The sequence below is a fragment of the Streptomyces solincola genome (assembly GCF_002982015.1).
GTDB classification, from domain to species: domain Bacteria; phylum Actinomycetota; class Actinomycetes; order Streptomycetales; family Streptomycetaceae; genus Streptomyces; species Streptomyces solincola.
This window is the reverse complement of sequence record NZ_PVLV01000020.1, coordinates 1-48,891: the sequence shown is the minus strand read 5'-3', so window position 1 is coordinate 48,891 and position 48,891 is coordinate 1. Positions and strand designations below refer to the sequence as shown.

General features: G+C 72.1%; 45 protein-coding genes, 4 tRNA genes and 1 pseudogene. 30 read left to right on the top strand and 20 right to left on the bottom strand.

Annotated features, from left to right (window positions below; translation table 11 throughout):
* Positions 1-7 precede the first annotated feature (7 nt).
* Entirely contained in the window at positions 8-1,171 is a 1,164-nt protein-coding gene (locus C6N75_RS01755; RefSeq protein WP_105867045.1) for a sensor histidine kinase, read from the bottom strand.
* Between the two features lie 359 nt (positions 1,172-1,530).
* Here C6N75_RS01755 and C6N75_RS01750 point away from each other — a divergent pair, with 359 nt between their 5' ends.
* The 13 genes from C6N75_RS01750 to C6N75_RS01690 all read left to right on the top strand — a co-directional run bounded on the left by C6N75_RS01750 (position 1,531) and on the right by C6N75_RS01690 (position 14,291).
* Complete coding sequence (locus tag C6N75_RS01750) at positions 1,531-1,965, top strand: NADH-quinone oxidoreductase subunit A (RefSeq protein WP_258177166.1); 435 nt, start codon at positions 1,531-1,533, stop codon at positions 1,963-1,965.
* Complete coding sequence (locus C6N75_RS01745; RefSeq protein ID WP_105867044.1) at positions 1,956-2,603, top strand: NADH-quinone oxidoreductase subunit B; 648 nt, start codon at positions 1,956-1,958, stop codon at positions 2,601-2,603. Before C6N75_RS01750 ends, C6N75_RS01745 begins: the two co-directional genes overlap by 10 nt.
* Positions 2,600-4,276, top strand: coding sequence for an NADH-quinone oxidoreductase subunit C (locus tag C6N75_RS01740; protein WP_181160284.1), 1,677 nt, complete (start codon positions 2,600-2,602; stop codon positions 4,274-4,276). Before C6N75_RS01745 ends, C6N75_RS01740 begins: the two co-directional genes overlap by 4 nt.
* A complete protein-coding gene (locus tag C6N75_RS01735; RefSeq protein WP_105867043.1) occupies positions 4,273-5,241 on the top strand; it encodes a complex I subunit 1/NuoH family protein in 969 nt (322 codons plus the stop codon). Before C6N75_RS01740 ends, C6N75_RS01735 begins: the two co-directional genes overlap by 4 nt.
* On the top strand, positions 5,241-5,897 hold the full coding sequence (locus C6N75_RS01730; protein WP_105867042.1) for a NuoI/complex I 23 kDa subunit family protein: 657 nt from the start codon (positions 5,241-5,243) through the stop codon (positions 5,895-5,897). The genes C6N75_RS01735 and C6N75_RS01730 overlap by 1 nt, the downstream gene beginning before the upstream one ends.
* A complete protein-coding gene (locus tag C6N75_RS01725) occupies positions 5,894-6,481 on the top strand; it encodes an NADH-quinone oxidoreductase subunit J family protein (RefSeq protein WP_105867041.1) in 588 nt (195 codons plus the stop codon). The genes C6N75_RS01730 and C6N75_RS01725 overlap by 4 nt, the downstream gene beginning before the upstream one ends.
* Positions 6,481-6,930 carry an NADH-quinone oxidoreductase subunit NuoK gene (nuoK, locus tag C6N75_RS01720; RefSeq protein ID WP_105867040.1) on the top strand — a complete coding sequence of 150 codons (450 nt, stop codon included), beginning with the start codon at positions 6,481-6,483 and terminating at the stop codon, positions 6,928-6,930. The genes C6N75_RS01725 and nuoK overlap by 1 nt, the downstream gene beginning before the upstream one ends.
* Complete coding sequence (locus C6N75_RS01715; protein ID WP_105867039.1) at positions 6,927-8,945, top strand: NADH-quinone oxidoreductase subunit 5 family protein; 2,019 nt, start codon at positions 6,927-6,929, stop codon at positions 8,943-8,945. Before nuoK ends, C6N75_RS01715 begins: the two co-directional genes overlap by 4 nt.
* Positions 8,946-8,977: 32 nt before the next feature.
* Positions 8,978-10,624: a complex I subunit 4 family protein gene (locus C6N75_RS01710; RefSeq protein WP_105867049.1), complete on the top strand. Its 1,647-nt coding sequence runs from the start codon at positions 8,978-8,980 to the stop codon at positions 10,622-10,624.
* Positions 10,621-12,321, top strand: a complete 1,701-nt coding sequence (locus C6N75_RS01705; RefSeq protein ID WP_105867038.1) for an NADH-quinone oxidoreductase subunit N — start codon at positions 10,621-10,623, stop codon at positions 12,319-12,321. Before C6N75_RS01710 ends, C6N75_RS01705 begins: the two co-directional genes overlap by 4 nt.
* An 84-nt stretch (positions 12,322-12,405) precedes the next feature.
* Positions 12,406-12,861 (top strand): large conductance mechanosensitive channel protein MscL, encoded by a 456-nt coding sequence (gene mscL, locus C6N75_RS01700; protein ID WP_105867037.1) that lies wholly within the window; start codon positions 12,406-12,408, stop codon positions 12,859-12,861.
* A gap of 174 nt (positions 12,862-13,035) precedes the next feature.
* A complete protein-coding gene (gene htpX, locus C6N75_RS01695; RefSeq protein WP_105867036.1) occupies positions 13,036-13,899 on the top strand; it encodes a zinc metalloprotease HtpX in 864 nt (287 codons plus the stop codon).
* A complete protein-coding gene (locus C6N75_RS01690; RefSeq protein WP_105867035.1) occupies positions 13,896-14,291 on the top strand; it encodes a YccF domain-containing protein in 396 nt (131 codons plus the stop codon). The genes htpX and C6N75_RS01690 overlap by 4 nt, the downstream gene beginning before the upstream one ends.
* Positions 14,292-14,530: 239 nt before the next feature.
* Here the strand turns inward: C6N75_RS01690 and C6N75_RS01685 are convergent, their stop codons facing one another.
* From C6N75_RS01685 to C6N75_RS01675, 3 genes are all read right to left on the bottom strand, one after another.
* Positions 14,531-15,208 carry an alpha-ketoglutarate-dependent dioxygenase AlkB family protein gene (locus tag C6N75_RS01685; protein ID WP_258177165.1) on the bottom strand — a complete coding sequence of 226 codons (678 nt, stop codon included), beginning with the start codon at positions 15,206-15,208 and terminating at the stop codon, positions 14,531-14,533.
* Positions 15,205-15,753: a methylated-DNA--[protein]-cysteine S-methyltransferase gene (locus C6N75_RS01680; protein ID WP_105867034.1), complete on the bottom strand. Its 549-nt coding sequence runs from the start codon at positions 15,751-15,753 to the stop codon at positions 15,205-15,207. Before C6N75_RS01680 ends, C6N75_RS01685 begins: the two co-directional genes overlap by 4 nt.
* 198 nt (positions 15,754-15,951) lie before the next feature.
* Complete coding sequence (locus C6N75_RS01675; RefSeq protein ID WP_105867033.1) at positions 15,952-16,440, bottom strand: YajQ family cyclic di-GMP-binding protein; 489 nt, start codon at positions 16,438-16,440, stop codon at positions 15,952-15,954.
* 235 nt (positions 16,441-16,675) lie between these two features.
* On the opposite strand from C6N75_RS01675, the gene C6N75_RS01670 reads away from it, so the two are divergent.
* Positions 16,676-16,757 (top strand) — tRNA-Tyr (locus tag C6N75_RS01670).
* Between the two features lie 89 nt (positions 16,758-16,846).
* Here C6N75_RS01670 and C6N75_RS01665 read toward each other — a convergent pair.
* The 3 genes from C6N75_RS01665 to C6N75_RS01655 all read right to left on the bottom strand — a co-directional run bounded on the left by C6N75_RS01665 (position 16,847) and on the right by C6N75_RS01655 (position 19,393).
* Positions 16,847-17,446 (bottom strand): GyrI-like domain-containing protein, encoded by a 600-nt coding sequence (locus C6N75_RS01665; protein WP_105867032.1) that lies wholly within the window; start codon positions 17,444-17,446, stop codon positions 16,847-16,849.
* Entirely contained in the window at positions 17,446-18,102 is a 657-nt protein-coding gene (locus C6N75_RS01660) for an SDR family oxidoreductase (RefSeq protein WP_105867047.1), read from the bottom strand. The genes C6N75_RS01665 and C6N75_RS01660 overlap by 1 nt, the downstream gene beginning before the upstream one ends.
* 64 nt (positions 18,103-18,166) lie before the next feature.
* Positions 18,167-19,393: an amidohydrolase family protein gene (locus tag C6N75_RS01655; RefSeq protein WP_105867031.1), complete on the bottom strand. Its 1,227-nt coding sequence runs from the start codon at positions 19,391-19,393 to the stop codon at positions 18,167-18,169.
* Between the two features lie 159 nt (positions 19,394-19,552).
* On the opposite strand from C6N75_RS01655, the gene C6N75_RS01650 reads away from it, so the two are divergent.
* From C6N75_RS01650 to C6N75_RS01625, 6 genes are all read left to right on the top strand, one after another.
* A tRNA-Thr gene (locus tag C6N75_RS01650) sits at positions 19,553-19,625 on the top strand.
* A 47-nt stretch (positions 19,626-19,672) separates the two neighbouring features.
* Positions 19,673-19,745, top strand: a tRNA-Met gene (locus C6N75_RS01645).
* Between the two features lie 92 nt (positions 19,746-19,837).
* A complete protein-coding gene (gene rpmG, locus C6N75_RS01640) occupies positions 19,838-20,002 on the top strand; it encodes a 50S ribosomal protein L33 (protein ID WP_003948671.1) in 165 nt (54 codons plus the stop codon).
* A 117-nt stretch (positions 20,003-20,119) separates the two neighbouring features.
* Positions 20,120-20,575, top strand: coding sequence for a MaoC family dehydratase N-terminal domain-containing protein (locus C6N75_RS01635; RefSeq protein WP_105867030.1), 456 nt, complete (start codon positions 20,120-20,122; stop codon positions 20,573-20,575).
* Positions 20,576-20,579: 4 nt separating this feature from the next.
* Positions 20,580-21,008: a MaoC family dehydratase gene (locus C6N75_RS01630; protein WP_105867029.1), complete on the top strand. Its 429-nt coding sequence runs from the start codon at positions 20,580-20,582 to the stop codon at positions 21,006-21,008.
* Positions 21,009-21,038: 30 nt separating this feature from the next.
* Positions 21,039-22,115 (top strand): UDP-N-acetylmuramate dehydrogenase, encoded by a 1,077-nt coding sequence (locus tag C6N75_RS01625; protein ID WP_181160282.1) that lies wholly within the window; start codon positions 21,039-21,041, stop codon positions 22,113-22,115.
* Between the two features lie 24 nt (positions 22,116-22,139).
* On the opposite strand, the gene C6N75_RS01620 is transcribed toward C6N75_RS01625, so the two are convergent.
* Together C6N75_RS01620 and C6N75_RS01615 are read right to left on the bottom strand one after the other, a co-directional pair.
* Positions 22,140-23,168, bottom strand: a complete 1,029-nt coding sequence (locus C6N75_RS01620; protein ID WP_105867028.1) for an adenosine deaminase — start codon at positions 23,166-23,168, stop codon at positions 22,140-22,142.
* Between the two features lie 135 nt (positions 23,169-23,303).
* Positions 23,304-24,530 carry a pyridoxal phosphate-dependent aminotransferase gene (locus tag C6N75_RS01615; protein WP_181160281.1) on the bottom strand — a complete coding sequence of 409 codons (1,227 nt, stop codon included), beginning with the start codon at positions 24,528-24,530 and terminating at the stop codon, positions 23,304-23,306.
* 161 nt (positions 24,531-24,691) lie between these two features.
* Between C6N75_RS01615 and C6N75_RS01610 the strand changes: the two genes are divergently transcribed.
* The 10 genes from C6N75_RS01610 to C6N75_RS01560 all read left to right on the top strand — a co-directional run bounded on the left by C6N75_RS01610 (position 24,692) and on the right by C6N75_RS01560 (position 38,132).
* Positions 24,692-24,764: transfer RNA gene (locus C6N75_RS01610), tRNA-Trp, on the top strand.
* 102 nt (positions 24,765-24,866) lie between these two features.
* Positions 24,867-25,145, top strand: a complete 279-nt coding sequence (gene secE, locus C6N75_RS01605) for a preprotein translocase subunit SecE (RefSeq protein ID WP_105867026.1) — start codon at positions 24,867-24,869, stop codon at positions 25,143-25,145.
* 77 nt (positions 25,146-25,222) lie between these two features.
* Complete coding sequence (nusG, locus tag C6N75_RS01600; protein WP_105867025.1) at positions 25,223-26,197, top strand: transcription termination/antitermination protein NusG; 975 nt, start codon at positions 25,223-25,225, stop codon at positions 26,195-26,197.
* A gap of 158 nt (positions 26,198-26,355) precedes the next feature.
* A complete protein-coding gene (gene rplK / locus C6N75_RS01595; RefSeq protein ID WP_105867024.1) occupies positions 26,356-26,790 on the top strand; it encodes a 50S ribosomal protein L11 in 435 nt (144 codons plus the stop codon).
* Between the two features lie 99 nt (positions 26,791-26,889).
* Complete coding sequence (rplA, locus tag C6N75_RS01590; RefSeq protein ID WP_105867023.1) at positions 26,890-27,618, top strand: 50S ribosomal protein L1; 729 nt, start codon at positions 26,890-26,892, stop codon at positions 27,616-27,618.
* A gap of 155 nt (positions 27,619-27,773) precedes the next feature.
* Positions 27,774-28,715, top strand: a complete 942-nt coding sequence (locus tag C6N75_RS01585; RefSeq protein WP_105867022.1) for a hypothetical protein — start codon at positions 27,774-27,776, stop codon at positions 28,713-28,715.
* Between the two features lie 295 nt (positions 28,716-29,010).
* Complete coding sequence (gene rplJ / locus C6N75_RS01580; protein ID WP_105867021.1) at positions 29,011-29,544, top strand: 50S ribosomal protein L10; 534 nt, start codon at positions 29,011-29,013, stop codon at positions 29,542-29,544.
* A gap of 112 nt (positions 29,545-29,656) precedes the next feature.
* Positions 29,657-30,043, top strand: coding sequence for a 50S ribosomal protein L7/L12 (gene rplL / locus C6N75_RS01575; protein ID WP_105867020.1), 387 nt, complete (start codon positions 29,657-29,659; stop codon positions 30,041-30,043).
* Between the two features lie 562 nt (positions 30,044-30,605).
* Positions 30,606-34,091 (top strand): DNA-directed RNA polymerase subunit beta, encoded by a 3,486-nt coding sequence (gene rpoB, locus C6N75_RS01565; protein ID WP_105867019.1) that lies wholly within the window; start codon positions 30,606-30,608, stop codon positions 34,089-34,091.
* 141 nt (positions 34,092-34,232) lie between these two features.
* Positions 34,233-38,132 (top strand): DNA-directed RNA polymerase subunit beta', encoded by a 3,900-nt coding sequence (locus C6N75_RS01560; protein WP_105867018.1) that lies wholly within the window; start codon positions 34,233-34,235, stop codon positions 38,130-38,132.
* 63 nt (positions 38,133-38,195) lie between these two features.
* Here the strand turns inward: C6N75_RS01560 and C6N75_RS01555 are convergent, their stop codons facing one another.
* The 11 genes and pseudogenes from C6N75_RS01555 to C6N75_RS01505 all read right to left on the bottom strand — a co-directional run bounded on the left by C6N75_RS01555 (position 38,196) and on the right by C6N75_RS01505 (position 48,722).
* Positions 38,196-38,429, bottom strand: a complete 234-nt coding sequence (locus tag C6N75_RS01555; RefSeq protein WP_305125036.1) for a hypothetical protein — start codon at positions 38,427-38,429, stop codon at positions 38,196-38,198.
* A gap of 16 nt (positions 38,430-38,445) precedes the next feature.
* Positions 38,446-38,685 carry a hypothetical protein gene (locus tag C6N75_RS01550; RefSeq protein WP_105867016.1) on the bottom strand — a complete coding sequence of 80 codons (240 nt, stop codon included), beginning with the start codon at positions 38,683-38,685 and terminating at the stop codon, positions 38,446-38,448.
* Between the two features lie 25 nt (positions 38,686-38,710).
* Positions 38,711-39,592, bottom strand: a complete 882-nt coding sequence (locus C6N75_RS01545) for a peptidoglycan-binding protein (protein ID WP_105867015.1) — start codon at positions 39,590-39,592, stop codon at positions 38,711-38,713.
* A gap of 45 nt (positions 39,593-39,637) precedes the next feature.
* Positions 39,638-40,285 (bottom strand): annotated as a pseudogene (locus tag C6N75_RS01540) (peptidoglycan recognition protein family protein); the annotation flags it as partial.
* 101 nt (positions 40,286-40,386) lie between these two features.
* Complete coding sequence (locus C6N75_RS01535) at positions 40,387-41,832, bottom strand: phage tail protein (RefSeq protein WP_105867013.1); 1,446 nt, start codon at positions 41,830-41,832, stop codon at positions 40,387-40,389.
* A gap of 135 nt (positions 41,833-41,967) precedes the next feature.
* Entirely contained in the window at positions 41,968-42,684 is a 717-nt protein-coding gene (locus tag C6N75_RS01530) for a hypothetical protein (RefSeq protein ID WP_105867012.1), read from the bottom strand.
* 7 nt (positions 42,685-42,691) lie between these two features.
* Positions 42,692-43,798, bottom strand: coding sequence for a hypothetical protein (locus C6N75_RS01525; RefSeq protein WP_105867011.1), 1,107 nt, complete (start codon positions 43,796-43,798; stop codon positions 42,692-42,694).
* An 11-nt stretch (positions 43,799-43,809) separates the two neighbouring features.
* Entirely contained in the window at positions 43,810-45,012 is a 1,203-nt protein-coding gene (locus tag C6N75_RS01520; protein WP_105867010.1) for a hypothetical protein, read from the bottom strand.
* A gap of 101 nt (positions 45,013-45,113) precedes the next feature.
* Positions 45,114-46,061 (bottom strand): phage distal tail protein, encoded by a 948-nt coding sequence (locus C6N75_RS01515; RefSeq protein ID WP_105867009.1) that lies wholly within the window; start codon positions 46,059-46,061, stop codon positions 45,114-45,116.
* Positions 46,062-46,236: 175 nt separating this feature from the next.
* Positions 46,237-47,526 (bottom strand): tape-measure protein, encoded by a 1,290-nt coding sequence (locus C6N75_RS01510; protein ID WP_105867008.1) that lies wholly within the window; start codon positions 47,524-47,526, stop codon positions 46,237-46,239.
* Positions 47,523-48,722, bottom strand: coding sequence for a phage tail protein (locus tag C6N75_RS01505; RefSeq protein WP_105867007.1), 1,200 nt, complete (start codon positions 48,720-48,722; stop codon positions 47,523-47,525). The genes C6N75_RS01510 and C6N75_RS01505 overlap by 4 nt, the downstream gene beginning before the upstream one ends.
* Between the last annotated feature and the right edge of the window lie 169 nt (positions 48,723-48,891).

The following is a 48,891-nucleotide window of genomic DNA, read 5'->3' as shown; positions in this document are numbered from 1 at the left end:
GGCGGCGTCAGATGTGTATAAGAGACAGCGTGGGGGCAGTGACGGGGCGCCAGGGCAGTTCGGCGGTGACGACGGTGGGGCCGCCGACGGGCGAGTCGACGATGAATGTGCCGTCCACCGCGCGAAGCCGGTCCGCCAGCCCCGCCATCCCGCTGCCGCCGTCGAGGCGGGCGCCCCCCTGCCCGTCGTCGCCCACGCGTATCAGCAGTCGGTCTTCGGTGCGCCAGAGGTCGATGGTGGCGGTGGTGGCGTGGGCGTGTTTGGAGATGTTCTGGAGGAGTTCGGAGACGGTGAAGTAGGCGATGCCTTCGATGGCGGGTGCGGGGCGGTGGGGGAGGTCGACGTCGAGGGTGACGGGGACGGTGCAGCGGGTGGCGAGGTGGGAGAGTGCGGCGTCGAGTCCGCGGTCGGTGAGGACGGCGGGGTGGATGCCGCGGGCGAGGTCGCGGAGCTCTTGGAGGGCGATTTTGACTTCGCCGTGGGCTTCGTCGACCATGCGGGCGGCTGCTTGGGGGTCGTGGGTGAGTTTTTCCTTGGCGAGGCCGAGGTCCATGGCGAGGGCGACGAGTCGGGCTTGGGCTCCGTCGTGGAGGTCGCGTTCTATGCGGCGCAGGTCGGCGGCGGCGGTGTCGACCACCACCCCCCGACCCGACTCCAACTGCGCGATCCGCCGCTCCAACTCGTCCGACGGCGAGAGCAGCCCGGTCACCAGTTTGCGGTCCACGTTGGTCAGCAACCGCATCAGCAGGGGCAGCAGCGGCCACAGTATGACGAGGGCGATCAGCGTGAGGCTGAACGTCAGCACCGCCCAGGGGAAGCGGACGAACTCGTAGAGCACCGCGCGCCACGCCACCGGGTCCCTCAGCCGCTCCCAGAGCCAGGGCAGCACCCCGCCCTCGGCCGGCGGGGGCAGCGGACTCGGCTCCTCCATCCGTATCCCGAGCAGCGCCCTGGCCCGCGCACGCTCGGCGCGCCCCAGCAGCCGGGCTCCGGCCAGCCCGCCGGCCAGCAGCGGGGCGCCGACGACGGTCACCAGCATCCCCGTGCCGACGGAGACCATGGTGATCGCGTAGACGAAGCCGATCAGGGCGACCGGGAAGCCGGACAGGAGGTAGAGGACCTCCTTCCAGACCTGCCGGTCGAAGGAGATACGTGCGCTGCGTGCGGTCATGGCTACAGACTGCCGGGGGCGGGTCACGAGCCGCCATGGGGTATGTCGGTGGATTCGACCGGGGGATAACCCCACCCCTGTGCCGCGTCTCGGCAGGCGGCACGACTGGCGGCGGCCGGCAGGCCAGGGCCTAGACTCCCGTGCGTACGAAACGCATAAGCACCCCGCAGCACACGCACCACACCACCGCACACGGGCAGGGATCGAGGGAGACGGACGTGCCGGAACCGACCGCGGCGACCGTGCCGATCGCGGCCAGCCCACCGTTCACGGCCGGTCCGCCGTTCACGGCCAGCCCACCGTTCACGGCCGGTCCGCCGTTCACGCCGGTCGGCCCGGACGTACTGCGCGGCTCGGACATGCTGCGCGGCTCTGACGTGCTGAGCGGGCCGGACGTGCTGGCGGCGGCGGACGTGCCGACGGCCGCGGGCTACTTCCAGAGCTACTCGGTGGTCGGCCTGCTCGCGGTGCTCGGCGTGCTCTTCGTCGCCGTCGCGTTCGCCGCGGGACGCCTGCTGCGGCCCGCCGTCCCCACGCCCGAGAAGCTGCTGACGTACGAGTGCGGCGTCGACCCGGTCGGCGAGGGCTGGGCCCACACCCAGGTCCGCTACTACGTCTACGCTTTTCTGTACGTCATCTTCGCGGTGGACTCGATCTTCCTCTTCCCCTGGGCGACCGTCTTCGCCGCGCCCGGATACGGCGGCACAACGCTGGTGGAGATGTTCGTCTTTCTCGGCTTCCTCGCCGTAGGACTGCTGTACGCGTACAAGAAGGGCGTCCTGACATGGACGTGACCCCGCAGAACCCGACCACTCCCGGCACCCCGGCCGCCCCGGTCGACCTCCCCGAGCCCCAGCTCCCCTCAGCCGCGGGCGGCGGCCGGCTCGGCGTGCTGTCCCGGCTCGCCCCCGAGCCGATGAAGGTGGTCCTCAACTGGGGCCGCCGGTACAGCCTGTGGGTGTTCAACTTCGGGCTGGCCTGCTGCGCGATCGAGTTCATCGCCGCCTCGATGGCCCGCCACGACTTCATCCGGCTCGGCGTGATCCCGTTCGCGCCCGGACCGCGCCAGGCGGACCTGATGGTGGTGTCCGGGACGGTCACCGACAAGATGGCGCCCGCGGTCCGGCGGCTGTACGAGCAGATGCCGGAGCCCAAGTACGTCATCTCCTTCGGGGCCTGCTCCAACTGCGGCGGCCCCTACTGGGACTCCTACTCCGTCACCAAGGGCGTCGACCAGATCATCCCCGTCGACGTGTACGTGCCGGGCTGCCCGCCGCGGCCCGAGGCGCTGCTCCAGGGCATCCTCAAGCTCCAGGAGAAGATCGCCCGCGAGTCCCTCGGCGAGCGCTACGGCCGCGCCGGCCGGCCGCCGTCCTCCGTCGACAGCCTCCGCAGCGCTCTGACGCCGCCGCCCGCGGGAGGTACGCCGTGAGCTCCCGCCACGACCTGCTCCCGGACGCCGTCACCGAGGTCTTCGGCCCGGAGGCCACCGCCGAGCAGGCCTACGACCTGCTGACGGTGGACGTCCCGCCCACCGAGTGGACGACCGCCCTGGAGACCGCCCGCACCGAACTGGGCTGCAGCTACTTCGACTGGCTGAGCGCGGTGGACGAACCCGCCACCGGCTTCCGCGTCTGCGCGCACCTCGCCGCCCTCGATGGCGGCCGGGTGCGGCGGCTGATGCTGCGCACGACCGTCCCGCACGCCGCCCCCGAACTGCCGAGCGCCGTCGGCGTCTACGCGGGGGCCGCCTGGCACGAGCGCGAGACGCACGAGATGTTCGGTGTCGTCTTCACCGGCCACCCCCACCTCGTACCGCTGCTGCTGCCGGAGAACTTCGAGGGCCACCCGCTCCGCAAGGACTTCGTGCTGGCGGCCCGGGTCGCCAAGGCGTGGCCCGGCGCGAAGGAGCCGGGCGAGTCGGAGCACGGCGGCCCGAAGCGGCGCCAGATGCTGCCGCCGGGTGTTCCCGACCCCAACGAGTGGGGCCCGCTCAAGGGCCAGCTCCCGCCCGCCCCGGCCCGTCCGACGCGGGACCGTCCCGCTCGTGCCGCGGGCGACCGACCCGCTCGCGCCGCCGGCGATCGTCCCGTACGGCGCGCCCGGACGGCCGCCGAGGGCTCGGTCGGCCAGACCGCCGCCCCCGAAGTCCCGGAGACGCCGGCAGCACCCGGCACCCCGCCGCCCACCGGCGGCGACCGGACGACGGGTACGCCGGCCGCCGCCCCCCAAGCCCCGGCGAGCGCAGCCGAGGGCACCACCACGCCGGCCACCGGGACTTCCGCGCCCGGACGGGCGGGGGCGCCCGACGCCCCTCGTCCGCGCCGCAACCGGCGCGCCTCGGAAGGCTCGGCCAGCCAGACGGCCCCGGACACCTCCGGCGGTACGCCGACGGGTGCGGGCTCGGGTGCCGCCGCGGGCCCGCGTGACGCCGCCGGCACCGGCGAGGGCACCGGGAAGGGCGAGGTCACCGGGGCGGGCGCCGCCGCGGCCGGCCCGGACGTGTCGGCCCCGGCCAGCCCTCGCCGAAACCGCAGCGCCGGCGCGGGCTCGGCCAGTCAGCGTGCCGCCCGAGCCCCGGACGCCGGGGCCGCGGGCGCCGGGACCGCCCGTAGCGACGCCGGATCCGCTGCCCCTGGGGCCGCCCGCAGCCATGGGCCCGCCCGAGCCGCGGACCCCGGGGCCGCGGACCCCGGGGCCGCGGACCCCGGGGCCGGGGACGCCGGGGCAGCCCGCAAGGACGCCGGATCCGCCGACCCTGGGGCCGCCCGCAGCCCTGCGGACGCCCCGGCAGCGGACGCCGAAACCGGGAGCACAGCGCCGGAGTCGCCGGAGTCACCCGAGTCGCCTCCCTCGCCTGGGTCGGGTGCGTCGGGTAAGCCGGCCGCCGCCTCCGGGGACGCGCCGAGGGGGACGTCCGCCACACCGCGTACCCGCAGCTCGGACGCTCCTTGGAACAACCCGCGCCCGGCCTTCGACGACCAGCCGGAGTCCGGCCGGACGCCGAAGGAGGAGCGCGGGGCCGAGGGACAGGCCGACGAGTCCCGGACATCGGGCGAGGCCCCGCGGAACGGGAAAGACCAAGAAGGAGACACCGACGCGTGAGCGACGCACTCGACATCGCCCTGCGGCTGCTCGTCGTGTTCGCCGTCTTCCTGGTGCTGCCGCTCGTGGTCGGCCAGACGGAACACAAGGTCATGGCCCATATGCAGGGTCGGCTCGGCCCGATGTACGCGGGCGGCTTCCACGGCTGGGCCCAGTTGGTCGCCGACGGCGTGAAGTTCGCGCAGAAGGAGGACGTGGTGCCGGCCGACGCCGACCGCCGCGTCTTCCAGCTCGCCCCGGCCGTCGCCCTCCTCCCGTACCTTCTGGTGCTGGTCGCCATCCCGATCGGGCCCGGCGAGGGCGCGGTCGGCCAGGTGGTCGACGCCGGGATCTTCTTCGTGCTGGCCGTGATGGGCGTCGGCGTCCTCGGCTCGCTGATGGCGGGCTGGGCGTCCGCCAACAAGTTCTCCCTCCTCGGCGGCCTGCGCACCGCCGCCCAGCTCCTCGCCTACGAGCTGCCGATGCTGCTCGCCGCGGCCTCGGTCGCGATGGCCGCGGGCACCGTGTCGCTGCCCGGCATCGTGGACGCCTTCGAGTGGTGGTGGCTGCCCTGGCAGATCACCGGCGCGCTGGTCTTCTTCGTCGCCGGCCTGGCAGAGCTCCAGCGGCCCCCGTTCGACATGCCGGTGGCCGACTCGGAGATCATCTTCGGCGCGTACACCGAGTACACCGGCCTGCGCTTCGCGCTGTTCCTGCTCGCCGAGTACGCGGGCATCGTGGTGCTGTGCGGGCTGACCACCGTCCTCTTCCTCGGCGGCTGGCACGGCCCGCTGGGCGCGGACGGGCTCGGCTGGCTGTGGACCCTGCTGAAGACCGCCGTGCTGGCCTTCGTGGTCATCTGGCTGCGGGTCAGCTACCCGCGGCTGCGGGAGGACCAGTTGCAGCGACTCGCCTGGACCACGCTCGTCCCGCTCGCCCTCGCCCAGATCGCCCTCACCGGCGTCGTCAAGGTGGTGATCCAGTAGTGCCTCCGATCCCCGGCTCCGGCCTGGCCAAGGGGCTGGCCGTCACCCTGCGGACGATGACGCGCAGGAGCCACACCGCGCAGTACCCGGACGCCCAGCCCGAACTGCCGCCCCGCACCCGCGGGGTGATCGGGCTGTTCGAGGAGAACTGCACCGTCTGCATGCTCTGCGCCCGCGAGTGCCCCGACTGGTGCATCTACATCGACTCCCACAAGGAGACGGTGCCGGCCGCCACCCCGGGCGGCCGTGAGCGCAGCCGCAACGTCCTCGACCGGTTCGCCATCGACTTCGCCCTGTGCATGTACTGCGGTATCTGCATCGAGGTGTGTCCTTTCGACGCGCTGTTCTGGTCGCCGGAGTTCGAGTACGCGGAGACCGACATCCACGAGCTGACACACGAGCGGGACAAGCTGCGCGAGTGGATGTGGACCGTGCCCGAGCCGCCGGCGCTGGACCCGGGCGCGGAGGAGCCCAAGGAGGTCGCCGCCGCGCGCAAGGCCGCCGACAAGCTCGCCGCCGCGGAGGCCGCGGCAGCCGAGGCGGCGGCCCAGGAAGCAGCCGCAGCCCGGGAGGCGACGGACGCACACGGGGCAGCCGTCGAAGACGCCGCTCCGGAAGCGGCGGACGCCCCGCGGACCGAGAGGGGCGAAGAGTGAGCCCGCTCGCCGCGGCCGCCGCGCACGGCTTCCTCTCGCCGACCGGCGTCGAGATCGCCTTCCTCCTGGTCGGCGTCGTCACCCTCGGGGCGGCCGTGCTCACCGTCACCACCCGGCACCTGGTGCACGCCGCGCTCTGGCTGGTGGTCGCCCTCGGCGGGCTCGCCGTCGAGTACCTGCTGCTGACGGCCGAGTTCATCGCCTGGGTGCAGGTGCTGATCTACGTCGGTTCCGTGGTCGTCCTCCTCCTGTTCGGGCTGATGCTCACCAGGGCCCCGATCGGCCGCTCCCCGGACGCCGACTCGGGCAACCGCCCGGCCGCGCTCGCGGTGGCCGTCGCCGCGGCCGCCGCCCTGGTGTGGGTGGTGGTCGACGCCTTCCGCGCCACCTGGATCGACCTCGACGGCCCCGCCCAGGGCTCCACCCGGGTCTCCGGCGAGATCCTGTTCCGGCACTGGGTGCTGCCCTTCGAGGCGCTGTCGGTCCTCCTCCTCGCCGCGCTGGTCGGGGCCATCGTGCTCTCCCGCCGCGACGGGGCCGACGCCGGCGGCGACCAGGCCGCCCCGCCCCGGAAGGACCGCTGATGCACCTCGCCTATCCGGCGGTCCTCGCCGCGCTGCTGTTCTGCACCGGGCTCTACGGGGTGCTCGCGCGCCGCAACGCCATCCTGGTCCTGATGTCCGTCGAGCTGATGCTCAACGCGGTCAACCTCAACCTCGTCGCCTTCGACGTCTGGCTCCGCGACACCCTGCACGCCGGGCAGGCGCTCACCCTCTTCACCATCGCCATCGCCGCCGCGGAGATCGGCATCGGCCTGGCCATCGTGCTGATGGTCTACCGCAACCGCGCCACCTCCGACGTCGACCGCCTGCGCGACACCGCCGAGCCGCGACCCCCGCTCTCCAGCGCCCTGCGCGCGACCGACCCGGACACGGACGCCCCGGGAGGCCCGGCAGGCGACGCCGACTCCGGCGACCCCGACCCCGACGACCCCGGCCGGGCGGCCGGCGAGAAGGCCGAGGCCACCGCGTGACCACCACGACCCTGGCCGTCCTCGTCCCCCTCCTTCCGTTCCTCGCCGCGGCCGCCGGACTGCTGCTGGGCCGCACCGCGCCCGGCTTCGTGCGGCCGCTGGCCGTGGTGCCCGTGCTCGCCGCGCTCGGCCTGGCCGTCACGGTCGCCGTACGCCAGGGCGGCGGCCCGGCGATCGACGCCGCCACCCGGCTCACGCCCACCGGCTCCGTCCCGGTCGACCTGGCCCTGCACCTGGACGGCTTCGCGGCGCTGACCGCCGTGCTGGTCACCCTGGTCGCCTCCTGCGTGCAGATCTACTCCACGGCCTACCTGCGCGACGACCCCCGCTACCCCTCCTACGCCGCACTGGTGTCGCTGTTCACCTCCGCGATGCTGCTCGTCGTCTACTCCGGCGACCTGATGGTGCTGCTGGTCGGCTGGGAGGTCATGGGCATCTGCTCGTACTTCCTGGTCGGCCACTACTGGGAGACCCCGCAGGCCCGGGCGGCCTCCCTGAAGGCGTTCCTGGTCACCAAGCTCGGCGACGTCCCCTTCCTCATCGGTCTGTTCGCGCTCGCCGCCGACACCGGCACCTTCCGCATCACCGGCATCCTGGAAGCGGTGGCCGACGGCCGGCTCGACCACCCCACGATCACGGCGCTGCTGCTGCTCGCCGGGGTGGCCGGCAAGTCGGCGCAGTTCCCGCTGCACACCTGGCTGCCCGACGCGATGGCCGGCCCCACCCCGGTCTCCGCGCTGATCCACGCCGCCACCATGGTCGCGGCCGGCGTCTACGTCGTGGCCCGGCTCCTTCCCGTCTTCGCCGCCTCGGCGGCCGCGCTGATCGTGCTCGCCGTGCTCGCCGCGATCACCATGGTCGGCTCCGGGGTCTGCGCGCTCGCCCAGGACGACATCAAACGGGTGCTCGCCTACTCGACCATCGGCCAGCTCGGCTACATGACCGGCGCCCTGGCCGTCGGGGACCGCGGCGCCGCCGTCTTCCACCTCCTCGCGCACGGCGCCTTCAAGGCGCTGCTGTTCCTCGCCGCCGGTGTGGTCATCCACGCCGCCGGCACCAACTCGCTGGCCGCCATGTCCCGGATGCGCGGCCTGGCCCGCCGTATCCCGGACGCCTACTGGACGATGACGCTCGCCCTGCTGGCGCTCGCCGCCATCCCGCCGTTCGCCGGCTTCTTCTCCAAGGAGGCCGTCCTGGTGGCCGCCGAGCACACCGCGCTCGGGGAGCCCACCGCCCTCGGTGAGGCGGCCGCCGTCCCGGCCGGCGCCGGCTGGATCGTGCTGGTCTCCGGTCTGCTCACCGCCGTCCTCACGGCCGCCTACGCGACCCGGCTGTGGCTGCTGGCCTTCCGCGGCCACGGCGCCGAAGCCCCCGACCACGGCCGCCAGCCGCTCGCCATGAACGCCGTCCTGTGGGTCCTCGCCCTCCCCTCCCTCGCCTTCGGACTGGCCGCGCCGCTGCTGCCCGACTGGTTCGACGGGCACCCGCTGACCCCGACCACCACCACCGCCGTCCTCGGCACCGGCGTCGCCCTCGTCGGCGCGCTGGTCACCTACGCGACCTGGCGGCACACCACCGCACGCGCCGGCCGCAGCCCGCTGGGCGCGGTCGCCGCCCACCCGGACGCCGAGCCGGCCGTCTCCGAGGCGGAGGCCATCGCCACCCACACCCCCGCCTACGGGGACATCGCCGCCGCCCCCGACCCGGCCGACCCCGGACGGCTGCTGCTCGGCCCGCTGCACCGCCCGGCCGCCGCCGGCTTCCACCTGGACGCCGTCTACACGGCCCTGTTCGTCCGGCCCGTCCGGGCCGCCGCCTCGCTGGTCGCCTTCCTCGACCGCGAGGTGGTGGAGACCTACGTCCGCGGCGCGGGCGCCGGCTCACGGCTGCTCGGCTGGACCGTCCGCCGCGCCCAGACCGGCAACGTGCAGACCTATCTCATCGTGCTGCTGGCCGGCTCCACGGCCCTGGCGGTCGCCGCCGTCGTCCTTGCCCACGTCAACGCCGGATCGTGAGCCGAGCCGTGATCGATATCAGCCCGTCCGTGATGCAGTTCCTCCTCGCGTTCGTCGTCGTCGGGCCGCTCCTGGGAGCGGCCGCCGCCCTGCTACCGGCGCCGCCCGGACTGAAGGGGAAGTCCCCGGACCAGGCCGTGCGACGCCACGCCGTGACCGTCACCGGGGCCGTGCTGGCCGCCGCCGTCGTCCTGGCGCTCGGCTTCGACCACCACCAGCCGTCCAGGATGCAGGCCACCACCGACATCCCCTGGATCCCCGCACTGGACGTGCGCATCCACCTCGGCATCGACGGCATCTCCCTCCCCCTGGTGGTCCTGACCGCGCTGCTGACCTTCCTGTGCGCGCTCCACAGCTACTTCTCGCCGCCCCCGGGCCCCTCCCCGAAGGCGTTCACCGCCCTCCTGCTCGTCCTGGAAGCCGGCACCCTGGCCAGCTTCGCCGTCCTCGACCTGCTGCTGTTCTTCCTGGCGTTCGAGATGGTGCTCATCCCGATGTACTTCCTCATCGCCCGCTGGGGCGGCGCCGGCCGCCGGGCCGCGGCTTGGCGGTTCATCCTCTACACGCTGCTCGGCTCGGTCGTCATGCTGCTCGGCCTGCTTCTCATCGGCCTGAGGGCGGGCACATTCGACATGGTGGCACTCGCCACTGACAACGGCCGGTCACTCACCGTGTCCGTGCAGGTCATCGCCGTCCTGGCGATCGGGATCGGGCTGGCCGTGAAGACCCCGATGTGGCCGCTGCACAGTTGGCTGCCGGACGCCCACACCGCCGCCCCCACCGTCGGCTCGGTGCTCCTGGCCGGCGTCCTGCTGAAGATGGGCACCTACGGATTCGTCCGCATCGTCCTGCCGATCGCGCCCGACGGCATGCGGGTCTTCGCCCCCTACCTCGCCGCGCTCGCCGTCATCGGCATCGTCTACGGCTCGCTCGCCTGCCTCTCCCTGGCCCGCACCGGCGCGGGCGGCGACCTCAAGCGGCTCATCGCCTACTCCTCCGTCGGCCACATGGGCTTCGTCCTCCTCGGCATCGCCACCATGACCCCCACCGGAGTCAACGGCGCCCTCTTCGCCAACATCGCCCACGGCCTCATCACCGGACTGCTGTTCTTCCTGGTCGGAGCCGTCAAGGAGCGCTACGGCAGCGCCGACCTGGACACCCTCGCCGGGGCCGCGGGCGCCGCGCTCTACGGGCGCGCCCCGCGCCTGGGCGGCCTGTTCGCGTTCGCCGCCGTCGCCTCGCTCGGCCTGCCCGGGCTGGCCGGCTTCTGGGGCGAGATGCTCGCCCTCTTCGGCGCCTTCCAGCCGGCCGAGGGGCTCAGCCGCCCGGCCTTCCTCACCTTCACCGCCGTCGGCGCGTTCGGCACCCTGCTCACCGCGGCCTACCTGCTGGTCGTCGTCCGCCGGTTGTGCATGGGCGGCGAACCCGCCGCCCTCGCCCAGGAGACCTACCGGGAAACGGCCGGGGGCCCCGCACCCGCCTCCGATGCCGCAGCCGGTCGCGATCCGGCCCCGCGGCGGGCTCCCGTCTTCGCCCCACTCGCCGACATCCGGCCGTACGAGGCCGCCGCCTGGGCGCCGCTGGCCGCGTTGACCGTCCTGGCCGGCCTGTGGCCCGCCGTCCTCCTCGGCCTCACCGACCCGGCCGTGCAGCAGCTCCTCGCAGGAGGCAACCAGTGACCGCCGCCACGGCCGCCGCCCAAGCCGTTGCCAACGCCGCGGCGGCGCCCGCCGACCTCGTCCAGACCGTCGACTGGACGGCCGTCGCGCCCCCGGTCATCGCCGCCGCGGTGGCCCTGCTGGTCCTCGTCGCCGACCTCTTCGTCCCGCCGGAGCGCCGGCGGCTGCTCGGCTGGGCGGCCATCGCCGGCCTGGCCGCCGCGATGCTCGCCCTGCTGCCGCTGCGGGCCGGTGACCGCTCCACCTTCTGCCTCACCACCGACCCCGCCACCTGTAGCTACACCGCCGACCACTTCACCCTGGCCGTGCAGTTCCTGGTGCTCGGCGGGGCCCTGCTGACCGCCCTCCTCTCGCTCACCGAGACCGCGCCCGGGCGACGCGGCGAGAGCGGCCTGCCGGCCGGTGAGTACTGGTTCCTGCTGCTGTCCTCCACCGCCGGCACCGCCCTGTTGCCCGCCTCGCGCGACCTGGCAACCCTGGTCGTCGCCCTGGAGGTGGCCTCGTTGCCCGCGTTCGCGCTCGTCGGCCTCCGCCGCGGCGACCGGCTGTCCGGCGAGGCCGCGCTGAAGTTCTTCCTGTCCTCGGTCACCGCGACCGCCGTCACCCTGCTCGGGGCGAGCTTCGTCTACGCCGTGACCGGCACCCTGCACCTCACCGGCATCGCCGAGGCGCTGCCGGACGCGCCGGACCAGTTGGCAACCCTGGCAACGGCCGGCGTCGCCCTCACCCTGGTCGGCTTCGCCTTCAAGACGGCCGCGGTGCCGTTCCACTTCTGGGTGCCCGACACCTACGCCGGCGCCCCGCTGCCGGTCGCCGCCTACCTGTCCGTGGTCGGCAAGGCGGTCGGCTTCACCGGCCTGGTGCTGGTCGCCGTCGTCGCCTTCCCGGCGTACGCGGACGTCTGGGGCCCCGCCCTCGCCGTGCTCGCCGCGCTCACCATGACCGCGGGCAACCTCGCCGCGCTGCGCCAGTCCGCCACCCGCGCGCTGAGCGCGGTACGCCTGCTCGCCTGGTCGTCCGTCGGCCAGGCCGGCTACCTCCTGGTGCCGGTCGCGGCCGCCGCGTACACCGGCGCCGCAGCGATCGGCTCCACCATCGCGTACGCCCTGATGTACGCGGTCGTGAACCTCGGCGCCTTCACCGTGGTCGCCCTGGTGGCCCGGACCCGCCCGGCCAAGCGGATCGCCGACTTCCGCGGCCTGTACGCCGCCCGTCCGGGCACCGCCCTGGCCATGGCCTTCTTCCTGCTCTGCCTGGCGGGGCTGCCGCCGGGCATCATCGGTCTGTTCGCCAAGGTGACCGTCTTCTCGGCGGCCGTGGACGCGGGGCTGGGCTGGCTAGCCGCCATCATGGCCGTGAACGTGGTGCTCGGCCTGTACTACTACCTGCGCTGGACGGCCGTCCTCTTCCGCGCCCCGGCCCCGGCGGCCTCCCCGGAGCCCGTCCTGGCAACGCCGGCCGGCCCCGGAAACGGCGCCTCGGCAACGGCAGCCGCCCCAGGAAACGGCGCCTTGGCAACGGCAGGAAACGGCACCTTGGCAACGGCACCCGCACCGGCCTCCACCCCGCCGAAGGACTCCGCGGCCCCCGTTCCGCTGCCGCTCGCCGCCGCCCTGGTGCTCACCACCGTCGCGGCCGTCGCCCTCTCCGGCTACCCGCAGCTCATCCTGACCTTCGCCGCCCGCAGCCTTTTCTGAGCCGCGCCCCAGGGTCTTAGAGTCTCCCCCGGCCCATCCCGACCGGCACCACGCACCACGCAGACGCATCACAAGGAGCAGGCCGTGCTCAACGGTTTCAAGGACTTCATCCTCCGCGGCAACATCATCACCATGGCGATCGGCCTCGCGGTGGGCGCCGCCTTCACGGCGGTCGTCACGGCGTTCAGCAACGCCTTCATCACCCCGCTCATCGGCATAGCGACCGGAACCGTCGGCGACTTCAGCAAGAAGACCTTCACCGTCCAGGGCGCGCACTTCCCGTACGGCCTGTTCATCGGCGCCCTGCTCGCCTTCATGATCACCGCGGCGGTGCTCTACTTCTTCGTCGTCGTCCCCATGGTCAAGATCCAGAACCGGTTCAAGCGGGACGCCCCCTTCGACATCAAGGCGGCCGTCCGCGACTGCCCGTTCTGCTACACCGAGATCCCGGCCGTCGCCAGCCGCTGCGGCCACTGCACCAGCGAGGTCGTCCCGCTGCCTGAGGCCCTTCAGAAGGCCGGCCTGCCCGCCCAGCGGTAGGCCCCGGCGCAGGCCCCGGCAACCGCCTTCACCCGTACGGCTGAGCCCGCCGCCCCGCGGACCTGGGAACCCGTGCCTCCCGCCTGGCGTTGACCAAGCGGGAAGGGTCCACTGAAGGACGTGGACCAGCACCACGCAGAGGGTTCCCCTGCCGCACCATCTGGAGGGCGTACCGTGCACCGCCGGCACAACGGGCTGAGGACCGCGGTCCTCCTCGGAGGACTGTCCGCGCTGATCATCCTGATCGGCGGTTTCTTCGGGCGTACGGGCCTCATCGTCGCGCTTCTCGTCGCGCTCGGCACCAACGCCTACGCGTACTGGAACAGCGACAAGCTCGCGCTGCGCGCCATGCGGGCCCGACCGGTCAGCGAGTTCGAGGCGCCCCAGCTCTACCGGATGGTCCGCGAGCTCTCCACCCAGGCCCGGCAGCCCATGCCCCGGCTCTACATCTCGCCGACCCAGGCGCCCAACGCCTTCGCCACCGGCCGCAACCCGCGCAACGCCGCGGTCTGCTGCACCGACGGCATCCTGCGGATACTCGACGAGCGGGAGCTGCGCGGCGTCATCGGCCACGAGCTGAGCCACGTCTACAACCGGGACATCCTGATCTCCTCGGTCGCCGGCGCGCTCGCCTCGGTGATCATGTTCCTGGTGAACTTCGCCTGGCTGATCCCGATCGGCCGCTCGGACGACGACGAGGGCCCCGGGCTGCTCGGCATGCTGCTGATCATGCTGCTGGGGCCGCTCGCCGCCTCCGTCATCCAGTTGGCGATCAGCCGCTCCCGGGAGTACGAGGCGGACGCCTCGGGCGCCCAGCTCACCGGCGACCCGCTGGCGCTGGCGAGCGCGCTGCGCAAGCTGGAGGCCGGCGCCAAGCAGCTCCCGCTGCCGCCGGAGCCCCGCCTGGAGACGGCGAGCCACATGATGATCGCCAACCCCTTCCGGCCCGGACAGGGCCTCTCCAAGATGTTCTCCACGCACCCGCCCATGGCCGAGCGCATCGCCCGGCTCGAACGGATGGCAGGCCCCCGACCGTGAAGACAATCCTGAACGTCATCTGGCTCGTCCTCTGCGGCTTCTGGATGTTCCTCGGCTACCTCGCCGCCGGGCTGCTGCTGTGCATCACGATCATCGGCATCCCGTTCGGCGTGGCGGCCTTCCGCATCGGCGTCTACGCGCTGTGGCCCTTCGGCCAGACCGTCGTCGACCGCCGGGACGCGGGCGCCGGCTCCTTCGTGGTCAACGTGCTGTGGCTGATCCTCGCCGGTTGGTGGCTCGCGCTGGGCCACGTCGTCACCGGCATCGCGCTGTGCGTCTCGATCATCGGCATCCCGCTGGGCATCGCCAATTTCAAGCTCATCCCGGTGTCGCTGTTCCCGCTCGGCAAGGAGATCGTCCCGACCGACCGCCCGCTGGTCTCCGGCTGGTAATCCGCCCGCCACCCGTTGTCAGTGGCGTGGTGCAGCATGAGGGCATGACCGAGTACGAGGAGCGGCCGGGGGGCCGCGGCGCGGGGGCGGACGACCCCTGGAGCGTGGACGCCCTCACCGTGGCCGAGGCCCTGGAGCCGCTGCTGGACGGCACGGGCTGGTTCGCCGACGAGTACGGCGTCCACCCGGCCCCGGACGACACGGACGACGACGGCGCCGGCCCGGCCCGGGACGCGGAGCTACGAGGCGGCCCGGCGGCCGCCCAGACCCGTCTCGCGCAGGGTGACGTTCAGCCGGCCGGACTCCAGGCCGGCCGCCGGGTCGCCGGCGCCGGAGAGCACCCTGGGCACCCCGTGGTACGCGAAGCGGGAAGGCCCGCCGAAGACGAAGAGGTCACCCGAGAGCAGCTCGACGTCCGTGTAGGGGCGGCCCCGGGTCTCGGTGTTGCCGAACCGGAAGACGCAGGCGCCGCCGATGCTGAGGGAGACCACCGGAGCGCCCGACCGCTCCTCCTTGTCCTGGTGCATGCCCATCCGCGCGGCGGAGTCGTAGAAGTTCACCAGCGCCGTGTCCGGGGCGTAACCGCCGTGCTCGCCGTACGCCGCGGTGACCGCGGCACGGCCCAGTTCGGCCAGCCACTCCGGGAAGCCGGCCACCGGAGCGCCGTTCACGTCGTCCGCCGTCCGCGAATAGCGGTACGGCTGCCAGTGCCAGCCCACGCAGACCGTGCGCACCGACATCACTCCGCCGCCGGGGAGGGCCGTGTGCCGCATCGGCACCGGTCCGCGCGCCCAGTCCCGGCACGCCTCGACCAGGTGCCGCCGGCGCTCGGCCGCCAGCCACCCGGGCAGGTGCACCGCGCCCGGGGCGACCTCCCGGCGCTCCCGCGCCACGGAGAACAGCGCGTCGTCCGTCACGGCGACGGCGTGCCCACCAGGGCCCCGGCCACCACGGACGGGTCCGCCGCGGCGGCCCCCTCAAGACCGAGCAGCAGGCGCTTGCGGTCCAGCCCGGCCGCGTAGCCGCGCAGTGCCCCGTCAGCGCCGATCACCCGGTGGCAGGGGCGGACGACGAGCAGCGGGTTGCGGCCGATCGCCGTCCCGACGGCGCGCACCCCCGCGCCGGTCGCCCCGACCAGCGCCGCGATCTGCCCGTAGCTGACCGTCTCGCCGTACGGGATGTCCTCCAGCGCTCGCCAGACCCGGCGCTGGAAGTCGGTCCCGGTGTCCGCGTACGGCAGGTCGAAGCGGGTCAGCGTCCCGTCGAAGTACGCCGTGAGCTGCGCGACCACGTCGGCGAAAGCCCCCGGGGCGTGCCGCCACCCGTCCTGGACCACGGGGGCGCCCTTCTGCCCGGGCACCGAGAGCGAGACGAGTCCGGTCCGTCGCGCCCCGGCGTCGTCCTCGCGTCCGACCAGCAGCATCGCGCCCAGCGGGCTGTCGGCATACGCGTACACCGTCATGATCCGTCCCTTCCTCGCCCTGCCGTTCCCTTCCTCACCGCACCGTCCAGTGTGCTGACCCAGCGGCCCGAGGGCTGGCGGCTTTCGGACACCGAGGCGACGGGGCCGGCGCGGTCGCGGCCGCCCGGCAGGACGGCGCGGTCCCCGTCACCGGCCGACCGCGCCGCCACCCTGCCCTCAGTTCCGCTGTCCGCGTTCCTACCGGTAGTTCACGAACTGCAGGGCGAACTCGAAGTCCTGGCCCTTCAGCAGCGAGATAACGGTCTGGAGGTCGTCGCGGCTCTTGGAGCTGACGCGCAGCTCGTCGCCCTGCACCTGGGCCTTGACGCCCTTGGGCCCCTCGTCGCGGATGACCTTGGCGACCTTCTTGGCGTTCTCCTGGGAGATGCCCTCCTCGATGGAGGCGAAGATCTTGTACTCCTTGCCGGAGAGCTGCGGCTCCCCGGCGTCCAGCGCCTTCAGCGAGATGCCGCGCTTGATCAGCTTGGACTGGAAGACGTCGAGGATGGCGTTGACCCGCTCCTCGGAGTTCGCCTGCATCAGGATCTTCTCGCCGGACCAGGCGATGGAGGCCCCGACGTTCTTGAAGTCGTAGCGCTGCGAGATCTCCTTCGCCGCCTGGTTGAGGGCGTTGTCGACCTCCTGCCGCTCGACCTTCGAGACGATGTCGAAACTGGAGTCGGCCATGTCCTGTGGCTCCTTGGTTCGGGTGCGTACGGATGTGCGGACACCAGTGGGCACCTGCGCGTACGGGCTGCCGCCACGCGCGTCCGGGCCCCGGCCGCACCGCAAGCCTAGCCACCCGGGCCCGCCCCCAGCGCTGATCAATCCGGTGGCGGAGCACCCCTCGGCATCAGGTATCGTTTACGTCGTTGCCACGGGGAACCGCCGCAGAGCGGCCCTCTCCACGGTGACATCCCATGGCGGTGTGCCCGAGTGGCCAATGGGAGCGGACTGTAAATCCGTCGGCTTAGCCTACCCAGGTTCGAATCCTGGCGCCGCCACGCCATTGAACGGCCCCCGATCAGCGGAAACGCGATCGGGGGCCGTTCTGGTATGCCGCCTCCGGACCGGCGAGGCCCGGAGGCGCGCCCTACACCCCGTCCGCCAGTCGGAAGGCCAGGTCGATCTGCCAGTCGGCGGGGTCGGGGTGGAGGCGGGGGTCGGTGCGGTAGAGCTCCAGGCGGCAGCCCCAGCGTTCGGTGCCGTCGACCTCGCGCATGTCCCATTCCCGGCCCTCGGCGGCGGCCCAGGCGCGCAGGGCGGTCTCGGCCTCGGGGAGCAGGTCCGGGGGGCCGGTGTGGGTGAGGACGGCGTAGTCGCCGGCGGGGAGGAGGGCGACGCCCACGTCGCCCTCCGGTTCGGGGAGGTCGGCGACCGGTACGCCGGCCTCCACCTCGCACTCGCCGTCCAGGGAGAGGGAGTTGTAGCGGAAGAAGGGAGCGCCGCCGACCGGCACGTCGCGGGCGGCGAGCCAGGCGACCAGTTCGGGCAGCCGGTCGGCGATCTCGGCGAAGCCGTCCATGCGGACGGTGCGGCGGAGGAAGACGTAGGGCTGCTCGGGGCGGCGGCGGACTTCCGGGCTGGAGGGGCCGGCGGAGCCAGAGGCACTGGAGGGGCCAGCGGAACCGGAGGAACCAGAGGTGCCGGAGAGGGAGGCGGACGGGTCGGGTGCGGCGGGTTGGTGGGTCATCAGTTGCCCGCGATGTCCTTGACGGCGACCGTCACCGGCACGGAGCCGCCGACGAGTTCGAGGGTCAGGCCGACGGCGGCCGGGGTGTCGACCAGCTCGGCGAGCACCGCGGCGACGTCGTCCCGGGCCACCGGGCCCCGGCCGGTCGACGCCTCCAGCCGGACCAGTCCGGTGCCGGCGTCGTTGGTCAGCATGCCGGGCTTGAGGATCGTCCAGCCGAGACCGGCGAGCGAGCGGACATGGGCGTCCGCCTCGCCCTTGGCCCGCAGATAGACGTCGAACACCTCGTCACCCTGGTGCTCCGGGTCCGCGCCCATGGAGGAGACCTGGAGCAGCCGGGGCACGCCCGCGCGGACCGCCGCGTCGGCGAAGAGCACGGCCGCGTCCCGGTCGACGCTCTGCTTGCGCTCCACTCCGCTGCCCGGCCCGGCGCCGGCGGCGAAGACCGCCACGTCGGCCCCGGCCAGCACGTCCTCGACCGCCTCGATGGCCGCCGACTCCAGGTCCAGTTCCACCGGCTCGGCGCCGGCCTCCACCAGGTCGTCCGCCTGCTCCGGGGTGCGGATCAGGCCCGCCACCCGGTGCCCGCTCGCCGAGAGCAGCCGCTCAAGGCGCAGGGCGATCTGACCGTGTCCACCAGCGATGACAATGCGCATGCTCACGACCGTACGACTCGGCGGAGCGAAACGCGCAGCGAGCCGCCCGGGAAGACGGCCGGGTTCAGGGGCGGGGATGGTGCTGGCGGGGGAGGTCGAGGGCGGCCGCGGAGTCGCAGTACTCGCGGACCGCGCTGGTGCGGGCCACCACCCGGCCCCGGTGCACCACGATCCGGCTGTACGCCAGGGACAGCACCCCGGCCAGGCGTTCGCCGCGCACCGCCAGCAGCTCCGCCGGGAAGCCGGCCTCCACCCGTACCGCCGGCAGCCCCATCGCCCGCCGGGCCTCCTCGCCCACCGCCGCGTACGCCTCCTCCGGTCGCAGCCCCTCCTGCGAGGCCAGCAGGAAGGCGGCCTCCAGCGGGTCGCCGCGGCCCACCGGGTTGGCCGCGTCGCGCAGCGCGCCGCCGCCCGCCGCGACCCGCACCCCTGCCGAGCGCAGCAGCCGCACCGGCGCCGTACCGCGCACATCGCTGCCCGCGCAGCCTCCCTGCGGCAGGCAGACCACCGACACCCCGGCTGCCGCCAGTCCGTCGGCGGCCCGTGCGGCGACGTCCGCCGGGAGCCGCCCGAGGGCCGCACACGGTCCGATCGCGACCCCGGGCCGCAGTCCGCCCGCCATGGCCGCCCAGCGGGCCAGCCGGGCCGGGTCGTCGCCGTCGGTGTGCAGGTCCACCGGGCGGCCGTGCTCCGCCGCCACCGCGAGGACGGCCTCCACGTGCCCGGCCGGGTCGGGGTCCAGGGCGGGCCGCCCGCCGACCACCGCGGCGCCCATGCTGACCGCGTCCCGCAGCAGTGCGAGGCCCTCGGCGCCAGCCGCCCCGGTCAGCCGCCCCGGCAGGGCGACGGCGGTCAGGTCGACCAGTCCGCGGAGCGAGCGGCGGGCCTGGAGGACGGCCTCCAGGGCGCCCAGGCCCTGCACGTCGCCGATCCGCACATGGGCCCGGAGCGCGGTGGCGCCGTGGCCGAGCTGGAGCAGCGCCGCCTCGGTGGCCCGGCGCTGGACCTCGTCCGGGGTGTGCGGGACGGGGCCGGGGGCGTCCGCGCCGAGCGCGGTGTCGGCGTGCGCGTGCGGCTCGGCCGGGGCGGGCAGCAGCAGGTAGCCGGCGAGGTCGACGCGGGCGCCGTGGACCGGCAGGCTGCCCGCGGTGCCGACCGCCTCGATGCGGCCGCCGGCCAGCCGTACGTCCACCCGCCGGCCGTCGGTCAGCAGGGCGCCGCTCAGCAGCAGCGCCGTGGCGTCGGTGGTGGCGCCCTCGGACGGTCGCGGCTGCTGGCTGTCGAAGGACATCGGGCTCCTGGCGGCGTGGGACTGCGTACGGACTCTGCGCACTGAGGGTGCGTGAATGATCACACAGTGTGAGTCCAGCCGGGGTGCCGACGGGCGGTGGAGGCGCGGTGAAACGGATTTGGGCGAACGGCACGCGACCGTGTAATGTCTTCATCGCTCGCCCCAATAGCTCAGTCGGTAGAGCGTCTCCATGGTAAGGAGAAGGTCTACGGTTCGATTCCGTATTGGGGCTCTGATGTTCGGTGATCCTCGCCTTCGGGTGAGGGGATCCGGCATCGCAGCGGTGTAGCTCAGTCGGTAGAGCAAGCGGCTCATAATCGCTGTGTCACCGGTTCAAGTCCGGTCACCGCTACTCACTAAGTGTAGCCGATTGCAGGGTCGGTCCTTCGATCGGCTACTCTTTCTTGCGTTCATCCGTCCATCCGTCCGTCAAGGAGCACTCACGTGGCTGCCACCGACGTCCGCCCGAAGATCACGCTGGCCTGCGTGGAGTGCAAGGAGCGGAACTACATCACCAAGAAGAACCGGCGCAACAACCCGGACCGTCTTGAGATGAAGAAGCACTGCCCGCGCTGCAACGCGCACACCGCGCACCGCGAGACGCGCTGAAACAGGCTCGTACACGAGGCCGCTCCCATCCAGGGGGCGGCCTCGTGTCGTTTCCCGGTACGGGCGGGCCGGCCCGCCGACCGTATTCCTTGATCGCTTGCAGGAGGTAACGCGTCCATGGCGCTCGACCAGTCCTTCGTGGGACGGAGCTACCCGCCCACCGCCCCCTACGAGGTCGGCCGGGAGAAGATCCGCGAATTCGCCGAGGCGATCGGCGACGCGAATCCCGTCTACACCGACACCGAGGCGGCGAAGGCACTCGGTCACCCGGAGGTCATCGCCCCGCCGACCTTCGTGTTCGCCATCAGCTTCCAGGCCGCCCGGCAGGTGATCAGCGACCCGCAGCTCGGTCTGGACTACAGCCGGGTCGTCCACGGCGACCAGAAGTTCGCCTACAGCCGCCCGGTGCGGGCCGGCGACCGGCTCTCCGTCACCTCCACCATCGAGGCGATCAAGTCCATGGCGGGCAACGACATCCTGGACATCCGCGGCGAGGTCCACGACGAGGCCGGCGAGCACGTGGTGACCGCCTGGACCAAGCTGGTGGCCCGCGCGGCCGCAGAGGAGGCCTGAGCCGATGACCGCGAAGATCGCGTACGACGAGGTCGAGGTCGGCGCCGAGCTGCCGGCCCAGAGCTTTCCCGTGACCCGCGAGACCCTCGTGCGGTACGCGGGCGCCTCCGGTGACTTCAACCCCATCCACTGGAACGAGCGGTTCGCCGTCCAGGTGGGCCTGCCCGACGTCATCGCGCACGGCATGTTCACCATGGCCGAGGCCGCCCGGGTGGTCACCGACTGGGCCGGCGACCCGGCCGCGGTGGTCGAGTACGGGGTGCGCTTCACCAAGCCGGTCGTGGTGCCCGACGACGACACCGGCGCCCTCGTCGAGGTCAGCGCCAAGGTCGCCGCCAAGCTGGACGACAACAAGGTCCGGGTCGACCTGACCGTCACCAGCGCCGGGCAGAAGGTGCTGGGGATGTCGCGGGCCGTCGTCCGGCTGGCGTAGCCGCCCCGCGTGGCAGACGACCTCGCACGGGTGGCACGTAACCTGTCACCCGTGCACGTACTCCACGACGCCCCCCTCGCGCCCCTGACCACCTTCCGGCTCGGCGGGCCCGCCACCCGGCTCGCGACGGCGACCACCGACGACGAGGTGATCGCCGTCGTGCGCGAGGCGGACCAGACCGGCACCCCGCTGCTGATCATCGGCGGCGGCTCCAACCTGGTCATCGGGGACAAGGGCTTCGAGGGCACCGCCCTGCGCATCGCCACCAGCGGCTACGCCCTGGACGGCGGCACACTCGAGCTGGCCGCCGGCGAGAACTGGTCGGAGGCCGTCGCCCGCACCGTCGAGGCCGGGCTCGCCGGCATCGAGTGCCTGGCCGGCATCCCCGGCTCGGCCGGCGCCACACCGATCCAGAACGTCGGGGCGTACGGCCAGGAGGTGTCCGCCACCATCAGCGAGGTCGTCGCCTACGACCGGCGGACCCGCGAGACCGTCGTCATCCCGAACGCCGAGTGCGCGTTCTCCTACCGGCACAGCCGCTTCAAGGCCGACCCCGGCCGCTACGTCGTGCTGCGGGTCCGCTTCGAGCTGGAGGACGCCGGCGGGATGAGCGCCCCGCTGCGGTACGCGGAGACCGCCCGCTCGCTCGGCGTGCGGGTCGGCGACCGGGTGCCCGCCGCCGACGCCCGCAGGACGGTGCTCGCGCTGCGCGCCGGCAAGGGGATGGTGCTGGACGCCGAGGACCACGACACCTGGTCCGCCGGGTCGTTCTTCACCAACCCGATCCTGACCGAGGAGGCGTACGGGGCCTTCCTCGGCCGCGTCCGCGAACGGCTCGGCGAGGACGCCGCGCCGCCCGCCTACCCGGCGGGGGAGGGGCTGACCAAGACCTCGGCCGCCTGGCTGATCGACCAGGCCGGCTTCACCAAGGGGTACGGCGCCGGGCCCGCCCGCATCTCCACCAAGCACACCCTCGCCCTCACCAACCGCGGCGAGGCCACCACCGAGGACCTGCTGGCGCTCGCCCGCGAGGTCGTCGAGGGGGTCAGGGACGCCTTCGGCGTCACCCTCGTCAACGAGCCGGTGACGGTCGGCGTCAGCCTCTAGCTCCCTTCCTCCCTCCCGCGCCGCTCAGCACTCCAACCACTCGTCGACCCCCGCCAGCAGCTTCGCCTGGACGTCGGGCGGGGCGGCGGAGCCGCGGATCGACTGGCGGGCCAGCTCGGCCAGTTCCGCGTCGGTGAAACCGTGGTGGGTCCGGGCGATCTCGTACTGGGCGGCCAGCCGGGAGCCGAACAGCAGCGGGTCGTCCGCGCCGAGCGCCATCGGCACCCCCGCCTCGTACAGCGTCCGCAGCGGCACCTGCTCCGGCTTCTCGTACACCCCGAGCGCCACATTGGACGCCGGGCAGACCTCGCAGGTCACCCCCCGCTCGGCCAGCCTGCGCAGCAGCCGCGGATCCTCCGCCGCCCGTACGCCGTGCCCGATCCGCGCCGCGCCCAGGTCGTCCAGGCAGTCGCGGACCGAGGCCGGGCCGGTCAGCTCGCCGCCGTGCGGGGCCGCCAGCAGCCCGCCCTCTCGGGCGATGGCGAAGGCCCGGTCGAAGTCGCGGGCCATGCCGCGCCGCTCGTCGTTGGAGAGCCCGAAGCCGATCACCCCGCTGCCGGCGTACCGCACCGCGAGCCGGGCCAGCGTCCGGGCGTCCAGCGGGTGCTTCATCCGGTTCGCCGCGACGATCACCCGCATCCCGAGCCCGGTCTCCCTGGACGCGGAGTCCACCGCGTCCAGGATGATCTCCAGCGCCGGGATCAGCCCGCCCAGCCGGGGCGCGTACGAGGTGGGGTCGACCTGGATCTCCAGCCACCCCGAGCCGTCCCGGACGTCCTCCTCGGCCGCCTCGCGCACCAGCCGCCGGATGTCCTCGGGCGTACGCAGGCAGGAGCGGGCCGCGTCGTACAGCCGCTGGAAGCGGAACCAGCCCCGCTCGTCGGTCGCCCGCAGCTTCGGCGGCTCGCCCCCGGTCAGCGCGTCGGGCAGGTGGACGCCGTGCTCGCCGGCCAGCTCCAGCAGGGTGGCCGGGCGCATCGATCCGGTGAAGTGCAGGTGCAGATGGGCCTTGGGCAGCAGACGCAGGTCGCGCGGGGGGTGAGGGTGCTCCATCCGGAGATCCTGCCAAAGGCGGCGCGCCGAGGGCAGCCCCTTTCGGCGGCCGGGCCCTGATCGGGTGCTTGCCAGAACGCGAGAGCGGGCCCGGGGATCGCCTCCCCGGGCCCGCTCACCGACGCCGTACGCGGATCAGTCGCGGGCCTCGGCCAGCAGCTTCTGCATCCGGGAGACGCCCTCGACCAGGTCCTCGTCGCCCAGCGCGTAGGACAGCCGCAGGTAGCCCGGGGTGCCGAACGCCTCACCCGGGACGACCGCCACCTCGACCTCGGTGAGGATCAGCTCGGCCAGCTCCACCGTGGTCTGCGGGCGCTTGCCGCGGATCTCCTTGCCCAGCAGGCCCTTGACCGAGGGGTAGGCGTAGAACGCGCCCTCGGGGGTGGGGCAGACCACGCCCTCGATCTCGTTGAGCATCCGCACGATGGTCTGGCGGCGCCGGTCGAAGGCGGTGCGCATCTCGGCGACCGCGGCCAGGCTGCCGGAGACCGCGGCCAGCGCGGCGACCTGCGCCACGTTGGAGACGTTGGAGGTGGCGTGCGACTGGAGGTTGGTCGCCGCCTTCACCACGTCCTTCGGGCCGATGATCCAGCCCACCCGCCAGCCGGTCATCGCGTACGTCTTCGCCACGCCGTTGACCACGACGCACTTGTCGCGCAGCTCGGGCAGCAGCGCGGGCAGCGAGGTGAACTCCGCGTCCCCGTACACCAGGTGCTCGTAGATCTCGTCGGTCAGCACCCACAGGCCGTGCTCGACGGCCCAGCGGCCGATCGCCTCGGCGTCCTCGCGGCTGTAGACCGCGCCGGTGGGGTTGGACGGGGAGACGAAGAGCACCACCTTGGTGTTCTCGGTGCGGGCCGCCTCCAGCTGCTCCACCGACACCCGGTAGCCGGTGGTCTCGTCGGCGACCACCTCCACCGGGACGCCGCCGGCCAGCCGGATCGACTCCGGGTACGTCGTCCAGTACGGGGCGGGGACGATGACCTCGTCGCCCGGGTCCAGGATCGCGGCGAACGCCTCGTAGATCGCCTGCTTGCCGCCGTTGGTCACCAGCACCTGGGCGGGGTCGACCTCGTAGCCGGAGTCCCGCAGGGTCTTGGCGGCGATGGCCTTCTTCAGCTCGGGCAGGCCGCCGGCCGGGGTGTAGCGGTGGTTGCGCGGGTCGCGGCAGGCCTCGACCGCCGCCTCGACGATGTAGTCCGGCGTCGGGAAGTCGGGCTCGCCGGCGCCGAAGCCGATCACCGGGCGCCCGGCGGCCTTCAGGGCCTTGGCCTTGGCGTCGACGGCGAGGGTCGCGGACTCGGAGATCGCGCCGATGCGGGCGGAGACCCGGCGCTCGGAGGGAGGAGTTGCAGCGCTCATGCGGCCCATCGTCCCAGACCCCGGACGGCCGGGGTACACGGGTTTCACGGCGTGGACGGCCGCCGTCTGTTCGACGGGAGGCCGCTGACCACGTACACTCACTGCTCGTTGGCTCGCACCGACCACCGCCGCTGATGCGGTACGTTGGTGGAGAACGACAGAGGGTCGTAGCTCAATTGGTAGAGCACCGGTCTCCAAAACCGGCGGTTGGGGGTTCAAGTCCCTCCGGCCCTGCTACACACACCGCCAGGATGTGTGCGCAGGTATGTATGTCATTGCACCGCCGTGCGGCTCAACCCGGGCGCGGCACGGCCGACCCGGAATCAGGTGAGAGACGTGACGGACGCCGTAGGCTCCATCGACATGCCTGATGCCGAGGACGAGGCCCCCAAGAAGAACCGCAAGGGCGGCAAGCGCGGCAAGAAGGGCCCGCTGGGCCGTCTCGCGCTGTTCTACCGGCAGATCATCGCCGAGCTGCGCAAGGTCGTCTGGCCCACCCGCAGCCAGCTCACGACGTACACGACCGTAGTGATCGTCTTCGTCGTCGTCATGATCGGTCTGGTGACCGTCATCGACATCGGCTTCCAGGAAGCAGTCAAGTACGTCTTCGGCTGATTCCCGCGGAGGGCGCCTCGACAGGCGCCCCTTTTCGCATGTTCCACCCCATCTGTATCCAGGAAGAAGCAGCCACCGTGTCTGACCCGAACCTGAACGAGTCCGCCCAGGACGAGCTCGACATCGTCAAGGCGGCCGACGAGGACCAGGCGGAAGCTGCGGACGCCGCTGCCGGCGAGGCCGCGGAGGACGAGGCGCTGCACGTCGAGGACGAGGCGCTGGTCGAGGACGAGCTTCTGGCCACCGACGACATCGCGGCCGAGCACGGCTCCGAGGAGCCCGTCGACGAGGCCGTCGAGTCGGTCGAGGCGCAGCCGGTCGCCGTCGCCCAGGAGGTGGAGGCCGCGGTGGACGCCGGGGCCGCCGCCGAGGACGACGCCGCGCTGGCCGAGGAGCAGGCCGAGGCCGAGCCCGACGCCGAGCCGGCGGCCCCCGTCGACCCGGTCGCCGCGCTCCGCGACGAGCTGCGCGGTCTGCCCGGCGAGTGGTACGTGATCCACACCTACGCGGGCTACGAGAAGCGCGTGAAGGCCAACCTGGAGCAGCGCGCCGTCTCGCTGAACGTCGAGGACTTCATCTACCAGGCCGAGGTCCCCGAGGAAGAGATCGTCCAGATCAAGAACGGCGAGCGCAAGAACGTCCGGCAGAACAAGCTGCCCGGCTACGTGCTCGTCCGCATGGACCTCACCAACGAGTCCTGGGGCGTCGTCCGCAACACCCCCGGCGTCACCGGCTTCGTGGGCAACGCCTACGACCCGTACCCGCTGACCCTGGACGAGATCGTCAAGATGCTCGCCCCGGAGGCCGAGGAGAAGGCCGCCCGCGAGGCCGCCGAGGCCGAGGGCAAGCCGGCGCCCGCCCGCAAGGTCGAGGTGCAGGTGCTGGACTTCGAGGTCGGCGACTCGGTCACCGTCACCGACGGTCCGTTCGCCACCCTCCAGGCCACCATCAACGAGATCAACGCCGACTCGAAGAAGGTCAAGGGCCTCGTCGAGATCTTCGGCCGCGAGACCCCGGTCGAGCTGAGCTTCGACCAGATCCAGAAGAACTGATCGCACACAGATTTCCGACAGGTCGGGTCGGCCCTTGGGGCTGGTCTGACCTGTCGGTTTTTGGCCGTACAGCCATACCCGTTATCGTTGTGCGGTATGCCTCCATCCGGATGACCGGACGGTGGCTGGAAAACTCTCACTAGGACCCGGAGAGAGCTATGCCTCCCAAGAAGAAGAAGGTCACGGGGCTTATCAAGCTCCAGATCCAGGCCGGTGCGGCCAACCCGGCTCCGCCGGTCGGCCCCGCGCTCGGTCAGCACGGCGTCAACATCATGGAGTTCTGCAAGGCCTACAACGCCGCGACCGAGTCGCAGCGCGGCATGGTCGTGCCGGTGGAGATCACGGTCTACGAGGACCGCTCCTTCACCTTCATTACCAAGACTCCGCCGGCCGCCAAGCTGATCCTCAAGGCCGCGGGTGTGGACAAGGGCTCCGGCGAGCCGCACAAGACCAAGGTCGCCAAGCTGACGCGCGACCAGGTCCGTGAGATCGCCACGACCAAGCTGCCCGACCTCAACGCCAACGACCTCGACGCCGCCGAGAAGATCATCGCCGGCACCGCCCGTTCCATGGGCATCACCGTCGAGGGCTGAAACGGCTCGCAGGTCGGCGGCTGATCAGCCCCGTACCAGTGGCAGGGCCAGCGCCGGCCCGGACCACGACTCCCACCCCTGAACAACGCAGGAGAAGAAGTGAAGCGCAGCAAGGCTCTCCGCGGCGCGGACGCCAAGATCGACAAGACGCGTAGCTACGCGCCGCTCGAGGCCGTCCGTCTGGCCAAGGACACCGCCGCCACCAAGTTCGACGGCACCGTCGAGGTCGCCTTCCGCCTGGGTGTCGACCCGCGCAAGGCGGACCAGATGGTCCGTGGCACCGTGAACCTCCCGCACGGCACCGGCAAGACCGCCCGGGTCCTGGTCTTCGCGACCGGTGACCGTGCTGCGGCCGCGGAGGCCGCCGGCGCCGACATCGTCGGCTCGGACGAACTGATCGACGAGATCTCCAAGGGCCAGCGCCTGAACGAGTTCGACGCCGTCGTCGCCACCCCGGACCTCATGGGCAAGGTCGGCCGCCTCGGCCGCGTCCTCGGCCCGCGTGGTCTGATGCCGAACCCGAAGACCGGCACCGTCACCATGGACGTCGCCAAGGCCGTCACCGAGATCAAGGGCGGCAAGATCGAGTTCCGCGTGGACAAGCACTCCAACCTCCACTTCATCATCGGCAAGGTCTCCTTCGACGAGACCAAGCTGGTGGAGAACTACGCGGCCGCCCTCGAGGAGATCAACCGCCTCAAGCCGTCCGCCGCGAAGGGCCGCTACATCAAGAAGGCGACCCTGACCACCACCATGGGCCCCGGCATCCCGCTGGACGCCAACCGCACCCGCAACCTCCTCGTCGAGGAGGACCCGGCCGCCGTCTGAACCTGACGGCCGCCGCGGGCACCGCGTGCACCGGCCCCCGCTCCTTCCCGTACGGGAAGGAGCGGGGGCCTTCGCGTACCCGGGCCGCCGGGCGGCGGCATGCGGACCCCGGAGCCGGGTAACGGACCCCTACCGACGTGGGGAGGGGCCCGGCGATGAGGACGGACGCGATACGGCGTACGGCGGCCTGTGCGGCCGTCCTGGCGCTCGCGGCAGGCGTGAGCGGCTGCCGCGAGGTCTCCGGCCGTGACGTCGACGCCGGGGGCGGCTCCACCGCGGCGGCGGGCGAGCGCCTCACGCGGGCCCAGAGCGGGGAGACGATCCGGGCGGCGTACGAGAAGACGGCCGCGGCGAAGTCGTCGAAGGTCGCCATGGTGCTGCGGACGCCGGCCGGGATGCCGGGCGGCGGCGGGGCCCTGGAGCTGACCGAGGTCCAGCGGTGGGACCCGGCCGCCCTGGACGTCACGGTCGAGGGCTCCCCGCTGACGGCTGGCGACCGGAAGGCCCCCGCCTCGGTCCGCATGGTGCTGCGGGACGAGGTGCTCTACGCCGACCTGGGCGACAACGGCATCGAGGACCGGGACGGCCGGCGCTGGGTGAAGCTGGACCTGCGGGCCGCCGCCGAGGCGTCCGGGGACGCGGCGGTCAAGGAGCGGCTCACCACCGGTCTGGAGAACGTGAACCAGGACCCGGCCCGGCAGCTCGCGCTGCTGCTGGAGTCGCCGGACCTCAGGCACGTCGGCGCGGAGAAGGTGGACGGGGTCGGCGCCGACCACTACCAGGGCACGTTCAGCGTCGCGGAGACGGCCGGCGCCGACCGGATGTTCCGGTCGCTGCCGGAGCGGGAGCGGCGGGAGCTGATCGCCGGCATCGAGGAGTCCGGCGTCACGGCGTACGACACCGAGGTCTGGGTGGGCGAGGACGGCTACCCGGTCCGGATGGACGTCGGCGCGGACACCCCGCAGGGCCGGATCGCGCTGACCGCGCGCTACTCCGACTACGGCGCCGCCGCCCCCGTGCAGGCCCCGCCGGCCGCCGAGACCTTCGACCTGTTCGCCGAGCCGGGCGGGCGGAAGGGCGGCCTGCTCGGCGGCTGAGCCCCCGGGCGGAGCCTCACCCGAACGGGCCGATTTGTGTTCCGGCGCCGCCCTCCCGTACTCTTCCCCGGAAGCCAAAGACCGCTGGTCGCTGACGTGCGCTCCCGTAGCCGCGACAGCCGAAGGACTCCGCTGATCGCGGACGGCCTGCGCAGGTGACAGTGGATGAACTCCCCGGATCGTGATCCGGGTCGAGTCACGCCCCGTGCGCCTGCGCCGGGGCGTTTCGTTTTGCGTAAGTCTCCTTCCCTTCAGCGAGCGCGGTCCTGAATCACCCGGAAGGAGGCCGAGGCTCATGGCGAGGCCCGACAAGGCTGACGCGGTTGCCGAGCTGACGGACAAGTTCCGCAGCTCGAACGCCGCCGTGCTGACCGAGTACCGCGGTCTCACCGTGGCGCAGCTCAAGACGCTGCGCCGTTCGCTCGGTGAGAACGCCCAGTACGCCGTGGTGAAGAACACGCTGACCAAGATTGCGGCCCGTGAGGCCGGGATCGACTCGCTCGACGACCAGCTCTTCGCTGGCCCGACGGCGGTCGCCTTCGTCACCGGTGACCCGGTGGAGTCGGCGAAGGGTCTCCGTGACTTCGCCAAGGACAACCCCAACCTGATCATCAAGGGCGGTGTCCTTGACGGCAAGGCGCTGTCCGCCGATGAGATCAAGAAGCTCGCGGACCTCGAGTCCCGCGAGGTTCTGCTCTCCAAGCTGGCAGGCGCCATGAAGGGCAAGCAGTCCCAGACTGCCGCGCTCTTCCAGGCGCTCCCCTCGAAGCTCGTCCGCACCGTGGAAGCGCTTCGTGCCAAGCAGGACGAGCAGGGCGGTGCCGAGTAACTCGGCTCGCTTTCTGACTCCCGCCGCCTGACGCGGCAGGGGTCGCAGCGGGCCGACGCCCGCCTCACCCAGTACATCCGGCACCTGCCGATTTAGTGGAAGGACCGCCATCATGGCGAAGCTCTCTCAGGACGACCTGCTCGCTCAGTTCGAGGAGATGACCCTCATCGAGCTCTCCGAGTTCGTGAAGGCCTTCGAGGAGAAGTTCGACGTCACCGCCGCCGCCCCGGTGGCCGTCGCCGCCGGCGGCGGCGCCGGTGCCCCGGCCGCCGAGGCCGCCGAGGAGCAGGACGAGTTCGACGTCATCCTCACCGGCGCCGGCGACAAGAAGATCCAGGTCATCAAGGTCGTGCGCGAGCTGACCTCGCTGGGTCTGAAGGAGGCCAAGGACCTCGTCGACGGCACCCCGAAGCCGGTCCTGGAGAAGGTCAACAAGGAGGCCGCCGAGAAGGCCGCCGAGTCCCTCAAGGCCGCCGGTGCGGCTGTCGAGGTCAAGTGACCTCCTTCGGGTCTGCTGACTCGATGAGCGGGGCCTGAGCGCTCCGTACGGCGCCCGTCAGCGGGCGTCCGCCAGGGCGATCACCCATCCGGGTGGTCGCCCTTCGGCGTCTCCGGAGCCGGCGCGGCGGCCGCCTTGCGCCGGCCCGCACGGGGGGTATGGTGATCTTCGCCGTGCGCCGCGCGGGGCCAGGGGCCTTGACGAACCGCACGCGGCGCGCAATTCTCAGGACGCGCCGTCACAACGATCCGCATCCGAGGCATGGATCGACGACGCAGCGGGCAGTATCGATGTGCGCCGACGGCGCGAGGGCCGTGGAGTTGAGAACAACGAGGGATGCGATTTACTCGCCCTGGACATCAGTGAGCCATGTGGCTACACTGTCCCTTTGCGCTGCCTGTTAGCTGCTCCCTGCCCGTCACCAGGGGCATACCCTCGTAAGAACATCATCGGCTCACCTCGCTGACCTGGGCTTTCACCCAGGATGCGGAGCGTTCGCCGAGATGTCCGCCGGGGGGCCGGTACGCGCGTAGTGAGTCCGAGCCCTCGGAAGGACCCCCTCTTGGCCGCCTCGCGCAACGCCTCGACCGCGAATACGAACAACGGCGCCAGCACCGCCCCGCTGCGCATCTCCTTTGCAAAGATCAAGGAGCCCCTCGAGGTTCCGAACCTGCTCGCGCTGCAGACCGAGAGCTTTGACTGGCTGCTCGGCAACGCGGCGTGGAAGGCTCGTGTCGAGGCCGCTCTTGAGTCCGGACAGGACGTTCCCACCAAGTCCGGTCTGGAGGAGATCTTCGAGGAGATCTCCCCGATCGAGGACTTCTCCGGCTCGATGTCGCTGACCTTCCGCGACCACCGGTTCGAGCCCCCGAAGAACTCCATCGACGAGTGCAAGGACCGCGACTTCACGTACGCCGCGCCGCTCTTCGTCACGGCCGAGTTCACCAACAACGAGACCGGCGAGATCAAGTCCCAGACGGTCTTCATGGGCGACTTCCCGCTCATGACCAACAAGGGCACCTTCGTCATCAACGGCACCGAGCGTGTCGTGGTGTCCCAGCTCGTCCGCTCGCCCGGTGTCTACTTCGACTCCTCCATCGACAAGACGTCCGACAAGGACATCTTCTCCGCCAAGATCATCCCCTCCCGGGGCGCCTGGCTGGAGATGGAGATCGACAAGCGCGACATGGTCGGTGTCCGCATCGACCGCAAGCGCAAGCAGTCCGTCACCGTCCTCCTCAAGGCGCTCGGCTGGACGACCGAGCAGATCCTCCAGGAGTTCGGCGAGTACGAGTCCATGCGCGCCACCCTGGAGAAGGACCACACCCAGGGCCAGGACGACGCGCTGCTCGACATCTACCGCAAGCTGCGCCCGGGCGAGCCGCCGACCCGTGAGGCCGCGCAGACGCTGCTCGAGAACCTCTACTTCAACCCCAAGCGCTACGACCTCGCGAAGGTCGGCCGCTACAAGGTGAACAAGAAGCTCGGCGCGGACGAGCCACTGGACGCCGGCGTGCTCACCACCGACGACGTCATCGCCACCATCAAGTACCTGGTCAAGCTGCACGCCGGCGAGACCGAGACGACCGGCGAGAACGGCACGGAGATCGTCGTCGAGACCGACGACATCGACCACTTCGGCAACCGCCGCCTGCGCAACGTCGGCGAGCTGATCCAGAACCAGGTCCGCACGGGTCTCGCCCGTATGGAGCGGGTCGTGCGCGAGCGCATGACCACCCAGGACGTCGAGGCGATCACGCCGCAGACCCTGATCAACATCCGGCCGGTCGTCGCCTCCATCAAGGAGTTCTTCGGCACCAGCCAGCTCTCGCAGTTCATGGACCAGAACAACCCGCTGTCGGGTCTGACGCACAAGCGTCGTCTCTCGGCGCTGGGCCCCGGTGGTCTGTCGCGTGAGCGGGCCGGCTTCGAGGTCCGTGACGTGCACCCGTCCCACTACGGACGCATGTGCCCGATCGAGACCCCCGAAGGCCCGAACATCGGTCTGATCGGCTCGCTCGCCTCCTACGGCCGGGTCAACGCCTTCGGCTTCGTGGAGACCCCGTACCGCAAGGTCGTCGAGGGCCAGGTCACCGACGAGGTGGACTACCTGACCGCCGACGAGGAGGACCGCTTCGTCATCGCGCAGGCCAACGCGCCGCTCAACGACGACCTCCACTTCGAGGAGGCCCGCGTCCTGGTCCGCCGCCGCGGCGGCGAGGTCGACTACGTCGCGCCCGACGACGTGGACTACATGGACGTCTCGCCGCGCCAGATGGTGTCGGTCGCGACCGCCATGATCCCGTTCCTGGAGCACGACGACGCCAACCGCGCCCTGATGGGCGCGAACATGATGCGCCAGGCCGTCCCGCTCATCAAGGCGGAGGCGCCGCTCGTCGGCACCGGCATGGAGTACCGCTGCGCCACCGACGCCGGCGACGTCATCAAGGCCGAGAAGGACGGTGTCATCCAGGAGGTCTCGGCCGACTACGTCACCGTCGCCAACGACGACGGCACGTACACCACGTACCGCATCGCGAAGTTCTCCCGCTCCAACCAGGGCACCTCGGTCAACCAGAAGGTCGTCGTCTCCGAGGGCGACCGGGTGATCGAGGGCCAGGTGCTGGCCGACGGCCCCGCCACCGAGAACGGCGAGATGGCGCTCGGCAAGAACCTGCTGGTCGCCTTCATGCCGTGGGAGGGCCACAACTACGAGGACGCGATCATTCTGTCGCAGCGCCTCGTGCAGGACGACGTCCTCTCCTCGATCCACATCGAGGAGCACGAGGTCGACGCCCGTGACACCAAGCTGGGCCCCGAGGAGATCACCCGGGACATCCCGAACGTCTCCGAGGAGGTCCTCGCCGACCTCGACGAGCGCGGCATCATCCGCATCGGCGCCGAGGTCGTCGCCGGCGACATCCTGGTCGGCAAGGTCACCCCGAAGGGCGAGACCGAGCTGACCCCGGAGGAGCGCCTGCTCCGCGCGATCTTCGGCGAGAAGGCGCGCGAGGTCCGCGACACCTCGCTGAAGGTGCCGCACGGCGAGACCGGCAAGGTCATCGGCGTGCGCGTCTTCGACCGCGAGGAGGGCGACGAGCTTCCCCCGGGCGTCAACCAGCTCGTCCGCGTCTACGTGGCCCAGAAGCGCAAGATCACCGACGGTGACAAGCTCGCCGGCCGCCACGGCAACAAGGGCGTCATCTCCAAGATCCTGCCGATCGAGGACATGCCGTTCCTGGAGGACGGCACCCCGGTCGACATCATCCTCAACCCGCTCGGCGTCCCGTCCCGGATGAACCCGGGACAGGTGCTGGAGATCCACCTCGGCTGGCTCGCCAGCCGCGGCTGGGACGTCTCCGGTCTCGCCGACGAGTGGGCCGAGCGCCTCCAGGCGATCGGCGCCGACTCGGTCGCCCCGGGCACCAACGTCGCCACCCCGGTGTTCGACGGCGCCCGCGAGGACGAGCTGGCCGGCCTGCTCCAGCACACCATCCCCAACCGGGACGGCGAGCGGATGGTGGAGCCCACCGGCAAGGCGAGGCTGTTCGACGGCCGCTCCGGCGAGCCGTTCCCGGACCCGATCTCGGTCGGGTACATGTACATCCTCAAGCTGCACCACCTGGTCGACGACAAGCTGCACGCCCGGTCGACCGGTCCGTACTCGATGATCACCCAGCAGCCGCTGGGTGGTAAGGCCCAGTTCGGTGGCCAGCGGTTCGGTGAGATGGAGGTGTGGGCGCTGGAGGCTTACGGCGCCGCGTACGCCCTCCAGGAGCTGCTGACCATCAAGTCCGACGACGTCACCGGCCGCGTGAAGGTCTACGAGGCCATCGTCAAGGGCGAGAACATCCCTGAGCCCGGCATCCCCGAGTCCTTCAAGGTGCTCATCAAGGAGATGCAGTCCCTGTGCCTCAACGTGGAGGTGCTGTCCTCGGACGGCATGTCCATCGAGATGCGCGACACCGACGAGGACGTCTTCCGCGCGGCGGAGGAGCTCGGCATCGACCTGTCCCGGCGCGAGCCGAGCAGCGTCGAAGAGGTCTGACGGGCCCGGCCGGGGCTCCCGCAAGCCAGGAGCCCCGGCCGTCCCCGGGACCGTACAGACCATGATTGAGCGCCCCATTTCACTCGCTGATCTTCACTCGCTGATCACGAGGGGCACGACCCTGAGAGGGATTGACGCATAGTGCTCGACGTCAACTTCTTCGACGAGCTGCGTATCGGCCTGGCCACCGCTGACGACATCCGTCAGTGGTCCCACGGCGAGGTCAAGAAGCCGGAGACCATCAACTACCGCACCCTCAAGCCCGAGAAGGACGGACTCTTCTGCGAGAAGATCTTCGGTCCGACCCGGGACTGGGAGTGCTACTGCGGCAAGTACAAGCGCGTCCGCTTCAAGGGCATCATCTGTGAGCGCTGCGGCGTCGAGGTGACCCGCGCCAAGGTGCGCCGTGAGCGGATGGGCCACATCGAGCTGGCCGCTCCCGTCACCCACATCTGGTACTTCAAGGGCGTCCCGTCCCGGCTGGGCTACCTGCTGGACCTGGCCCCCAAGGACCTCGAGAAGGTCATCTACTTCGCCGCGTACATGATCACGTACGTGGACGACGAGCGGCGTACCCGCGACCTGCCCTCGCTGGAGGCCCACGTCTCCGTCGAGCGCCAGCAGATCGAGAACCGCCGCGACGCCGACCTCGAAGCCCGCGCCAAGAAGCTCGAGACCGACCTGGCCGAGCTGGAGGCCGAGGGCGCCAAGGCCGACGTGCGCCGCAAGGTGCGCGAGGGCGCCGAGCGCGAGATGAAGCAGCTCCGCGACCGCGCCCAGCGCGAGATCGACCGCCTCGACGAGGTGTGGAGCCGCTTCAAGAACCTCAAGGTCCAGGACCTGGAGGGCGACGAGCTGCTCTACCGCGAGCTGCGCGACCGCTTCGGCACCTACTTCGACGGCTCGATGGGCGCCGCCGCGCTGCAGAAGCGCCTGGAGTCCTTCGACCTCGAGGAGGAGGCCGAGCGCCTCCGCGAGATCATCCGCACCGGCAAGGGCCAGAAGAAGACCCGCGCGCTCAAGCGCCTCAAGGTCGTCTCCGCGTTCCTCCAGACCAGCAACAGCCCCAAGGGCATGGTGCTGGACTGCGTGCCGGTCATCCCGCCGGACCTGCGTCCGATGGTGCAGCTCGACGGTGGCCGCTTCGCGACCTCCGACCTCAACGACCTGTACCGCCGCGTCATCAACCGCAACAACCGCCTGAAGCGGCTTCTCGACCTCGGCGCGCCCGAGATCATCGTGAACAACGAGAAGCGCATGCTCCAGGAGGCCGTGGACGCCCTCTTCGACAACGGCCGCCGCGGCCGGCCGGTCACCGGTCCGGGCAACCGCCCGCTGAAGTCGCTGTCCGACATGCTCAAGGGCAAGCAGGGCCGCTTCCGTCAGAACCTGCTCGGCAAGCGCGTCGACTACTCGGCCCGTTCCGTCATCGTCGTCGGCCCGCAGCTCAAGCTGCACCAGTGCGGTCTGCCCAAGGCGATGGCGCTGGAGCTGTTCAAGCCGTTCGTGATGAAGCGCCTGGTGGACCTCAACCACGCGCAGAACATCAAGTCCGCCAAGCGCATGGTCGAGCGCGGCCGCACCGTGGTGTACGACGTCCTCGAAGAGGTCATCGCCGAGCACCCGGTGCTGCTGAACCGTGCGCCCACCCTGCACCGCCTGGGCATCCAGGCCTTCGAGCCGCAGCTCGTCGAGGGCAAGGCCATCCAGATCCACCCGCTCGTCTGCACCGCGTTCAACGCGGACTTCGACGGCGACCAGATGGCCGTGCACCTGCCGCTGTCCGCGGAGGCGCAGGCCGAGGCCCGCATCCTGATGCTGTCCTCGAACAACATCCTCAAGCCGGCCGACGGCCGTCCGGTCACCATGCCCACCCAGGACATGGTGCTGGGCCTGTTCTTCCTCACCACCGACGAGGAGGAGCGCGAGGTCAAGGGCGAGGGCCGGGCGTTCAACTCGACCGCCGAGGCGATCATGGCGTTCGACGCCCGGGAGCTGTCGCTCCAGGCGAAGATCGACATCCGCTTCCCGATCGGCACCGTCCCGCCGCGCGGCTGGACCCCGCCGGTCGCCGAGGAGGGCGAGCCCGAGTGGCAGCAGGGTGACAGCTTCCGGCTGCGCACCACGCTGGGCCGCGCGCTCTTCAACGAGCTGCTGCCCGAGGACTACCCGTTCGTCGACTACTCGGTGGGCAAGAAGCAGCTCTCCGAGATCGTCAACGACCTCGCCGAGCGCTACCCCAAGGTCATCGTGGCCGCCACGCTCGACAACCTGAAGTCCTCCGGCTTCTACTGGGCCACCCGCTCCGGCGTCACCGTCGCCATCTCGGACGTCGTCGTCCCGGAGGCGAAGCGGGAGATCGTCCGCTCCTACGAGGAGCAGGACGAGCGGGTCCAGAAGCAGTACGAGCGCGGTCTGATCACCAAGGACGAGCGCACGCAGGAGCTCATCAAGATCTGGACCAAGGCGACCAACGAGGTCGCCGACGCGATGAACGCCAACTTCCCGAAGACCAACCCGATCTTCATGATGGTCAACTCGGGCGCGCGCGGCAACATGATGCAGATGCGTCAGATCGCCGGTATGCGTGGTCTGGTGTCCAACGCCAAGAACGAGACGATTCCGCGTCCCATCAAGGCGTCGTTCCGTGAGGGCCTGTCCGTGCTGGAGTACTTCATCTCCACCCACGGCGCCCGTAAGGGTCTGGCCGACACCGCCCTGCGTACCGCCGACTCGGGTTACCTCACCCGTCGTCTGGTGGACGTCTCGCAGGACGTGATCATCCGCGAGGAGGACTGCGGCACCGAGCGCGGTCTGAAGCTGCGGATCGCGGCCAGGGACGAGAGCGGTGTGCTCCGCAAGGCGGAGGACGTCGAGACGTCCGTGTACGCGCGGATGCTCGCCGAGGACGTCGTCGTCGACGGCAAGGTCATCGCGCCGGCCAACGTCGACCTGGGTGACGTGCTCATCGACGCCCTGGTCAACGCGGGCGTCGAGGAGGTCAAGACCCGCTCGGTCCTGACCTGCGAGTCCGCGGTGGGCACCTGTGCCTTCTGCTACGGCCGCTCGCTCGCGACCGGCAAGCTGGTGGACATCGGCGAGGCGGTCGGCATCATCGCCGCCCAGTCCATCGGTGAGCCCGGCACCCAGCTCACGATGCGCACCTTCCACACCGGTGGTGTGGCCGGTGACGACATCACCCAGGGTCTGCCGCGTGTCGTCGAGCTCTTCGAGGCCCGTACGCCCAAGGGTGTCGCCCCGATCTCGGAGGCGGCCGGCCGCGTCCGCATCGAGGAGACCGAGAAGACCAAGAAGATCATCGTGACGCCGGACGACGGCAGCGACGAGACGGCCTTCCCGATCTCCAAGCGCGCCAAGGTCCTGGTGTCCGAGGGCGACCACGTCGAGGTGGGCCAGAAGCTCACCGCGGGCGCCACCAACCCGCACGACGTGCTGCGCATCCTCGGCCAGCGGGCCGTCCAGGTCCACCTGGTCGGCGAGGTCCAGAAGGTCTACAACTCGCAGGGCGTGTCGATCCACGACAAGCACATCGAGATCATCATCCGGCAGATGCTGCGCCGGGTGACGATCATCGAGTCCGGCGACGCGGAGCTGCTGCCGGGCGAGCTCGTCGAGCGCTCGAAGTTCGAGTCGGAGAACCGCCGTGTGGTCACCGAGGGCGGTCACCCCGCCTCCGGCCGTCCGCAGCTCATGGGTATCACCAAGGCGTCGCTGGCCACCGAGTCGTGGCTGTCGGCGGCCTCCTTCCAGGAGACGACCAGGGTCCTGACGGACGCGGCGATCAACGCCAAGTCCGACTCCCTGATCGGCCTGAAGGAGAACGTCATCATCGGTAAGCTCATCCCGGCCGGTACGGGCCTGTCCCGCTACCGCAACATCCGGGTCGAGCCGACCGAGGAGGCCAAGGCCGCGATGTACTCGGCCGTCGGCTACGACGACATCGACTACTCGCCGTTCGGCACCGGCTCCGGCCAGGCCGTTCCGCTGGAGGACTACGACTACGGTCCGTACAACCAGTAAGTAGCGGTGCGAAGGGCGGTCACCCCGGTGGGGGTGGCCGCCCTTCGGCGTTCCCGCGGACGGTCACCTGCCGGTGGCGGTCCACAGGGCGAGGAGCAGGCCGGCGCCGGCGATCAGCGCGGAGACGCTGGCCAGCGGCCAGCGGGAGTGCTCCAGCGCGTCGAGGCGGGCCTCGTGGTCGGCGAGCTGCTTGTCGGTCTGGTCGCTGCGCTGGACCAGCAGGGCCAGCGAGCCGTCGGTCCGGGCGAACCCGGCCTCCAGCGTGCCGCGCAGCCGCTCCAGCTCCAGGGTGACCATGATCGGGTCGTTGCGGTCAGTGGCGCTCACGGGCGGCTCCCGGGTGCGGGTCGCTGCGCAGCCAGGAGGGCAGCAGGGCCTGTACGGCGGGCAGGGCCATCACCCGGGTCAGCGCGCCGGCGGCGGCCAGCGCCCCGGCCACCCAGGGCAGGGTGGCCGGGAGGCCGGCCGCCTCCACGACGGCGGGCAGGACGACGGCCAGGGCGACGGCGGTCTGGATCAGGGTGCGGGCCGTGCGCCGGGCGGCGTCGGTCATCGGCTTCCCCTTTCGGTCGGCTCGGTCAGCGGGTGTACGGGACTCTCAGGGCGGCCCAGGACGCGGGGCCGGGGATGCCGTCGGCGTCGGCGCCGCGGTAGCCGAGCTTGCGCTGCCACATCGCGTACGAGCGCCGGTCGGCCTCGGTCCAGCGGGGGCCGGGCCCCTGCGCGTACGCCGAGCAGCCCTCGGCCACCAGCCGGCGGCCCATCGCGGTGACCAGCGGGCTGTTGCGGGAGGTGGTGAAGAACTCCCGCCCGGGGAAGGGGTGGTGGGCCGGGGCGGCGGGGCCGGGGCGGCTGCCGGGGGCAGGGCGGGACCCGAGCCGGGCGTCGACGCGGCCCCGGAGCGAGGCCATGGTGAAGCCGCGCGGGTCGATCTTGGTGGAGGTCCACTCCTTGTGGCCGATCACCGAGGCGGCGGACCAGCCGTGGGCCCGGCAGATCGCGGCGGCGGCCCGTTCGACGGCCTCCAGCTGGGCGGCGGGCCAGGGGTCGGCGCCGTCGCCGAGGTTGACGCACTCGAAGCCGTAGAAGTGGGCGTTGCCGTCGGTGTCCTGGGACCGGGGCGCGGGGGTCGCCGTCTCGGCGGTCACCGCCCGCAGCACCCGGCCGTCGCCGGTGCCGGCGTGGTTGGCGCGGCCGTTGGCGATCAGGTGGACCACGCCGGCCTTGTCGATGACGGCCTGGCACAGCGGCCCGGGCAGGGTGGCGTGGCCGTCCCGGCACAGGGCGACCGAGGCGGCCGAGCCGCTGGAGACGGTGTGGTGCACGATCACGCCGTGCACCGGGCCCCAGGCGCCCTTGTGGTTGCGGTTGCGGGTGCGCCAGCCGGGGTGTTCGACGACCCGGACGCCCTCGGCGCGCAGGGCGGCCAGGAGCCGGTCGGGGGAGAGGGGGGCGGCCATAGGGGTTCCTCCTGGTGGTGCGGGCGGTGCGCGGGGCGGTCAGCGCGGCGGGGCCGCCGCTCCGGCGGGCTGCGGGGCGAGGGCCAGGCGGGCGGCGATCTTGGTGCGCATACCGGGCATCGGCACGCCGCGCGGGTCGCTCTTCCAGTCCGACCACTCGGCGTGGCCGATGACGGAGCGGGCCGTCCAGCCGTGGGCCCGGCAGATCGCGGCGGCGGCCCGTTCGACGGCTTCCAGCTGGGCGGCGGGCCAGGGGTCGGCGCCGTCGCCGAGGTTGACGCACTCGAAGCCGTAGAAGCGGGTGTTGCCGTCCACGGCGCCGGGGCTGCCCTGGTGCGCGTCCGGGGCCGGCGGGCGGTCGCCGTAGTTCTCGGCGACGACCGCGCGCAGCACGTCGGGGTCGCCGCCGCCGGCGTGGTTGGCGCGCCCGTTGCCGATCAGGTGGACGGCGCCGTCCTTGGTGACCACGCCGTGGCACAGCGGGCCCGGCAGGTCGCTGCGCCCTTCGGTGCACAGGGCGATGGTGGACTCGGCGCCGGCGGTGGCGGTGTGGTGGACCATCACCCCGTTGCCCGGGCCCCAGGCGCCGACGTGGTTGCGGTTGTGCGTACGCCAGCCGTCGTGCTCGACGACCGTCAGGCCCTCGGTGCGCAGGGCGGTGAGCAACTGGTCCGCGGTGAGCGGAGTCGCCATGGGTGGTTCCTTTCCCGGACGGGGTCGCCGGTCCGGAGGTCGGTGCGGTGAGCCGTGGGCGCGGGCGCCGGCGTCGGACGGGACGCCGGGCGCGGCGGGCCTCAGGCCAGGGCCGCCCAGATGGCGTTGGAGTCGGGCACGACGTTGCCCAGCGGGAAGGAGTTGGGCAGCGAGGTCATACCGGTGGTGGACAGCCGGCCGTGGCGGATGAAGTGGTTGGGCATCCGGGCGCTGCCGCCGGGGGACTGGCCCATGCTGGCGCCGCGCATGAAGGCCGGCCCGGTGTTCGCCGGGTTGGGGCCGTTGACCAGCAGGGCCACCCAGTAGCTGCCCGGGGCGGCGTTGTAGGTGGCGGTCAGCGGCAGTACCGCGGTCTTGCCCTCCGTGGCGGTGAGCAGGGTGTTCAGCGTGGCGGTGGTGCCGACCTTGGCGCCGGCGGCGGTGTAGAGGCCGGCGAAGGAGGCGGCGCCGAGGGTGTTGCCGACGTAGCCGGGGACGTAGAAGACGATGTTGCGGACGGTCGTGGGGGCGTGCAGCGGGATGCCGATCAGGTACAGCCAGCCGCTCATGCAGTACTGGACGCTGTTGGCCGACGAGGCGGCCGGGTCGAAGGCCCAGCCGGCGAACCCCATGGACCCGGGCGACCAGGTGCCGGCCGCGGAGACGGTGTCGACGTAGCCGCGCCGCACCAGGTGGTTGGCGTTGGCCGGGTCGGCGGTGGTGGCGGGCGGCACCGCGAAGGTCTTCGCCCCGGCCACCGTCTGGTCGCCGGTGAGGAGCACCGCGTCCCCGGCGGCCACCGCCGACACGTCGGCGGCGCGCAACTGCACCGCGCCGCTCTGCCCGTTGACGCTCTTGACCGGGGCGGCGTCGATGCCCAGGTAGCGGGCGTCGCCGGCGGCCGGGGTGAGGGCGCTGAGGTCGGCGGCGGTGAGGACCACCGCGCCGGTCTTGCCGTTGACCGAGGAGACGGCCTGCGAGGTGGCGGGAAGCTGGGCGGCCGGGATCTTGCCGTTGGCGCCCAGGGTGGCGACGCCGTTGACCGCGCCGGCCGAGGCGACCGGGATGGCGGCGAGGTCGGCGGCGGTCAGCGTGATGTCGGGGGTGGAGCGGCCGTTGACCGAGCGGACCGGTCCGGGCGGGCCGGCCGGACCGGTGTCGCCGCGCGGACCGGGCGGGCCGGGCACGGCCACGTACGTCGGGGTGGCCGGGTCGGCCGGGGCCAGGTCGGCGAGGTCGACCTCCGGCAGGGCGGCGGGCAGTGCGAGCTGGTAGGCCCGGTTGCGGGCGATGCCGGCGAGCTTCTCGGTGACCTGGTAGGTCCACACGGCCGGGTTGAAGCCCTCGGCGTCGGTCGCCGGCAGCACCACCCGCAGGCGTCCCTCGGCATCCAGCGGAACGAGGGTGGGGCCGCCGAGGAAGACGTCGGCCCCGGAGTGGGTGAGCAGCGACGGGGGCCGGAACTCGACGGAGCCGCTCATCGGCTTGCCGTCGGGCGTGAGGTAGCGGGCCGTGACGGTCACGGTGGGGATGGACGAGGGCAGCACGAAGAGCCTCCTGGGGAGGTGAGGGAGAAAGGGACGGCGGCCCCGGCCCGCCGCGCGACGGCGCGTCGGCGGCGGGCGCGGGGGCGCCGGTCGGGAGCCGGGCCGCGCGATCCGGCAGGCGCGGTCCCGGCCGGGTCAGGACTGGACGCCGTACAGGCCCAGGGGGCGGCAGCGGACGGTGTCGCCGGCCGTGGCGACCTTGGCCTGGATCTCGAAGACGACGTCGGCGCCGAACGCGGCGGACAGCGGCTCGGTGAACACCAGGCCGGCGCCGGGGCCGCCGGTGGGGCCGATCGGGTCGCCGTCGACCAGGACCCGGACCTCGGCCCCGGCCGGGCCGTCCACCGCGACGCGGGCGTGCAGACGCGGGTGCTGGGCGATGCCCGGGCCCCGGTAGAGGGTGGTCCACGTGGTGGCGCCGGTGGACTCCCAGCGGGCCGCGTCCACCGGCTCGGGCGTCGGGTACGGCAGGTAGGGGCGGGCCAGACCGCGGTGGACGGTGTCGTCGGAGACCACCACGTTGCCGAAGCGGTCGAAGATCCGCACGGGCTGGACGGGGAGGAGGTCGGGGCTGTCGGTCCACACGCTCAGCGCGATGGAGCCGTCGTCGCGGCGCACCACCAGCCCCTGCTGCGGGGTGTTCGCGTCCCGGTCCGGCTCGACCCTCCCCAGGTACAGCAGGTCGTCGCCGCCGGCGGTGCGCACCCGCAACCGTCCGCCGTCGCCGATGACGACCTCGCCGCTGTCGATCGTGTTCAGCGCCGGACTGCTGTTGGCGCTGCCCATCAGCTCCCGGATCTGCCGCTCCATCAGGCGGATGCGGTCCAGCAGGTCGGTGGGGATGGTCGCCATGCGCCCCTCACACCCCTTCCAGGTAGAGCGTCGCCGTCTCCGGCTTGGTGCGCTGCGGCGGGTTCACCGCGATGCCGACCACCCGGTAGCGGGCGTCCAGCCCCTCGGGGTGCCACAGGTCCCGCAGCCGCAACCGGACGCGGGCGCCCAGCAGCGCCGGGGTGAACCGCTCGTCCAGCCTGATCGTCAGCTCCGGGATGACCTCCGGCCGGTGCTGCCGGGACAGCTCCGCCTGGGCCAGCGACCGCAGCGCCGCCTCGTCCTTCACCCCGCTGTGGTCGCTGGTCAGCTCCAGCCGGGGCCAGCCGCCCGCCAGGTCGTCCGGGGCGCTCACGGACACCGTGAGCGGCGCGGACGGCTTGGACTGGTCGGTGTTGTCGGACTCGCCGCGCGCCACCCACACGTTGGCCTGCACGGTCGAGTCGGTCGGCAGGCTGTAGGAGAGCACCGGGCCCGGATGGTCCAGCACCAGGTCGGTGTGGCCGGTCTCGATGGTCGGGTGCCCGAGCTGGAGGCGCTTGACGCGGCGGCCCTGCGGGTCGCGGTAGCACTGCACCCGCCACTCGAAGCCGTCGGCCGGCTGCGCCAGCTTGTCCAGCAGCTCCCGCACCCGGGCCAGCTCGGTGAAGGCGTACGCGTAGTCCCGCCGCACCCCGGACATCTCCGGCCCGGCGGTGATCCCGATGTCGCCGCCGGGCTGTTCCTGGGTGTGGGCGACCAGGGCGCGGGCGATGTCGAACTGGTCGGCCGCCACCCCGGTGAGGTCGTGGGAGAGGATGCGGTGGTCCAGGTAGGAGTCGAACGTCCCAGCCTGGAACTGCACGGTCATCCGGCCCTGCTCGTCCGAGGCGGGGGTGCAGGTCCACAGCACCCCGCCCCACCACACGTCCCCGTCCCGCTCCAGCCAGACCGCGGTCCGGCCCGGCTGGAGCGCGGCCCTGGCCCGCGCGGCCAGCCGGCCCTCGGCCAGCGGCACGGTGGCCGACAGCGACCCCGCCTTGCCGATGAAGTCGTCGAACTTCGCCTCCGTCAGCGGCAGCACGTCCAGGACCTTGTCGGTGCGCAGGTCGCAGAACAGCGCCCGGTAGACGGGCGTGACGATGTTCCTGCTCATCGCCCGCCGCCTCAGACCAGCGGGTCGACGCGGATGAACCGGTTGTCGATCCAGGCGTTGGTGCTGCCGGGCGAGCAGACGTACGCGCCGACCGCGTCGTACACGGTGTGCGGCTTCAGCCCGGTGGCTCGGAACGTGTGCGACACCGAGGTCATCTGCCGGCCGGTGACCGTCGCCGAGCGCTGCTCGTCGGCGGCCAGCACCATGGTGCCGCCCAGCCGCAGGTTGACCGACATGCGCGTGTAGGCGGTGTCCGCCTGGGCGTTGCCCAGGAAGCCGACGGTGACCAGCACCGCGCCGGTCACCGGGGTGGTGAACTGGGCCGAGATGGTCGGCACGGCGGTGTCCGTCAGGGCCTCGCCGTAGGTCACCGCCTTGAAGTAGCCGCCGTCGTTGTTGAACGCCCACCCGGACACCGGAACGACCGGCCGCCACACCGTGCCGTCCCAGCGCTGGAGCCGGCCGCCCTCGTCGCGGTACTGGCCGGTGTACTCGCCGGCAGCCAGCGCGCCCTGCGGGGCGATGCCGCCCAGGTGTCGCGGGTAGGACACCCAGCGGGTGCCGTCCCAGCGCTGGAGCTGGGTGGCGTTGTCCCGGTACTGGCCGCTGTAGCCGCCCGCCGTCGCACGGTTCCACGACTCGGCCAGGATGCCGCCGACGCCGACGGTGGACTGCCGCAGGTCGTAGACGGCCGTGGACCAGTTCAGCCCGCCGGTGCCCACCGACGCGCCGGCCGGCACCATGACCCGGGCCAGCGGCAGCGCGCCCTCCGGGACGAGCGGCACCTCCGGGTTGGGCGCCGGCGCGCCCTTGATGATCTCCAGCACGGCCTCGGTGCGCCCCAGCGACGGGTTGAACTGGGCGTCGTACACCCGCAGCACCACCAGGTCCTGGCGCGGGTTGGCGGCGTTGCCGTCGTCGAAGGTGATCTGCGTGTAGTCGGTCAGGACCACCGGGTACGCCCCGGCGGCCTCGGAGCCCTGGATCACCGCGCGGCCGGGGGCGACGTTCGCCGTCATCCCGGCGGTGTCGCCGTACACGTACAGCGCGTCCATGATGTAGCGGCCGTCCTTGGACCCCGGCAGCACGCCGGAGGCGCTGGTCAGCGCCCCGGTCGGGGCCATGGCGCCGGTGGGCGCGAGCCGGGTGTCGGCGCGGGACTGGCCGGATTCGGTCGAGGTGCGGTTGATCAGCCATGCGCTGCGCACGGGCATGTGGTCCTCCTGGGAATGGGGCTGTGCGTACGGGGAGGGGCGGCGGGAGCGGCCGCGCCGGGAGATCACGGGTGCCTCGTCGGGCCTCCGCGGTCCGCGGGTCACCAGTGGGCGTCGCGCCAGCGGACGGTGACGGAGGCCCGCGGGTCGGGGGTGGTGTCGTCGGAGCGGAAGGCGAGAGCCGACTCGCCGGGCTCCAACCGGAAGAGCTGCTCCGGCACCGACAGCGGCATGGCGGTGTAGAGCCGCGAGGCGGTGCCGTTGAGGACGACCGTCCCGGACTCGGTGTCGACGGTCAGCACCTCGCCGGCGCCCAGCACGAGGTCGTACTGCAACCGGCTGCCGTCGTCGAGCCGGATCAGCGCCGGCTGGCGGACCGGGCCGCGGAACTCGATCACGGGATGGGTGGGCGCGCCGCCCTCGTTGACGGCGGTGAAGCCGCCGGACACGCCGTCGGCGCCCCACTCCAGCGGCCACTGAAGGCCGCTGCCGGCCTCGCCGTCGAAGACCAGGCCCGCCTCGGCGACCGGCAGGACGGTGCCGCCCTGCCGGAGTACCGGGCCGAAGCGGCGCGGGTCGGTCGCCGTCCACTGAAGGCTGGCCTTGGCCAGGCCCTGCCGGACGTAGCTCCGGTCCTGCGGGACGACCCGGCGGCTGACCCGGGCCCGTACCGCCAGCGTCTCGCCGTGCAGCCGCACCGCGAGCCAGCGCTCGCCGCCCTCCGGCCCGGTGGCCGCCCGGAACGCGGCGGTGGTGGCGAGCGAGTCGCCGGCGGTGGGCGGCACCAGCCAGACGGTGGCGCCGACCAGCCGGGGCTGCGCCCAGACCGCGCCCGGCCAGGAGCCGTGCTGGTCGGGGCGGGGCACGTCGCCGGTGTCGAGGGTGGGCAGGTCGTCCCAGCCGGTGAGGCCGGAGCGGTCGATCTGGTACGGGGTGCCGGGCCCCATCAGCAGCCCGGCCCACTGGATCTGCCCGTCGAGGGTGATCAGTGAGCCGGGTGACTGCTCGTCGGCGGCGGCGCCCGTGGGGGCGATGGTGGTCTCGGCCATGACGGGCCGTCACCTCACTTTCGGTAGGTGTGCGCCGGGCCTCTCGGGCTGCGGTCGTGGGCGTGCCCCGGGCCCGTGATCGGGCTGCGGTCTGCGGGCTTGGGGCTGCGGGCTTGGGCTCCCGGGCGTCCCGGGGGCCTTCTCGGACCCTGGTGGGCCCTTCCGGGGGCCTTCGTCAGGCCGCGGTCCGGTGCAGGAACAGCAGGTCCTCGGCGATCGCGAGGGCGCTGCGGCCGGCCGGCTCGCGGTAGGTGTGCAGCCGGCCGCGGTCCGGGGAGGGGGCGGGGGCCCGGTCCGGGGAGCCGCGGTGGCCGGGTTCGGCGGGCCGCAGCCGGTCCAGGGCGGACAGCGGCCGTACGGCGGAGGCGCCGCGGCCCGGGTCGACGACGCCGCCCTCGGCGAGCTGCGGGATCTTGTCGAGCTTGATGCCGAACTTCTTGCCGAGGAACTCTCCGCTGAGGCTGTTGAGTCCGTCGATGACCCAGTTGGCGAAGGCGATCAGGCCCTTGACGGGGCCGGTGATCACTCCGGCGAGCATGTGCAGGCCGGTGGACATGAAGTCCCCCATGCCGTTCATGGTGCGACCGGTGGCGTCCTTGACCCGGCCGAACATCTCGGCCGGCTTCTTGGTCAGCCAGTCCAGGACCGGCTGGATGACCGTCTTGAACGCGTTCCACGGCCTGCGCACGAGGGCGCTGAGCGCGTCGGTGGCCTTGGAGATCGAGCCGCGCGCCTTGCCGAAGTCGCCGGAGACGGCGGCCCCGACGACCTCGACCACGGCGGTGATGACGATGCCCACGGCCTTGAAGTAGCCGCCGACGACCGTCCCGTAGCCGGTGACGATCGGCCCGAGGAACTTCGCGATCTGCTGGAAGACCTTGAGTACGTGGTCGAAGACCTGCTTCATGATCCGCTGGCCGGTCTCGGTGTTCATCGCGTAGGTGAGGATCGCCGCGAGGACGGGGACGATCAGCCCGGCGAGGAAGCCGAGCGGGTTGGCCCGCATGGCGACGTTGACGGCGGTCATGGCGACGGCGGCGGCGGTGAGGGCGCCGCCGAGGACGGTCATGATCCGGGTGACGGGTGCGGTGACCTTGCCGAGCAGCCCGGCGACCTTGCCGAACGCGCCGGCCCCGGAGGCCAGCGACTTCAGCGGCGCGGCGGCGCCCTTGGTCTTGCCCGCACCGCCCTTGAGCTGCGTCCCGGTGGTGGCGGCGGTGCGGCCGACGCGGGTGAGGGACTGGCCGGCGCCCTCCGCCCGGCCCCTGATCTGCTGGACCTGGGCGGCGGCGGAGGCGCCGGAGGTCAGGCGGGTGAGCCCGGAGGACGCCTGGCCGAGGCCCGAGCGGAAGCGGTCCAGGGCGCGGGTGGCGCCCTGGGTCTGGGCGCGGAAGCCCTTCAGCGCGCCCGGCAGTCCCCGGTAGTGCACCATCACCGCGTTGACCTGGGCGGTCATCGCACTCATCCGCGTGCCTTCGCCAGGAACAGCAGCGCCGAGGCGGTCTGCTGCAATTCGTTGCCGGACGCCTCGTAGTAGTTCTCGATCTGGAAGCCGTGCGCCGCGCCGGCCCCGGCGTTGACGGCGCGGGCGCGGGCGGCGCGGGCGGTGTGGGTGAGCAGCCGGTCCAGCTTGGACAGCGGCAGCACGGCCTCCGCCTCGCCGGCCTCGGCGACGATGGCGTGCACGCCGCCGCGCCGGGGCTGGACGACACCGCCCTGGGCGAGCTGCGGGATCTTCGGGATGCTGACGCCGAAGGTCTTGCCGCCGACGAACGGCACCCAGCCGGGGATCGACACCTTGATCCCGTTGAGCTTGCCGATGGCCCCGTTGATCAGCCCGATGACGCCGTTGATCGGGCCCTTGACCGCGCCCTTGATCTTGTCGAAGGCACGGCCGGCGATGTCCTTCAGTCCGCCCCAGATACTGGAGAGCTTGTCCTTCACGGCGCTGAAGGCCCGCGGGACGACGTCCCGGATCCAGTTCACGACCGGCATGATGATGCTCTTGATGCCGTTCCAGACGCTGGAGATGACCGACTTCACGCCGTTCATCACCGAGGTGATGACCTTCTTGATGGCGTTGAAGGTCTTGGAGACGACGGCGGAGACGGCGTTGACGACGACGGTGACGGCCTTCTTGATCCCGTCCCAGACCGTCTTGATCAGTTTGCCGGCCGCGGACATGATCGGCCCGACGGCCTTCATGACGGCGGTGATGACCTTCTTGATCGCGTCGAAGGCGGTCTTGAGGACCTTCTGCATCGTCTTCGAGCGGGTGGCCATGTCGACCACCCTCTCGATGAGCGGCATGAACAGCTCCATGAGGCGGGCGAGGATGTTGCCCTTCATGGACTTGTTGAGGCCGTTCATGCCCTTGGAGGCGTTGTCGGCGCCCTTCTTGAAGGTGCCGACCTGGTTGCCGCTGGTGGTGCCGGTCTTGCCGGCCTTGGCGAGCGACTTGTCCGCCCGGTCGGCGGCGGACTTGAGGTTGTTCAGCTCCCGCGTGGAGCCCTGCGCGGCGGACCGGATGGACTTCAGCCCCTGCTCGCCGCGGGTGGCGCTGGAGCGCAGGCCGTTGATCGCCCGGTCGGTGGCGGTGGACTTGGACTGGAGGTCCTTGAGGGAGGTGGCTGTTCTGCCGAGGGCGCGTGCGAGGGACATGGGCACCTGCTTCCTTGGTGTGCGAGTGCGTCAGGCGGCGCCTTCGGCCCTTCGCAGGGCGGCCGCGAGCCGGTCCGCGTCGCCGGCGCCGCTCCGCATGGCGGCCTGGTTCTGCCGGGAGCCGCCGGCGGCGGGGGCGGTGGGATCCGCGGCGGCTCCCGGCAGAACC

What these genes read in the sequence shown, in the direction of transcription:
- C6N75_RS01755 (WP_105867045.1), bottom strand. Translation starts at nt 1,171, where the DNA reads ATGACCGCACGCAGCGCACGTATCTCCTTCGACCGGCAGGTCTGGAAG.
- C6N75_RS01750 (WP_258177166.1), top strand. Translation starts at nt 1,531, where the DNA reads ATGCTGCGCGGCTCTGACGTGCTGAGCGGGCCGGACGTGCTGGCGGCG.
- C6N75_RS01745 (WP_105867044.1), top strand. Translation starts at nt 1,956, where the DNA reads ATGGACGTGACCCCGCAGAACCCGACCACTCCCGGCACCCCGGCCGCC.
- nuoK (WP_105867040.1), top strand. Translation starts at nt 6,481, where the DNA reads ATGCACCTCGCCTATCCGGCGGTCCTCGCCGCGCTGCTGTTCTGCACC.
- C6N75_RS01710 (WP_105867049.1), top strand. Translation starts at nt 8,978, where the DNA reads ATGCAGTTCCTCCTCGCGTTCGTCGTCGTCGGGCCGCTCCTGGGAGCG.
- C6N75_RS01680 (WP_105867034.1), bottom strand. Translation starts at nt 15,753, where the DNA reads ATGACGGTGTACGCGTATGCCGACAGCCCGCTGGGCGCGATGCTGCTG.
- C6N75_RS01675 (WP_105867033.1), bottom strand. Translation starts at nt 16,440, where the DNA reads ATGGCCGACTCCAGTTTCGACATCGTCTCGAAGGTCGAGCGGCAGGAG.
- C6N75_RS01665 (WP_105867032.1), bottom strand. Translation starts at nt 17,446, where the DNA reads ATGACCCACCAACCCGCCGCACCCGACCCGTCCGCCTCCCTCTCCGGC.
- C6N75_RS01660 (WP_105867047.1), bottom strand. Translation starts at nt 18,102, where the DNA reads ATGCGCATTGTCATCGCTGGTGGACACGGTCAGATCGCCCTGCGCCTT.
- C6N75_RS01655 (WP_105867031.1), bottom strand. Translation starts at nt 19,393, where the DNA reads ATGTCCTTCGACAGCCAGCAGCCGCGACCGTCCGAGGGCGCCACCACC.
- C6N75_RS01635 (WP_105867030.1), top strand. Translation starts at nt 20,120, where the DNA reads ATGGCGCTCGACCAGTCCTTCGTGGGACGGAGCTACCCGCCCACCGCC.
- C6N75_RS01630 (WP_105867029.1), top strand. Translation starts at nt 20,580, where the DNA reads ATGACCGCGAAGATCGCGTACGACGAGGTCGAGGTCGGCGCCGAGCTG.
- C6N75_RS01620 (WP_105867028.1), bottom strand. Translation starts at nt 23,168, where the DNA reads ATGGAGCACCCTCACCCCCCGCGCGACCTGCGTCTGCTGCCCAAGGCC.
- C6N75_RS01615 (WP_181160281.1), bottom strand. Translation starts at nt 24,530, where the DNA reads ATGAGCGCTGCAACTCCTCCCTCCGAGCGCCGGGTCTCCGCCCGCATC.
- rplK (WP_105867024.1), top strand. Translation starts at nt 26,356, where the DNA reads ATGCCTCCCAAGAAGAAGAAGGTCACGGGGCTTATCAAGCTCCAGATC.
- C6N75_RS01585 (WP_105867022.1), top strand. Translation starts at nt 27,774, where the DNA reads ATGAGGACGGACGCGATACGGCGTACGGCGGCCTGTGCGGCCGTCCTG.
- rplJ (WP_105867021.1), top strand. Translation starts at nt 29,011, where the DNA reads ATGGCGAGGCCCGACAAGGCTGACGCGGTTGCCGAGCTGACGGACAAG.
- rplL (WP_105867020.1), top strand. Translation starts at nt 29,657, where the DNA reads ATGGCGAAGCTCTCTCAGGACGACCTGCTCGCTCAGTTCGAGGAGATG.
- C6N75_RS01555 (WP_305125036.1), bottom strand. Translation starts at nt 38,429, where the DNA reads ATGGTCACCCTGGAGCTGGAGCGGCTGCGCGGCACGCTGGAGGCCGGG.
- C6N75_RS01550 (WP_105867016.1), bottom strand. Translation starts at nt 38,685, where the DNA reads ATGACCGACGCCGCCCGGCGCACGGCCCGCACCCTGATCCAGACCGCC.
- C6N75_RS01545 (WP_105867015.1), bottom strand. Translation starts at nt 39,592, where the DNA reads ATGGCCGCCCCCCTCTCCCCCGACCGGCTCCTGGCCGCCCTGCGCGCC.
- C6N75_RS01530 (WP_105867012.1), bottom strand. Translation starts at nt 42,684, where the DNA reads ATGGCGACCATCCCCACCGACCTGCTGGACCGCATCCGCCTGATGGAG.
- C6N75_RS01525 (WP_105867011.1), bottom strand. Translation starts at nt 43,798, where the DNA reads ATGAGCAGGAACATCGTCACGCCCGTCTACCGGGCGCTGTTCTGCGAC.
- C6N75_RS01520 (WP_105867010.1), bottom strand. Translation starts at nt 45,012, where the DNA reads ATGCCCGTGCGCAGCGCATGGCTGATCAACCGCACCTCGACCGAATCC.
- C6N75_RS01515 (WP_105867009.1), bottom strand. Translation starts at nt 46,061, where the DNA reads ATGGCCGAGACCACCATCGCCCCCACGGGCGCCGCCGCCGACGAGCAG.
- C6N75_RS01510 (WP_105867008.1), bottom strand. Translation starts at nt 47,526, where the DNA reads ATGAGTGCGATGACCGCCCAGGTCAACGCGGTGATGGTGCACTACCGG.
- C6N75_RS01505 (WP_105867007.1), bottom strand. Translation starts at nt 48,722, where the DNA reads ATGTCCCTCGCACGCGCCCTCGGCAGAACAGCCACCTCCCTCAAGGAC.